This window comes from Streptomyces camponoticapitis (genome assembly GCF_014646115.1).
Lineage (GTDB): Bacteria > Actinomycetota > Actinomycetes > Streptomycetales > Streptomycetaceae > Streptomyces > Streptomyces camponoticapitis.
This window is the reverse complement of sequence record NZ_BMMV01000021.1, coordinates 115,344-157,135: the sequence shown is the minus strand read 5'-3', so window position 1 is coordinate 157,135 and position 41,792 is coordinate 115,344. Positions and strand designations below refer to the sequence as shown.

Sequence of the window (41,792 nt, the reverse complement as noted above, 5' to 3'; positions counted from 1 at the left end):
GGGCGGGGGCGTCCTGGACGACGGCTTGATATGGCATCCAATCGGGATCCCTGCGGTATGGGATCTCGACCAACGGATCGAGAGCAATGTCTGGGAGTCCGAGGACGGTCCGAGCCGGGTCGATCTCTGCGACCGAGGACACGTCGCACTGTCTCTTCCTGATCACCCTGGATGTCCAGAGCCGGAGTCACCTCGCCGGTCCGGAGGTCGACCACCTCGTCAAACCGCCTGTAGTCGTTGACCACCGCGGCGAACACACCGTCGTGGGAGGCAGGTAGACGCCGCCGGAGCGGCGGTGACCAGTTCACGTTGGGCCTTCGGGTTCCGGAACGGGTCGAACGGCGGTTCCGGGTGGGCGCCCAGATCGCGTGCTCGAATTCTGTGTCGGGCATGGCCGTCCGCATCGGCATCACGCGTAGGTCGAGGCCTGATGGTCGGGTTCGATGTCGTCGCCTAGATCGAGGAGCCGTCGTCGTCCGAGGATGCGACGTCAATCGGGAAGTTCGCCACCAGGGCCAACTCGTCCATTCCCAGAGACCTTCCGTCCCCGCTCCGGGCCTCGATCACGACCGGCTCTCCGGTGGTGCGCTCGACGAGCGTGAGCGGGCCCTTCCCCTCAGGCTGCAGATGCCTGCTTCCCCACTGCATGAGTCCGAAGACCACGGGAAGGAGGTCGCGCCCCATCGCGGTGAGGCAGTATTCGCTGCGGGTGCGCTTGCCCGCTTCCCGGTAGGGCTGTTTGGCCAAAATCCCGAGTTCGGTGAGGCGCTTCAGCCGCGACGCCACGATCGCGTCCGTGCTGTGCGTGCGGCGTACGAAGTCGTCGAAGCGCCGCGTACCGTACAGCGCCTCCCTGAGGACGAGCATGGTGGAGCGCGCACCGAGCACCTCCATCGCCATGGCGATGGAGCAGTTGTCGATCCGCCACCTGCCGCGGTCGGCGAGCGCGCCTTCGAGGCTGACCGACATCCGCCCTCCCCTGACTATCCGATCTGGTAGCTGGATGCTAGCTTCTGACTTCTACATCATCAAGTCAGCTGGGGCCAGGCCGTCGGACGCTGACGCCTGAAAGGAAGCCGTCATGAGCAATACCGACGACGACGTCTACCGCACCGCAGCCGAGCAGGCCGAACTCCTCGACCGTCGCGACGTGTCGGCGGTCGAGCTGGCCGAACAGGCGATCAACCGCATCGAGAGGCTCGACGGGGAGATCAACGCGGTCGTGGTGAGGGACTTCGATCGCGCACTCGCGGCAGCCCGCGCCGCCGACGCCGCGCGAGGCCGGGGCGAGCGCGGGCCGCTGCTCGGTATCCCGGTGACAGTGAAGGAATCCTTCAACGTCGCCGGACTGCCGACCACCTGGGGCATCCCGCCGTTCGCGGACTTCGTCCCCGCCGAGGACGCCGTCGCGGTGCATCGGCTGAAGGTGGCAGGCGCGGTGGTCCTCGGCAAGACGAACGTGCCCGTCGGTCTGGGAGACCTACAGACCTACAACCCGATCTACGGCACCACCAGCAATCCCTGGGACCCCACCCGGACGCCGGGAGGGTCGTCGGGAGGCTCCGCGGCCGCCCTTGCCGTCGGCTTCGGGACGGTCTCGATCGGCTCCGACATCGCGGGATCCCTTCGCGTGCCCGCGCACTTCACCGGCGTCTACGCGCACAAGTCCACTTTCGGGTTGCTGCCGTCACGGGGCCACGTCGCGCCGCCCAGCCTTCCGCTCGACTACAGCCGCGACCTCAGCGTGATCGGCCCGATGGCACGTGGTGCGCGGGATCTCGCCGTCGTGTTCAACGTCCTGTCCGGTGTGGACGTCGACAGCGGACACCGGCAGGTCATGAGCGACCTGGCCACCTGCAGGGTGCTGGTTCTCGACGACCACCCGCTCATCCCGACCTCGGGCGAGGTGCGTGCGGCCCTGGCCGAGCTGGCAAAGGGACTGCGTACTGACGGCGTGCGGGTGAGCCGACACAGCGATCTCCTTCCCGACCAGGTCGAGGCGGCCCGGGTGTATATGCGTCTGCTGCTCGCGTCGATCGCCTCGTCCTATCCGCCGGCGGCCTACGAGGAGGCCCGCATTCGGGCGACCGGCGTCGACCCCGGGGACACGGGACTCGCCGCCGAACGAGCACGTGGCGCCGCGCTGAGCTACCGCGCGTGGATTGAGACGGACGCGGTCCGCGCCCGTCATCGGGAGGAGTGGTCCAGGCTCTTCTCCGAGTTCGACTTCGTCCTCTGCCCGCCGTCGCCGACAACCACGTTCCCGCACGACCACAGCGCCGATCAGTGGTCGCGTACGATCTCGATCGACGGCGGAACGTACAGCTACCCCGACCAACTCGTCTGGTCCGGGATCGCGAGTGCCCCCGGCCTGCCCGCGACCATCGCGCCGATCGCGCGCTCCCGCGACGGGCTACCGATCGGCGTCCAGATCATCGGCCCCCTTCGCCAGGATCTCAGCTGCATCCGCTTTGCCGAGTTGCTTGAACAGCGCTACGGAAGCTTCGAGCCCCCGCCACTGAACTGAGCTCGCGCAGGCGGTCCTCGCGCGTGGAGAACATCCCGGCCGACTGTCGCGTTCCGCCGGAAAGGCCGATCCGGGACAGGCCGCTAGCTACGGGATGCGATCGCCGCGCGCACGTCCTGGGCGAAGCCGGCCACAGTGTAGTCGGGGCCGACGCCGTCCACCAGGATCAAGTCGCTGATGGAGTTGTCGGTCCGCAGTGGCCGGATCGCCCGGTACGCGGGGGAGTCGTACCAGTTCCGGGCGTCCTCCATGCTCGGGAACTCCATCAGCACCACCGTGCCCGGCCAGGCGCCCTCGACCACCTCCCCCTCGCCCTGCGCCAGCCATCTGCCGCCGAACGGCCTGGCGGTCTCCTCGACGTGCTCCAGGTACGTCAGACCCTGCTCGTTCGGCACGCCGCCGGGGATGCGCAGGTGGTTGATCAGGTAGGTGCTCATCTTGCCCTCCGGTCGGTCACCGCGGGTGACGCGGCGCGGGATCCAAATCCCCGTATGAAATCACTCAAAGCGTATTGATTCTCATGCTGGTGGTTGCTCTGTGTAGCATCGCGTCGCCCTCCTCCTGTGTGCATGAGAATGAGATATATCGGATATTAGGTGCATTCATCGCAGTGCTATGGGATCCCCCGAGTGTCGCGAGCCTCGGACTGCTCCCACCTGCGGAGCTGACAGGCGCGGAACGAGGAAAGTAGGTACGACATGCGTGCCGAGACTTCGGCGGCGGCAGCGGCAGTGCTGCGGGAGCTGGCGGACCGGTTCGGTCCCGGCCTGATCTCCGTACCCGACCCGCCCGCGGTCCCGGCACCCGTCATCTGGAACGGCGCGGTGAGGAACCGCCCGGCCCTCGTGCTGGCGGCCCGTACGCCGAACGAGGTGCAGGAGGCCGTGCGTGCCGCCTTCCCGTCACGGTGTGCCGCTCTCCGTGCTGGCCGGCGGCCACGACTGGGCGGGTCGGGCGATCCGCCCGGACGGGCTGGTCATCGACCTGTCCGGCATGCGGGAGGTCTCGGTGGACGCCGTCTCCGAGGTGGCCACGCTCCAGGGCGGTGCGACCGCCCACGACGTGGTGACCGCGGCACTGCCCCATGGACTGGTCGCGGTCACCGGCACCGTACGCACCGTGGACATGGCCGAGCTGACCCTCGGTGGCGGCTACGGACCGCTCAGCGGGCGCTTCGGGCTCGCGCTGGACAACCTCGTGGGTGCGGATGTGGTTCTCGCCGACGGCCGCCTCGTGCGCGCCGACGCGGAGCACGACGCCGAACTGCTGTGGGCGCTGCGCGGCGGCGGCGGCAATTTCGGCGTGGCCGTCGCTCTCGATCTGCGCCTGCACCCGGTGCGTGAGCTGCTGGCCGGGCTGGTCATCTACCCGTGGGACCAGGCGACGCAGGTGTGGCAGCGCCTCGGCCGCCTCCTTGCCGACGCGCCCGATGAGCTCACCCTGCAGAGCGGTGCGATCAACGGCCCGGAGGGGCGTCCCGTGCTCTTCCTCGCCCCCGTGTGGAGCGGCCCCGACCACGCGGCGGGCCGGCGGGCCCTGGAGGAGTTGCAGCAGTTGGGCGCCCCACTGCCCGCGCAGCTGGCGGCCGTCGACCAGGAGGGGTTGCTGGCCCTGAACGACGAGTGGGCGGCCACCACCGGCAAGCACTTCGCCATCCGCACCCGCACCCTGCCCGACCTCGGTCCGGATGCCGTCGCGATCCTCGTCGAGGCCGGCGGCGGCATGACCTCACCCTTGACCGGCCTGCTCGTGCACCACTTCCACGGCGCCGCCACTCGCGTCCCCCAGGAGGACACCGCCTTCGGTATCCGACGCCCGCACTACATGGTCGAGATCATCGCCGGCTGGGAGCCCGACGACTCCGAGGCGTCCCTGCACCGCGCCTGGGCCGACACCACCTCTGCCGCCCTGGCCCGCCACGCCCTGCCCGGCGGCTATCGCAACCTCCTCGCCCCCGACGCCCACGACCAGGTCCCGCACTCCTACGGCGGCGACGCCGCGCGCCTCCTGGCCGCTAAGCGCCGCTACGACCCGGACAACGTCTTCACCTCCATCCCGCTGCCGAACACAGGCCGCGCCTGACAAGGCCCGTCGCTCACTCGCGCCGGGAGTGCCGCGCGGTGACACGGAGAGGCCCGACATGGCGTGATCAATATGTCGAAAAGGTGGCATACCGGGCATAGTGGCTGTGTCGGATCAGGGGTCCGAACTTGCTGCGGCCCGGCGGCTATGGGCCCTGTCGCGTCCATCTCGATCGGATGAAGAGGTCAACGATGCCCGCCTATGGATTTCTCGTGGAGTTCGAAGCCAACCCGGGAAAGGAGGAGGAAGTCGCCCAGTTCCTCATCGATGCCAAGGCCCTGGTCGACGCGGAACCGGGGACGCTCACCTGGTTCTCGTTCCGTCTCGGGCCTCGCTCTTTCCGTATCTTCGACGCCTTCGAAACAGAAGATGACCGCGAGGTGCACCTGCAGGGCAGGGTGCGGCAAGGCATCGAGGCCAACGCTGAGTTGTTCAGCGTGCCGCCGTCCATTACCCCTGTGGACGTCCTCGCGGCCAAGCTCCCCGTTTAACGGCCACACCGGTGCGACCCCGACCGAGACTGGCCGGCCCACGGCGTCGAGTCCTCCACTCGGTCAGCGCGGCGGACCCATGACGACGTTGCCGTACTTGTCGGCGATCTCGGGGTTGGGCGTCACCCGGAAGCCAGGTGGGCGAGGGGTGGACTTGTCCCGGCCGGTCTCCCGGAACATCCCCTCGATACCAGCCGGCGTGTTGATCACCAGCAGGTCGGCCTTCTGGGAGGTGATGCGGTACCCGTGCGGGATTTTCTTGGGCAGGAACACCACGCCGCCTTCGGCGAGTTCGTACTCCTGGTCGTCGCACCAGACCAAGGCGGTGCCCTTGATGAGCAGGAAGACCTCGTCCTCATTGAGGTGCTTGTGGTACGGCGGAGCTTCGCCCCGGCCGACGTCGAAGCGTCCGACCATGAGTTGGCCGTTGGTGGCCCGGCCGTCCAGCAGCATCGCCAGCGTGCCGCCGTCCAGCCACTCGAGTTGTTGTTGCTGTTCGGGTTGTGCGATGTAGGCCCCCCTCATGGAGGGTTCCGTTCGCGCGCGGCCACGCACGTACTGGCGCGGCGTCAGAGATGCGGGCGCTCGTCACAAGTGTCGGTGCCAACCTACGTCCAGACGAAATGCTGCCGTTGACTTGAGCCCGCTCGCCGACCAACGGCTGCGGGAGTGGTCGTTGATCAGCGCGGTCACTCCGGACGCCGCTGGAGTGCCGTGGCCGTACGGACCTTGGCGGCCCAGCCGGCCGGGAGCAGCGCGCCCAGTGCGGCGATCACGATCCCGGACGCCCATCAAGCACGCGCACGGCGCCGAGGCGTCCGTCGTGATCGGTTACGCCGACGGCTGGCCGTCCTAGCCGACGACCCGAGCCTGGTGCTTATGGGTTTCGGGATGATCCTCGCCGCCGATGGGCCCGAGGAGGCGGTGCCAGGGGATTCCGGTCAGCAAGAGTGAGAGCCGCTGCCATTCCGGGGGGAGACATCGGACGAACGCCGCGGCGTCGGCGCGGTGCAGGGTGTACCAGAAAGTCGGGACTGGGTTCGTGCCGGGCGCGCACGTGACCCCGGGGGAGGGGGCTGAGGCCCCGGAGGAGCGCGCCGGTCGGCGCTGGACCGGTCCTCGGCTTCCAGAAAGCAGACGAGCCCACACCGGGCAAGAACCGAATGCCCAGCGCAGACGAGCGTGAGGCCGACCACCGTCAAGCGCCAGGCTCATGCAGCCGTCCAGGGAGATGGCGCTTGGCGCGGCACTGCCGGGTGGCGCACGGTCGCCGGGCCTAGTTCACTTGGAGTGACACCTCTTGGTGCATGGATCGAGGCTCGATCATGAATGAGACAGGCACACTGCGTCACCGCCTCCAAGGAATGCGTGAGGAAGCCGCCGTGACACAGGCGAGAGCCGAGCGGACCGGTGATCCTGAAGAGCGCGGGCGGCTCGAGCGGAAAGCTCGGAAGCTGGAGTTCGACTGTGAACAGGAGAGCATGATGGCCGCCGGGGACATCTACCCCCCGGAATAGCCAGGCGCGCGCCCCCACACAGGGGCGAGCCCGGCGCCTACGCCCACTCCGAGCCTTCCCGAGGCCGCTCTTTCGTCGCGGGTTCGCTGATTGCTGTCGCGGTGCGACCGAGTTCACGCCGCGGCGTCGGCGCGGTGCAGCGTGAACCAGAAAGTCGGGACTGGGTTCGTGCCCGGTGTCACGTCGGCCAGCCGCCATCCTGCGAACCTGGCGCTGAGTTCGTCGGCGGTGACCCCGGAGATCGGGTCGTCGAATGCCTCGGGCCCGTAGCCGAACATCAGCAGTTGTGCGCCGGGGGCGGCACGCTTCGTGAGGCCGGCCGCGTAGGCGTCGCGGCGGTGCGGTGGAATCCCGCAGTAGCAGCTGAGGTCGAAGAACAGGTCGTACGGGCCGGGCACGCCCACCTCGTCGAGTCGAGTGGTGTCCCCGCACAGCACGGTGACGTCCGCTCCGGCCGCGGCGGTCTTCTCCCTCGCCTGCCGGACCGCGCGGTCCACCAGGTCGACGGCCGTCACCCGCCAGCCGTGCCGGGCCAGGTACACCGCGTTGGTTCCGGTGCCGCAGCCGAGTTCGAGGGCCTGGCCTGGCATCAGCGCACCGGGTCCCTCCACCAAAGCCACCAGCTCGGGCGGTGTGATGCCGCTGTCCCACGGTGGCGTGCCATCCCGGTAGAAGTCCTCCAACTCGCGGCGCACGGCGGCCTCCTGGTCGAGCTCCACAGCCGTCCGAGTGTCCCTCATCGTCGCCTCCATGAAGTTAGAGTTTGTCTCTAGTGACTAACTCTAGAGATAGACTCCCGGCATGGATACGGTCAAGGGATCCGACGGACAGAACGCCGGGCGCCCCGACAAACGGGCCGAACGCTCGCGGCGTACTCGCGAGAAGATCGTCGCCGCGGCGCGGGAACTGTTCGTCGCGCAGGGGTACGGCGCGACAAGCCTTCAGGAGGTCGCGGATCGCGCGGGTGTTGCCGTCCAGACCGTGTACTTCGTGTTCCGAAACAAACGCGCGCTGTTCAAGGACGTCGTTGACACGTCCATCGCGGGCGACGTCGAACCGGTCGCCACGATGGAGCGCGACTGGTTCCGCGCCGCGTGCGCCGAGCCCACCGCGGCCGGGCAACTGCGCGCCCACGTACGGGGTGTACGTGACATTCTCGGCCGGGTCGCCCCGATCATGCCCTTGATCGCGGCCGCCGCAGCCACGGACCCGGAGATCGCCGCGCAGTGGCCCGCCGGCCCCGACCCTCGGTACACCGTCCAGCACGCTGCGGCGAAGGCACTGACCTCCAAGCCCGATGCCCGCCCCGACGTCGGCACCGCCCGCGCGGCCGACCTGCTGTACGGGCTGCTCAGCCCGGAGCTGTACCTGATCTTTGTCCGCGACCGGGGCTGGTCCCCAGACGCCTGGGAGGAGTGGGCCTGCGCGGCGCTGACCGCCCACCTCTGCACTGACCACGAGTAGGCCCCCGCCCCCCTCGGCGCGGGCAGGCGAAGCGAAATGACGCAACAAGTGGCAGATCCCCGGAGCGGCTGGACCCGCCGGAACCGCGAACGTTCCGCCGGCATGCGCCTCGGCGAGGAGGCCAGAGACCCCGCGCCTCGCCGACATGTTCGCCGCAGCCGTCACACTCCGGCCGAGCCTCCGGGTCGTAGCCCTTGGTGCATCAGACTTGCCGCGTACACCACGACAGAGATTCCGGCGGCGGGTACGGTCCACCAGGGGATGCCGATCCACACCGCCGGGAGCCCCACCGCGAAGCAGGTGAAGACGCTGGTGATGAGAAGCCACCTGCCGTACGGATTCCAAGTGAACGGCTCGTAGTCACGAGGTCCGGCAAGGCGTGCCACGCCGAACACGAACGCCTGAGCCGCGACAAGCGCGGCGAGCGTACCGACCGCCGCGTTCATCTGAAGCTCGTCACGGGGTGCGACGGCGCTGCTCTGTCGTACCCCGTCCTTGCTGAGCACCACGATGTCGCGGCGCCAGACGGTGGCGATGACCCGGTCGCCCGGCTCCAACATCTCAAGGAGCGGTCCTGGATCACCGAAGTCCACGACTCCGCGCCAGGATTCCTCGTCCTCCAGAGTCGCCTTGTAGGAGGACGGCTTCCCGTTCTCGACGACCGTCTTCACGACGGTGAAACGCCAACTGCTCAGGCAGTCGTTCGCTGCCTGAACCCCCGTCGCGCGAGCGGGACATGGCTCCGCCGCCCGGTAGTCACGATAGCGATCCCTGTCGGAGGGCAGCCACGCGGCGAACGCGAAGTAGCAGAGCACCGCCGGTATCAGAGACAGAAGGATCAGCAGTACGCCCACGAACCGCGCCCTACCGGGCGACCCCCGGTCGGCGCCGCCCTTGCTCGGCGGTCTGCCCATGCCGTGAGGCCACTCCCGCGCTGTTGTCATCGCCCACCCCCTCTGCCAAGCCTGCATCAGCCTCGGGCTGCAATACACAGAGGTCATCGGCAAGTTGTGGGAGGGGTCGGCTTCCGTATCCCGGCAAACCCAGAGCCACTTCAAGGTCTCCCGGTCGCCTGCTTGGCCACGGCCGACGTGTGAGGCGACTTGTCGATCCGGCGCGGCAGCGTCTCTCCTCACCCACGGTCCTGGGTGTCCGACTCGGCACGCCAATTCGCGGCTCCCCTCGAAGGGCCAGGTCGCGCGACTCTGCCACCCATATGAAACAGGGGGCGCCCTCGGGCGGCCGCCCCTCTGCCATGATCGGCCTGTAGGCCCGGATCGCCGGCCTGAGGTCGGGCGATCCGGGAGGGGGCAGTGGTGCTTTGACCAGATAGGTTCATCGGTTTGGGGTCAGGCTGCGCCGGTGAGGGGGCGTCCGCCCCAGCGGATGGCTTTCGCGCTGCGGATGCGGGCGCGTTCCTTACGTTCGGCGGCGAGGACATCGCGGTGACGGGGGTTGGCGTTGCGCCGGCGCAGGTAGCGGTGCAGCTCACGGATCTGCACGGTGTGGTTGGGGTGGTTCGAGTTGGCCAGGGCGGATTCCCAGCGGGCCGAATTCATCCAAGGTGAACACCCGGTCGGGGAAGTGCTCCAGCACGAATGCGATCCAGTCGAGTTTGGCTTCGCGTTGAGGATCGGTGAACTCCTTCCACGTCTTGTTGCGTTGGAAGGTGACGCTGCGTCGGGCGAGCAGGCAGCGCAGGGCCTCGCGGCCGATGCGGGTGACGCAGCCGTGGGCTTTTCACGGGTAGGCGGCGAGTTTGTCAGGGCTGAGCAGGCGGGGACGGTCTCCCGTCCACTGAGGGTCAAGTGCGGCCAGGCGTATCTCGTTGAAGCGGTGGATGACGTCGCGCACCGCGCCCTCGTCCGCCTGCAGGAGTTGGGCGATGACGACCGGTACGCGGTTGCCGTCGGCGGAGGCCAGCAGCATCATCGCGCGCCGGTAGCGCACCGAACTGGTGCTGCCCCGTCGCACGACCTGCTGCAGCCGCTGCCCCTCCTGATCGGTCGGTCTTCGCACGCGTACCGGCCGTCCGGCCCTCGACTCGCGGCTGACCTAGCATCTCGTGCCATGAACGAAGCCGAGAACGTCTTGGAGTGGCTGCAGGCCTGGTACTCCGCACAGTGCAACGAGGACTGGGAGCACGAGTGCGGTGTCAAGATCGAGACGCTCGACAACCCCGGCTGGTCGGTCCGCATCGACCTGGAGGACACCTCTCTGGAGGGATACGACTTCCCCCGCCAAGACCTCAAACGCAGCAGGAATGACTGGGTCATGGCCCGGACCTGCGACATGACCTTCGACGCCGCATGCGGACCAGGCAACCTCACCGAGGTACTCGTCCTCTTCCGCAGGTGGGCGATGGAGAACACCCCCAACGAACGGTAGGACGGACCCAACCCGATACCCCTTCAGCCCCGGACACCACCCCAAGCCGGTGAACCTATGCGGTCAGACCAGTAGGTCGTCGTTACAAGCACTGTCAGCAGTCGTAGGCGTAGTCAGGAGTGCTGTCGTGATGAGAGAGGCCGGGGAGCCTTGACGGACACGGTTCCGCCGGCCTGACGGGGCGTCAGTCTGCCCAGACCTCGGCTTCGTCGGCCGGGACGGTGGTGGCGAGTCCCAGTTCCTTGCGGGCGGCGACCGACTTGCTCGGGTCGATGCCCGTGAACGCCGCGTCGTAGCTGATGTAGAACGCGTCGATTCCGGCGGCGTTCGCGGCCTTCTTCCAGTCCCCCGCAGCTTTGGTCAGCGTCGTGCGGAGCTTGCCGACCTCTGTGCCCTCGATGCCGTCCAGGCCCTCGACGTGTGTGTCGAGGGCGGCCGTGACGGCCTTGGCCTGCGCCTTGTAGCCGGCGAGGTCCTCCTCGACGCTGGCCTTCTCGGGCTGGTGTGTCCACAGGGCCTCGTAGAGCGCGTTCGAACCCTTGAGGTACGTGTTCTGCTCGGGCTTGAATGACTTCGCGGTGTCCAGCGGGCCGTTGACGGTGCCCTTTTCCACGATATACGTGCAGCTCACCGCCCGGTCACCTGTCGCCCAGCTCTCCTCTGTCGGGGTGTAGTAGAAGAGGGCGACACCCTTGGGGAGCCCCCAGGTGTCCGGGGCGTACTTCTGCGCCTCGACCAGGCAGCGGTCGTCCGCGATCCTAGAGAGCCCGTCGTCACCGGGGTACTCCTCGTCCTTGTCGATGGCGAACTCGCCGACGACCTGGCCCTTGTGAGCCTCGTCGCAGGGCACGATCTCGACGGTGAAGGCCATCCCCTCGACCTTGCCGGCCGAGTTGAAGCAGTCGCTGATGTCCAGCGAGAACACCGAGCGCTGGCGGGCCACCGTCTTCGCGCCCTCCTTGGCGCTGTCGACGGCGTCGGAGACGTCCGAGCACCCCACCGCGCCGATCGCGAGGAGTGCGGCAACGGCGGATATGCCGCGAGTGGGGCGATATGGGGTACGAGTCGTCATGACGTTTACATCCTCTTATGTGATCTTTATGGGAGTCGCGCGCAGCGTATGCCATTCCTGTGGCCCGGTTGCGCGAAGGTCCTCACCTCACCACGGCATCTTTGACTCGCGACGGGCCCGGAGGGTTGTATCCGGACTGCTCGCAGGCGGGAGTTGGGAGGGCCCGGCGGAACTTCTCTGGACTCACGCGATGTTGAGGGATGGGCGGACTGCCGGTGGCTCCTGACCGTCCCACGGCAGAGGCCGAACTCCCTGTGGCGCGCGCCCGGTACGCGCGGTCGAGCACCGACGGCATCGTGCTCGCCATCGCCTGCCGCGGCACCCCGCACGGCGGGTTCAGATGCCGAGCTCCTGGAGGCCGCGAGGTCCGTCATGGGCAACACCGCCACCGACTGGGAGGACTGCGGGATGTGGGAGATGGATGGAGGACCGCCAGGGCAGGCTCAGGTTCCTGTGCCTGCAGGACGCTGAAGCGTTCGCGCGACTCACAAGACTGGAGACTTCCCGTGGGTGGGGGTCGTTCAACTCGTGTGCGCACAAGGATCGTGCAGCGCATCGTGTGGCATCGGCGCTCCGCGCGAAGGCTCACCGCAGGCATAACGCCGAGCTTCCCGCGTCGTGTCGGGGGAGCGCACGTCTGAGGCGGAGAGCGACATGGCAGGGTGAGCCCCCGCGGGGCGTCCTGGGCATGAGTTCGTCGACCCGGATGTGATCGGACAGGGCGTCGCGACCGGCGTACCCGGCCTGGAACAACTCGTGGCGTCGGCAATGGCTTCTTACGAAGAACGGCCGAGTATCTGGTGCTCTCGGGGGGTGCCCCTATGTGTCTTGGTGAAGATGGGGGCTGGTTCGGGCGTCTGAAACGATGTGCCTGTGCATGCTGATGATCAGGTTGGTGAGGGTGTTTCTGCGGAGCTCGCGGTGTTTCTGCGAAACGTTGACGACGGCCGTCCGGTGAAGGTCGTTCCTTCGGTGTGCGGTGGATGCGGCGAGCGCGTGTTCTTCGTGCTCGTTTGACGATGTCGAGGGCGGAGCCGAGCGGGTGTGCGCTGGTTGCGGCCACCGCGCGTTCATCGCGGATAGCGAGGAGTTCTGGGAGGACGCTGATCCTGGCGAGGCCGGCTGTCCGTGCGGGGGCGAGGAATTCGAGACGGCAGTCGCGTTCTCGCTCGCCGGCGACGGGTCGGTCCGCTGGGTGACCGTTGGGCTGCGGTGCCGGAAGGACGGTGCCGTGGGTGTCTATGCCGACTGGAAGATCGACTACAGCCCCACGGATCACCTCCTGACCAAGGTCTAGGTCTGCGGAGCGATCGCGAGAACAGGCCGCGGCCCGTACAAGGTTCCGTCGCGGAGCATCGCGAACAGGGCGTTGGCTCTGCGTCGGGCGAGGCAGAGCGGGGCCCGGGTGATGAACGCGTCCCTCGCATCCGTCTTCGCCTCGCCCGGGTAGAGGCCGACGATCTGCCGCATCGTCAGACTCGGCAGACAGGCGACCGGGTTGCCCATGTCCCGGGCGACCGCCAGCGGCAGAGCCCCGATCGAAACCGACCGGTCGACCACGACCAGCACCGTCCCGTGCCTGGCCTGGTGTTTCGCGAACAGCTCGCGGAGCTTGGGTTCGGTGTTGCTGGCCCCGAAGGCTGGAAGCTCCATTGTGGAACCACGAAAAGGGAAACAGGGGGCGATCGCGCAGGTCGAGGTGACGGGCCGACCGCTCGGGTCCAGCAGGGGCGCAGTCATCGTGCGGGCACGAAGGCCGCATGTGCTGGGCAGCCGATTCCAGGAAGCCCGAACAAACCCCTTGCCCAATGGTCAAGAAGTGTTGACCATTGGGGCTATGCCTACCGACGATCTCCCCGAGACACTCCACGTCACCACTGACGAGCAACTGCGCGCCGTTTCCAATCTCACGCGTCACCGGATCATGGCCGTGCTCCGCTTCGAGCCCACGACGATCACGCAGGTCGCCGAACGACTGGGCCTCGCGAAGGGGAGTTCCAGCTACCACGTACGGATGCTGGAACGGGCCGGCCTGGTGAAGGTGGTGCGAACTCGGAAGGTCCGAGGGGTCACTGAGCGGTACTACGCCATGGCCGCGCGGGCGATCGTGCTGCCGGATCCGGGCGAGGGAGGCCCGGATGTGCTGATGCGGCACACGGTGGCGGACCTGGAGGCAGCTCCGGTGGATGGCGAGCGGCACGTGCGGATGGCGCATCTGCGGCTCACCGATGAGCAGTTCACGGAGTTGGGGGCGCGGCTTGAGGCGCTGGCGGACGAGTACCGGGAACTGTCCGATCCGTCGTTGCCGGACGCGTCCCTCGTCTTCGCTCTGTTCCACCCGGCATCGGGGGAGCAGGCCGAGGCGGACGCCAAGTGACCTCAGACGTCCGGAAGTTGCCGACCGGGTTCGGGCGTCTGTGGACTGCGCAGACGGTGTCTTCGCTCGGTGACGGGGTGTCGCATGCCGCACTGCCGCTGCTCGCATTGACGTTGACGCGGGATCCGATGGCGCTCGCCGTCGTCACGGCCGCCGGAACGCTGCCGTGGCTGCTCTTCGGGGTGCTCGGCGGTGCGCTGGTGGACCGCTGGGACCGTCGGCGCACGATGTGGGCCACGGACGCGGCGCGTGCGGTGCTGCTCGCGATACCCGCGGCAGCGGCCGCGCTCGACGTGCTGAGCATCCCCCTGCTCGCGGCCGTCGCCTTCCTCCTCGGCCTCGGGGGACTCTTCTTCGACACGGCCGCCACGGCCTATCTACCCGATCTGCTCGGCCGCGACCCCGCGCTCCTGGAGCGCGCCAACTCCCGTCTGCGCGGAGCCCAGACCGCCGCGTCGGGCTTCGCCGGGCCGCCTGCGGGCAGTGCCCTGCTCGCGCTCGGGCGGGCGGTTCCGCTGCTCGCCGACGCCGTCTCGTTCGCTCTCTCCGCACTGCTCGTACGGTCGCTGCCGGCCGCACCCCGGCCCGTACCGCAAGGCCCGTGAGTCGCTGCTGCGGCAGGCGCGGGCCGGCGCCTCGTACGTATTCCGGGATCAGGTGCTGCTCGGGCTCGCGCTGCGTCCGGCAGTCGGGAACATCGCCTTCCTCGCCGTGGAGACCGTACTCGCCCTCTTCGCGCACGATCGTCTCGGCATCGACACCTTCGGCTTCGGCCTGCTCCTCACGGCGGAGGCCACCGGCGGTCTGGTAGGCGCGGGCATCGCCTCCTTCCTCGGCCGACGACTCGGCACCGGCACCGCGCTTACCTGCACGGCCGCCGTCGAGGGATTCGCCATCCTGGGCCTTGCCGCCGCTCCGAATCCGTACGTCGCCGGTCTCGCGCTCGCTGTCTGCGGAGCTGGCATGGGCGCCACGATGGTGCTCGGCCCCTCCCTCCGACAGGCGATCGTCCCCGCCCACCTGATGGGCCGGGTCGCCTCAACCTCCCGGATGCTCGCCATGTGCGCCGCCCCGTTCGGCGCCTTCCTCGGCGGCTGGCTGGCCACCGCCTACGACGTACGCACCCCGCTCTACGCCGCCGCCGGCCTCCTCCTCACCATGACCACCGTCACCGCGACCATGACCAGCAACCGCCGGGTTGAGGCGGCGCTGCGCGCCGCCGTCCCGGCCGATGATCCGGATCACCCGAAATCCCGGGACCCCGTCCAGGAAGGTGTCATTCAGTAGCCGTTCTGATCCCCGATTCGGAGCAGCCTCGGGCCCTGCCCCGGCGCGGTGTTCAAGGCCAACGGGCGGGCCGGGGAGTCGCCTTTGCCTGGCACTCAAGACTTGCCGAAGTCCTCAACGGCGCGAAGTGAGGCTTCCGCTATTCGACTCAAGGGGCAACAACTATGCGCATCCGAAGGGCACTTGCCGTCGCCACCCCCACTGCCGCACTCGGCACCGGACTCACCACTGCCACGGCCTGAGCCCACATCAGGGATGCCGTGGACGACAGTTACCGGGGTGCAGCACCTGACTACTGCGCTTCGGCTCATCACGTCGGTACAGCTCCCGCCGTAATCGCAGCTAGCTGAGAAGACGCCATATCGACACACCATCCCGGAGCCGAAGGGCCAGCGAGCGAACTGCCAACGCCGTAGCGGCCAGGGCGGTAGACACGGAACCGTCACCGCAGCAACCATCCACCTACGGCTCCGCTCCTGATCCGGAGGACAGAATGGCACCCTGATCGGGAGCGGAACGCTCAGCGCGCGTCGAATGCCGCCTGCAGCGCGTCCTCTGTGGGAGCTATGACAACCGCGTTTCCCTGAAGCTCCGCAGGCAGGTGACGACGCTCCCTCTCGTGGAAGATCAGTGCCCCACCCTCCTGAGGGACGATCGAGGCTCCGAGTTCTGCCGCCAGTCGGCCGAGCACACCGAGCATCGCGCCACGGGCGAAGTGCGTCGCCGTCACGCACGGCATCCCGCTTTCGCCATGGGACTCGTGATACAGGTCCGCTTCGCCCCCGTCCTTCGCGCGGAGCCGGGAGAAGCCCTCTCCCGGACCACCCGCCACGACGTACGGCTCCGTCACACGCCGGAACCGTCCGGCGTCCAACGCGACAACCCCGCTGTCTACAAACCGAAGCAGGAAGATGCTGTAACTCACGGGCACACTCTGCCATCGTCATGATCCACCGGACAGGCCCCAGGTCTCACCGACGAACAGATGCGCCGACTGTGGCAGTTCGGCTCTCATCCGCGTGAAGGGCTCAACTGAATTGCCGGGTCGCTACCCCGGATGTCTCAGGCGGCACTGAGCCGCGACACGTTCGCCCCGACGATTCGGGAGCCGAGGAGCAATAGGGCCCGCGGCCCTCTGCGCACCACAGATAATCTGTGCGAATGAAGCGTTATCAGCGGGCCGCCGGCGCGATCGCCGGCTCAGCGGTGGGTGACGCGCTGGGTGGCCCCTTCGAGTTCGGTCCCCCTGGAGCGTTCTCCGCGCGGTTTCCCTCGTCCGGTGCCGGTGCCGGTGCCGGTGCCGGTGCCGGTGCCGTTGACGAGATGTGCGGAGGTGGTGGCTGGGACCCCGGCGAGGCGACCGACGACACGCAGATGGCCATCCTGGTCGCGGAGTCGCTGCTGGAGCGGGGCGGACTGGATCTGCCGGACATCTTCTCCCGCTTCCAGCGCTGGGCAGCATCAGACCCCAAGGACATCGGCCTGCAGACCGAAGACGTCCTGACCAACGGCATGCCCTGGGATCTTGCCGCCGCGATCCATTTTCAGGTCAACCAACGAGCAGCGGGAAACGGCTCGTTGATGCGGGCATCGACCTCCGCCGTCCACTTCGCGTCCGCCGGCCAAGAAGCCACCATGGACGCGGCCCGCCGCATCGCCGCGCTCACCCACGGTGACCGCACGGCCTGGGAAGGCACCGCGCTCTTCCACGAACTCATCCGTGTCGCGTTGGAGGACACCGACCCCCTCACCGCGCTACCGGACATCCTGGCTCATGTCCATCCCGACCATCGCGGCCGCTACGCCACGGTCCTCTCGCCTGACTGGCACCCCGATCAGGCAACCGAGTTCAACGGTGCCGTCTGGCCGTGCCTGGGCTCCGCCGTCTGGGCCCTGCGCACCACCGCAAGCTTCGAAGACGCGATACGCGCGGCCATCGACCTCGGCGGTGACACGGACACCGTCGCCGCGGTGACCGGAGGCCTGGCGGGGGCGTACTACGGGCTGGATGCAATCCCCGCCCGCTGGACCCAGCCGCTCCACGTCCCGCTCCCGGGCTTCGACGGACGGGTGCTGCACCTGGGAGATCTGCTCCACCTTGCGCACCGCCTCGGAGGATGAACCTGGTGCTGTCCCGTGATGGTGCTCTCCATCAACTCCAGCCCTCAGCCGCAGTTGCCTGACCAGGGATCCGTGCACCATTCCGGACCCCAAGCGCGGGCGCCTTCTCTACGCCTTCCACGCGGACTGCCTCCCCGCGAGACGCCTGTGGCGCCTTGCCCGTGAACACCAGTCGGTCGAGTCCGGTGGAACTCAGTAGCTCTTCGGGGCCAGCTCTGCATACGTTCGGCCGCATGGCTGACGACTGCTTCGGACATCCGCGCCTCGCCGCGATCTACGATCCGCTCGACCCAGACCGCAGCGATCTCGATGCCTACCTCCGCATTGCGGAAGAGTTCGGGGCACACCAAGTTCTGGACATCGGCTGCGGCACAGGGGTGTTCGCACTTCTCCTGGCCGGCCGCGGGATCGAGGTCGTCGGCATCGATCCCGCCCAGGCATCCATCGACGTCGCCCGGGCCAAACCGAGCAGTGAGCGAGTGCGCTGGATCTGCGGTGACGTGACAGCCCTCCCGCCGCTGCGGGTGGGTCTCGCGACGATGACAGCGAACGTCGCCCAGGCCATTGTTGATCCGGACGCCTGGCAGGAGACACTGCAGGGGGCCCACGAAGCACTACGCCCCGGTGGGCACCTGGTCTTCGAGACCCGCGATCCGGCCAGTCGCGCCTGGGAAGAGTGGACCCGCGAGAACTCCCACCGCGTGACGGAGATCCCGGGCGTCGGCTCCGTGGAGAGCTGGGTCCAGCTGACCGAGGTGAACTGGCCCCTGGTGACCTTCCGCTGGACCTACGTCTTCGCAGCGGACGGACAGGTGCTGACCTCGGATTCGACGCTGCGCTTCCGAGGGCGCGAAGAGGTCGAGACGGACCTGGTCGCACATGGCTACATGGTCCAAGACGTGCGCGCCGCGCCTGACCGGCCGGGCAGAGAGTTCGTCTTCCTCGCACGCCGCCCCTGATCCCAACCATCCACGTGGATGGGGGCGTCGGCCGGGCGGTGGGGCAGCCAGAGCGGAAAAGCAGGTGCCGGCGCTGGGGCACGCAGCCAGGGTCTCCGTATGTCGACCGACGTGAGTGGGATGATCGAATGTCGTCCGGGAGCCCGTCTGGGGGGTTCCGACGACGAGGACGCCGTGTGGCAGACCGCCCTCGACCTGTTCCTGCTGAACAGGGGCAACGCCTATGACGGCCTCGCCTCTCTCTTCGGACCGGAACTCTTTCGGCTTCCGTCCCCTGGCGGAGGGCCGCGGCTTCCCGGACAACGCGTCGGATGGATTGCGTGGCGATTTCGCCGCGTTCGGCGGTCCTGGGGATGTCTACGGGACCACCTGGCTGACCTGGGCCGAGCTGGCCGCCGTCGACTGGGCGGAGACAGACGCCTCCGGCACGCCAAGCCGTGCCTCGGCCGCAGGGGTCGACAGCGACTGGGGCCGGGTCTGGAGCGTCATGGGCATCCTCAGCGAAGTCCACGGAGCGGAGAACGTACACCTCGTCGTCTGGTTCCACTGACTCAACACCACGACTGAGCCGCTCTACTTGGCCAGACGGGCCAAGTAGAGCGGCCGGCCACGTGCGGGCCACCCGACGGCACCAGCACCAGCATCGGCCCTCGTCGGCGCGAACGCGACGGCCGGTCACCGAAGCAGTCGGAACCTGGAGCCGATTCGCCCCCGGCGACCATGAAAGGCGCAGATGACTGACAATGCCTGGATGACCCGACCCAGAATCCGTGTCGCCGCGTACGTGATCCGGGACCGCGCTGTCCCCGAAGTTCTGGTGTTCGACCACATCGGTATGCCCGAGGCCGGTACTCAAGTCCCCGCGGGTGGAGTCGGATCGGGCGAGCAACTGGAAGAAGCAGTCCTTCGAGAGGTCGCCGAGGAGACCGGTCTGCTGACCGCCACGGTCGTCCGACAGATCGCCGTGGAGGACAAGCCTCATCCCGAGACAGGTCAGCCACGACGGACCACGTTCTTCTTCCTTCGGGCATCAGTGGAAACCCCGGATGCGTGGGACCACCGCGTCACCGGCGGCGGAGAAGACGTCGGACTCACCTTCGCCTGCCGGTTCCTCCCTCTTCCCCTGAAGAAACCGCTGGCCGACGACCAAGACGTATGGCTCGGCCACCTCGATCCGCGCTGGGCCACCGTGACCGGCCACAGTCAGTAATCAGAATCCGGCCCCATCCGCTAAATACGCGATGCCTCAACGTGCGGGCACCCTGAGCGCCCGCACTTGGCCACCCGCCAACTGAGCCGCTGAGAGCTCCAAGCCGGAGCTGCGAGGCAGGCAAGCTGGGGTTTGAGTCCATCGGGCCGGCGCGTACCTACGACCCAGTCCTCTACGTCGGGCAGGCCCCGAGACCGCGCCATCCCACTTGATGACGCTGCGCGGCTTGATTACTACCGGTCGCTTACCCGCTAAGTACTAACCAGCGTGTCGGTGGGCTGTGACGATGCCGGGGCGCTTCAGCGCAGCGCGGATGTGTCAGGCCGGGGTGTCCCGGAGTTCTGGGAGGCGTTCGATCGCGACCAGGGCGACGTCGTCTTCCAGCGTCCCCCTGGCGTAGTCGAGAAGGTCTGTTGTCAGGCGCTGGAGCAGTTCGTCGGCGTCGCTCCAGCGCAGGGCGGCGAACCGGTCGAAGGCGGGGTAGAAGACACCGTTGGGACCGCGGGCCTCCAGCAGGCCGTCGGTGTGCAGGAGGAGAGCGTCCCCGGCCGCCAGATTGAAGGTGTCGAGCCGGTAGTCCTTCGCGGTGCCGCCCAGGCCCAGTGGTGGTGCGGGTCGCGGCGAGCGCAGGAGCTCTGTGTGGCCTTGTTGTGATCGCCGCATGGGTGGTGGGTGACCACAGCTGATGAGATGTACTTCGTGGCTGTCGTCGGGGATCTCCAGGACCAGGGCGGTGATGAAGCGTTCGTCGCTGTCGCTTTCCGGCGTGCGAATCTCCTCGAAGTGTCGGCGGACGCTCTGCTCAAGCGTGGCGACGAGGTCCGGCAGAGTCGTCTCCCGGTGCGCGGCCTCCCGGAATGCGCTCAGGACCGCAGCCGCGTCGTCAACCGCCGGCAGGCCGTGCCCCCGGACGTCGCCGATAATCAGACGGACCGAGTGGGGAGTGCGCGTAGCGGCGTACAGGTCGCCGCCGATCTGCGCTTGTGCCGCCGCGGAGTGGTAGACGGAGGCGATTCGGAGTTCCCCGATGCGGCGGGGGAGGGGCCGCAACACAGCGTGCTGCGCGGCTTCGGATACTGATCTCACCTGACTGAGAGCCTTGGAATCCAGATCTCGCAAGTGCCAGACCAAGAGGACAAGGCCTCCCACCACGAGGATGTCGACGACGTGGATGGGGAGGGTCGCTGTGTGCAGCAGTCCGTCGCGTATGTCCAGACCTACCGCGGCGACGCATGCGACTGCCGTGATCAGGGCGGTTGTCCGGGGGGTGGTGAGTCCGGCGGTCAGCGCGGGGACGGCGACCAGCAGCGATGCCGTGTGGATCTCCATGGGAACGATGAACCCGACCGCCGTCACGATGCACAGCACGGTGAGAGGCAGCAGGACTGGCGCTCGTGGAAGCAGCCGCGTAACAGCCGACACTCTTACCAGCTCAGCCGGCCGTGTGCGGTCCCGCCCCGGCGGGGGCTCCTGGGGGAAAACAGTTGACTCGCCAAGGCGACACCTCAATTCGCCGCTGACCGGAAACAGGAAAGCCAGTGACCATGTGCGGTGTGTGGCGGGCCCTGCCCGTCGGCACCGCAGTGCGGGAACGTCGTCCGACCTCCGCTTCCTTTCCTCCTGAAAGCGTACAAGCAGTCCGCTTCTAGGGCAGTCGCAGCAAGGGGCGTCCAGCGCCGGTGACCGTCTGTCCCCGGCCGGAGGGGCGGGGCAGAGAGTGGCGTCCGAGGCCGGTCCCGTCGGGGGGCGGGCCAGCGTGGTTGTTGATCAGTTGATTATCGGCGGCTACAGGCTGGCTCTCAGACGCTCAACGAGTTGGCTGGCAGCTTCCTCACCGCCCCGCGGAGCCTCCGGCCACTCGTCAACGCGTGTCCACCAATATTGCCGGGGAGTGCCGGGGTAGCGCGGCAGGAGGTGAACATGCAGGTGCGACACCTGATCTCCGATGACAGCCGCGTAGACGTGTTCAGCACCGGCGACGTCTCGAAGGGCCCGGGCGGCCGCGGAATTCCAACGCCCCACGTGCCCGGCCTCCTCACAGTGAGATCCGCAAGCCCGGCTGCGTGCCGACGCGGTTCCACCAGCAGGTGTCCCAGGTAGACCTCATCCGACTGTCCAGGAGCCCGCGGGGACATGTGCGAGATCACCACGAGGTCGTTCTCGTGGACCGGTCCTCCAGGCATCAGTGTGGAATCCCTGTGCTTCTGGCAGACGAAGCAGTCGCCCGCCGGTTGATCCTCACCCGTCATGGCCGCAATGGTGGCCGACCTTGCCGCTTCCGCCTACTCGAACAGCCAGACGTATCGACGACGCGCGCGCCGGCCAAGGCCCGGAAACACGCACTCATCCGTCGTTCCTGAAGCGCCGTCTGTACAGCGTCGTGAATCGGCGTGCCGTCGTGCGTCTCGTCCGTGGCCTCACCGGTCGGCCCCGGACGGGCTCAGGCCGGACGCCGGTCGTCCCGCGGTGTCTGGTCAACGGCCGCGGAACGTTGCAGCACCTCGCGCTGTGGCCCCACCGTGTAGACGGGGTCCTTCGCCGAGGCGATCCCCGCGGCGAAGACGCCGAAGCGGGTGCACGCCGAGCCCGCGAGCAGCATCGCACCCGAACCGACAGCCGCGGCACGGCTCCGGTGTCCGAGGAATGCGGCGCAGGCCGCTCCACCGACCGTGAGTACCCGCGCTGTTGTCAGCAAGGTGCCCGCGCGCCCGGTGCGGTAGGTCTCCGCGACCATTCCGAGACCCCGCTCGGCCATCGTCATCGACACGACCTCGCCGACGGCGGCGAGGCCCGCCGCCCATCGCGCAGGTGTGTTCTCGCGGGTCGGTGCCACGGCGAGGGCCATACCGGACGCGGCCGCTGTCGCGGACGCGGCGAACACGTACGGTAGCTGGCGGTACACCCCGTGCCAGGCGGGCACGGCGGTGTCGGCCGCCAGCACGGCCGTGTAAGTGGCGACGCCGGTCCCGAGGAACGCGGCGCCGACCGTGGCGGCCGCGCCCGCCAGCGGCAGGCGGCCCGTGACGGCGCTCGCCGCGGCCGCGCCCGCGAAGGCGCCGTACCCCGTGAGGAGCCAGGAGCCGACGCTCATGGGAGAGGTCGGTTTGAACACCCTCAGCATGTGGTGGAAGCGCGCGGGCCGACCGAGGTCGTTGACGAGAGCGGCGGCTGACACGGACAGGGCGCCGATCGAGGAGAGTTTCATGGCCTTCGCGGTTGTGGTGCGGCCGGTCACGTGGGCGCCCGCCGCCAGGACCGAGCCGGCGCCGGCCAGACCTCCGAAGAAGAAGTACCCGGCGATGTCGCGGGCCGACCAGGGCGGAGTCTTGATGATCGGGCGCCCGTAATACGAGTCGAATTCCGCGCGGGGAACCATGGGTTCCTCGCCCTTTCGGCGCCGGCGGCCCCTCTGCTGGAAGGCTCCGGGAGCGGCGTCGCGGCCGGGGCGTGCCCCGCGGACTCCGTCCCGGGTGACATCGGAACCGGTCATCGGCGGGACTTCCTTCCGGTCAGCGCCGATGCGGCGAACGAGCACGCCACGCCTCCGGCGATTGTCAGTGCGGCGAACGCGGCGTGCTTCCACATCTCGGGCAGGTCGCGGGTGGTGACGACGGGGTTGGGCGGCAGCCCGTACACCTCGGGCTCGTCGAGCAGCAGGAAGAAGGCTCCGTCGCCGCCCACACCGTCCTCGGGGTCGGCCCCGTACAGCCGTGCGTCGGTGACGCCGGCCTCGTGCAGCTGGTCGACGCGCAGGGCCGCGCGTTCCCTCAGCTCGTCGAGAGGGCCGAATTGGATGGAATCAGTGGGGCAGGCCTTGGCGCACGCAGGCTCCTGCCCCGCGCCGAGGCGGTCGTAGCACATGGTGCACTTGAACACCCGTCCGTCGTTGGGGCGCTGTTCGATCACGCCGTAGGGGCAGGCAGGCACGCAGTAGCCGCAGCCGTTGCAGATGTCCTCCTGGACGACGACCGTGCCGAACTCGGTGCGGAAGAGCGAGCCGGTGGGGCAGACGTCCAGACAGGCGGCGTGGGTGCAGTGCTTACAGACGTCTGAGGACATCAGCCAGCGCACACCTCCACCGGCGTCACCCCGCGCCTCGCCGGGGATGGACGGTGCGGTGTCCGTGCCCGTGGCCGGCGCCCCCGCGGCGAACAGGGGCAGTTCGGTACGGCCGTCGGGCACGGGCACCGGGACCTGCTGTTCGACGAAGGCCACGTGGCGCCAGGAGGAGGCGCCGAGCGCCACAGTGTTGTCGTAGCTCATCCCGGCCAGCGCGATGCCGTCCTCGGGGATCGCGTTCCACTCCTTGCAGGCCACCTCGCACGCCTTGCAGCCGATGCACACGGAGGTATCGGTGAAGAACCCGACGCGGGGAGGCGCGTCGTCGTGGCCCGCGTCCCGCGCGGGATCCGGTTCGACGCCGCTGAGAAGGTGGCCCGACGGGCCGGTCGTACGGGTCACTTGACGGTCTCCGTTCCGGTGTCATCGGTGCTGCGGGCCCGGACCCGGTGCTCCTCCGCCAGCGTCGGCAGGTCGGCTCCTCGCGGCATGCGGCCCGTGACGAGGTCCGTGGTCAGGGCTCTGTCCTCCTGGATGCGCACGTCGGGGTCGAGCGACATCGTTACGGGTTCGTTCGCGGTGCCCCCGACTCGACGAGCCGACGGTGGACGGACCGGCTCCCGGCCGGCTCGCGGACACCATTCAGCAACTCAAGTACCTGATTGCCCCGCTTCGACAAGACTCGCCCGAAGGTCCCCCCACCGCAACGCCGAACCACTGTGTGAGGCGGGGCCATTGAGGTGACGCTCCTGAGAGGAAGGGCCGGTGTGGTGGCACTGTGGTCCATATGGCCGCTCTATGAGTGACCAATCCAGGAACCCTTGGAGAGGTAAGCGAGGAAGGCCGATAGCGGTGTTCTGGTGGGAATTCCAAAATCTGTGAATTGCGCTGCCCGGCGTCGCGTGCTTCGATCAAAAAAGAGCTGTGATCCGTAAAATTCGATGCGGCACGTAAAGAGGAGCAGCATCACCAACCGAGGGCGGGAAGGCCGCGGGCACCGGCCGGTCGCCGAACGGTTCGCGGAGAGGTCGTGACATGGGCGTACGGACCTGGATCGATTCATGGCCGGTGTACCGACAGCTGAAAGGCAACGATCCGCTCGGCCGCGGGGCCGCCGTCAAGAGTCCGCTCAGCTCGGAGCGGAAGGCACGTCTGGACACGGCGGACAGGGTGGTGAAGTCGATCTGCCCGTACTGCGCCGTCGGCTGCGGTCAGGACGTCTACGTACAGGACGGCAAGGTCACCCAGATCGAAGGGGATCCCGATTCCCCTGTCTCACGCGGCCGGCTGTGTCCCAAGGGGTCGGCGAGCCTGCAGCTGACCACCGGGTCGGCCCGGGAACACCAGGTCCTCTACCGCCGCCCGAACAGTACTGAATGGGAGCACCTGGAGCTCGACACGGCGATGGACATGATCGCTGACCGAGTGGTGAAGGCGAGGCGCGAGGGCTGGGAGTGGGAAGACATCCACGGGGCACGCACCCGGCGCACCATGGGGTTCGCCAGCCTCGGCGGGGCAACGCTCGACAACGAGGAGAACTACCTGATCAAGAAGCTGTTCACCGCTCTCGGCGCGGTGCAGATCGAGAATCAGGCGCGCGTTTGACACTCCGCCACCGTCCCCGGTCTGGGGACTTCGTTCGGCCGCGGCGGGGCCACAACCTTCCAGCAGGACCTGCAGAACTCCGACCTGATCGTCATTCAGGGCTCGAACATGGCCGAGTGCCATCCGGTTGGGTTCCAGTGGGTGATGGAGGCCAAGGCGCGCGGCGCCAAGGTCATCCACGTCGATCCGCGTTTCACCAGGACCAGCGCTCTGGCCGATCTGCATGTGCCGCTGCGGGCCGGCAGCGACATCGCGTTCCTCGGCGGAATCATCAACTATGTCCTGCAGAACGACCGGTACTTCCGTGACTACGTCGTCGCGTACACCAACGCGCCAACCATCCTCAGTGAGGATTTCCAGGACACCGAGGATCTGGACGGTGTCTTCTCCGGGCTGGACACGGACAATCGGACATACGACAAGAGCACCTGGCAGTACGAAGGTTCACCGGACGTACGGGCGACGTCGGGTGAAAGGGACAGGGCGCCCATGGACGGCAACCGGACCGTCACCGAGGCGGGGCGTGGTGAGGCCACCGGTTCCGGGGGTGCCACCCTTGAGGAGTGCGACCAGGAGCGCGACGTCACGCTCAACCACCCCCGCTGCGTGTTCCAGGTACTCAAGCGGCACTTCTCCCGGTACACCCCGGAGATGGTGGAACAGATCTGCGGTGTGAAGCAGGACGCATTCCTGACGGTCTGTGAGATGTTCGCCGACAACTCGGGCCGGGAACGTACGACCGCCCTCGCGTACGCACTCGGATGGACGCAGCACACGGTGGGAGTGCAGTACGTGCGTACGGCGGCGATCCTGCAGACCCTGCTGGGCAATATCGGCCGGCCGGGCGGCGGAATCATGGCGCTGCGGGGCCATGCCTCGATCCAGGGCTCGACAGACATTCCCACGCTGTTCGATCTGCTGCCGGGCTACATCCACATGCCGCACGCGCACACGGACGAGAACCTCGACGCGTTCGTCGCGGTGCAGCAGACCCGGAAGGGCTACTGGGGTGCCACCCGCTCCTACGTGGTCAGCCTGCTCAAGGCGTACTGGGGCGACAACGCGACCGAGGAGAACGACTTCCGCTACGACTACCTGCCGCGGCTCACGGGCTCGCACAGTACCTACGACACGGTCAGGGCACAGATCGAGGGGAAGTGCAAAGGCTTCTTCCTGCTGGGCCAGAACCCGGCGGTGGGTTCCGCCAACGCGAAGATGCAGCGGCTGGGCATGGCCAACCTCGACTGGCTGGTCGTCCGGGACTTCTCCCTGATCGAGTCCGCCACGTGGTGGAAGGACGGCCCGGAGATCGAGACCGGTGAGATGCGTACGGAGGACATCGGCACCGAGGTGTTCTTCCTGCCCGCCGCCGCCCACACTGAGAAGTCCGGCAGTTTCACCAATACGCAGCGGATGCTGCAGTGGCATCACCAGGCGGTCGAGCCGGAGGGCGACGCACGCAGCGAACTGTGGTTCATGTACCACCTGGGCCGGATCATCCGGCGCAAACTCGCCGACTCCACCGACGAGATGGACCGTCCACTGCTCGATCTGACCTGGGACTACCCGACCCAGGGGGAGTTGCTCGAACCGGATGCCGAGGCAGTGCTCGCGGAGATCAACGGCCACGACTCCGAAGGCCGGCCGCTCTCCTCCTACCAGCAACTCTCCAGCGACGGTTCCACGTCCTGCGGCTGCTGGATCTACTGTGGTGTGTATGCCGGGGGAGTCAATCAGGCGGCTCGCCGTAAGCCCGGCAGTGAACAGGACTGGGTGGCCAACGAGTGGGCTTGGGCCTGGCCCGCCAACCGACGGGTCCTCTACAACCGCGCGTCGGCGGATCCGGACGGCAAGCCGTGGAGCGAACGCAAAGCACTGGTGTGGTGGGACCGGGACCGGGAGGTGTGGACGGGTCACGACACCCCGGACTTCGCTGTCGACAAGCCGCCGTGGTTCCAGCCGGCTGAAGGCGCGACCGGTGCGGACGCGCTTTCGGGGACGGACGCCTTCATCATGCAGTCGGACGGAAAGGCCTGGCTGTACGCTCCCGCCGGACTGGTCGACGGTCCGCTGCCCACCCACTACGAGCCGCAGGAGTCGCCGTTCCCGAACGCGCTCTACGGACAGCAACGCAACCCCGTAAGGCAGTTGCTCCCCTCGGGTGTCGACAACCGCTATCACCCGTCGGGTGCGGAACAAGGCGCGGACGTCTTCCCGTACGTGGTGACCACCTATCGGCTCACCGAGCACCACACCGCCGGTGGGATGTCACGGTGGCAGCCCTACCTGGCGGAACTCCAGCCGGAGTTCTTCTGTGAGGTTTCCCCCGAACTCGCCGCCGAGCGTGAACTGGAGGCCAACGGCTGGGCCACCATCGTCAGCGCGCGGGGAGTGGTGGAGGCCAGAGTGCTGGTCACGGAGCGGATGACTCCGCTCCTGGTACAGGGCCGTACGCTGCACCAGATCGGCCTCCCCTGGCACTGGGGACCCAACGGATACGCCGTCGGGGACGCCGCGAACGAGTTGACACACATGTCGCTCGACCCGAACGTTCACATCCAGGAGAGCAAGGCCATCACCGTCGACATCCGGCCCGGCAGGCGCCCGCGTGGCCCGGCCGCCGCCGACTTCGTCCGGTCCTACCGCACCCGGGCGGGTATCGACGAGCACACCGGACGCGCGCAGTGAACGCGGATGGCAGACGCACGGCCGGCGCGCCGCACGCGGCAGTCGCCGACCATCAGCGGATCACGAGTGTGTGTTCGGCGGGCGCCACCAGTTCCCCGATGACCGGTGCGCCGGGAATCTCACCGGCCACCAGCAGGCCGCCCGAGGTCTGCGCGTCCGCCAGGAGCAGCCGGGTGTCCTCAGCCGCGGTGCCGAAGTCGGTGTGTGGCGACACCCATTCCAAGTTGCGGCGAGTCCCGCCACTGACGAAACCCTCACGGACGGCGCTCCACGCGCCGTCCAGGTAAGGTACGGCCGCCGCGTCGATGACAGCACTGACCCCCGAGGCCCTGGCCAGCTTGTACAGGTGACCGAGCAGCCCGAAGCCGGTGACATCGGTCGCGCAGGCCGCACCAGCTTCCACGGCGGCCTCCGCAGCGGCCCGGTTGAGTTCCACCATGGTCGCCACCGCCTGTTCGAAGTTCTCGCCGGTGGCCTTGTGCCGGTTGTTGAGCACGCCGAGGCCGAGCGGCTTGGTGAGTGACAGCGGCGTCCCCGGCGTCCCGCGGTCGTTGCGCAGCAGCCGCGCCGGGTCGGCGATGCCCGTGACCGCCATCCCGTACTTGGGTTCCGGGTCATCGACACTGTGGCCGCCTCCCACATGGCAGCCCGCCTGCGCAGCGATGTCCAGACCACCGCGCAGGACCTCCCTGGCGAGCTCGAAGGGGAGCGTCTCGCGCGGCCAGGCCAGCAGGTTGACCGCCACGACCGGCTGGCCGCCCATCGCGTAGACATCGGACAGCGCGTTGGCGGCGGCGATGCGGCCCCAGTCGTAGGGATCGTCCACCACCGGGGTGAAGAAGTCCGCCGTGGCCAGCAAGGCGGTGCCGCCCGGTCCCGGGCCCGGCAGCCTGACCGCGGCCGCGTCGTCACCCGTCTCCATTCCGACCAGCAGTTCGGTCGCGTGACCGGCACCGGCCCGGGTGCCGGTGAGGCCGGCGACGATGTCCTCCAACTCACCGGGCGGGATTTTGCAGGCGCATCCACCTCCGTGCGCGTACTGCGTCAGGCGGACGCCGGGGGCGACTTGTTGGGCGGATGTCATACCACTCCTGTTCTGTGGGAAACCTGCCGAGGGGCTCGCGGCCGCGCTTTCGAGCCGGACGCCCAAGGATCGGTATTCTGCCGTTTTGTCGATTCCTACGTGGGCGGCAAGGAGGCGTGTGGGTGCCTGGTGGCCCTCCCGGTCTTCAAAACCGAGGTGTCCGAGGATCTCGGGCAGGCGGGTTCGATTCCCGTCCGCCTCCGCTTCCGTTGTCCGCGTCCGCCCGGTGTCTGCGGTGTGTCTGATCGACGCGTTCGGTCCAGCCGCACCGGTCCAGGTGCTCCATCAGGGGAACGGCGACACGGCGTGTCGTGTCAAGCGCCCGACGGGCCTCGCTGAGCGTGAACGGCTGCTGCAGACCGGCGAGGATCCCGGCCGCGTCGGCGTCCGCCGTGGGCAGCAGCACGATTCCTTCCGCGACCTTGAGCAGTTCACCGGCCGCCGCCGCGGCGGCCATCTCCCTCACGCCCAGGCCGAGTTCGGTGAGCCGGGCGGCCTCCGGGGCACGGAAGGGCGAGCGGGCAAGGTCCTTACGGACCGCGTCGACCGCCGATCGTACTGCGGGGGGCAACTCCGGCCGGCGGACCGTGCCGTGGATCCTGCCGTCACGCTGCGTCAAAGTGGGTGCGCCGACCGACGCCACCAGGGCGTCGACGAGCAGCCTGTCGGGCAGCTTGAGGAGCCTGCGGGCCTCCTCGGTCGGCAGGCAGGGGTCCAGCGGATGGGCCTCGGCATGCTCCTCCACGGCGGCGACGAGTCGGGTACGCAGCCTGTCCCACAGGACCGGGTCGACGAGCCAATCCCCTGCCACGGGCCGGATTTCGGCAGGCGCGCCCATCGCTTCGAGGTCGCCGGCCCGTACCAGGCCGCGGCGACGCAGTTCGCCGGCGGGGTCAGGGAGGCCGGAAGTCCCTTCCAACTCGCGTGCCCTCGCTGCCGCCGCCCCGCGACGCCTCAACCGCGGTGTGCGTACGTCCAGCACGGTGATCCCGAACGGGGGCCGGTGCCCGCCGGGATCACGTAGCAGAGCCGCGTCGCCGAGCCGGAGGGGCAGCTCTCTGGCGAGGGTCAGCCTCGCGGTGTCGTGGCCCAAGGGGCGCACCGTGACGGCTACCGCGGCGGAGCCGACATGCAGGGTCAGCTGACGCGGCAGGTCGTGGGCGCCGTCGCCGTGCGTCCGTACGTCGACCACACCGGTGGTCAACCAGCGGCCCGGTGTCAGCAGTGCGTCGCCGCGCCGGACGGCCCCCGCGCCGGGCCCGTGGACATTGACCGCGACCCGGGCGACGCCGGCCACCTCCGTGCGGTCCTCCCGCAGGGCCTGCATCCCCCGGACGCGCAGTGCCTGCCCGTTCGCCGCGGTGAGGCGGTCACCAAGGCGGATCGTGCCCTCGCCGAGCGTCCCGGTGACCACCGTTCCGTGGCCCCGTACCGTGAAAGCGCGGTCCACCCACAGACGCACGTCCGCCGCCGGGTCGGCAGCGGGCAACGAGCCCGCCAAGCGGAGGAGTGCCGAGCGGAGTTCGTCGATGCCCCTGCCGGTGACCGCGCTGACGGCGACCGCTTCGACCGTGCCCAGTGAACTGGCGGCGATCCGCCGCACCGCGTCGGCGCTCACCGGTCCGGGATCAGCCAGATCACCGCGCGTTACCGCCAGAACCCCGTGGCGGACGCCGAGGGCGTCCAGCACGCTCAGATGTTCCTGCGACTGTGCCTGCCAGCCTTGATCCGCGGCGACCACGAAAAGGACCGCGGGTACCGGACCGACACCGGCGAGCATGTTCGCGACGAGTCTTTCGTGCCCCGGTACGTCGACGAACGCCATCGGTTCACCCTCGGGGACGGGCCGGAACCAGACGAAACCCAGATCGAGCGTCAGTCCCCGGCGGCGCTCCTCCTCCCAGCGGTCGGGTTCCATGCCGGTGAGCGTCCTGACCAACGTGGATTTCCCGTGATCGATGTGTCCGGCCGTGGCGATGACATGCATCCTCGTCATCTCCCTGCCGCGGCGTGAACCGCACCGGCGAGGGCGGTATCCGATTCGGCCGGCACCGCACGCAGGTCGAGCAGACAGCGTCCGCCGTCGAGCCGGCCCACCACGGCGGGTGATACGGCACGCAACCTGTCCGCGTAGTGTGCGGGCAGTGACACAGCGGCGCTGTCCAGCACCACGCCGGGGGCCGACCCGCCGCCAACTGTCGCCTCGCTGTCCACCGCTTGGGCATCGATGCCCGCGTCGCGCAGCCCGGCGGAGAGTCGTTCGGCACGTTCGATCAGACTGGTGATGTCGCAGTGCAGGGCCGTATACGTGGGTGTCCGTGGGCCCCGCAGCGTGGCCTCCAGTGCGGCGAGTGTCAGTTTGTCCACGCGCAGAGCCCGGGCGAGCGGGTGCCGGGCCATGCGCAGGACGAGATCCTCCTGCCCCAGGACCAGGCCGCACTGGGGCCCGCCGAGGAGCTTGTCACCGCTGGCGGTGACCATGGACGCGCCCGCTCTGAGCCAGCTCTCCGCATCGGGCTCCTCGGGAAGCATCGGTTCCGGGGCCAGGAGTCCGGAACCGATGTCCGCGACCACGGGGACACCGAGGCCGACCAGTTCCTCCACACCCGTCGCGCGAGTGAAGCCCGTGATGCGGAAGTTGGAGGGGTGGACCTTCAGCACGAACCCGGTGCGGGGCCCCACCGCCTTCGCGTAGTCGTCGAGCGTGGTCCGGTTCGTGGTCCCGACTTCTCGCAGGCGGGCCCCGGTGGACACCAGGAGGTCCGGCAGCCTGAAGCCGTCTCCGATCTCCACCATCTCGCCGCGACTGACGATGATCTCCTTGCCAGCGGCGAGTGCCGTAGCCGCCAGTACCAGCGCGGCCGCACCGTTGTTCACCACATGCGCCGCACCGGCCGCGGGGACCTTCTCCCTCAGGGCGGCCAGCACGGTGCGACCGCGACGGCCGCGCTTCCCACTGTCCAAGTCCAGTTCCACATCGGTCGGTCCGCACGCGCAGACGACGGCCGAGCGGGCCGCCGCCGACAAGGAGGCACGGCCGAGGTTCGTGTGGAGCAGCACTCCGGTGGCGTTGATCACGGACCGCAGTCCTCCCGCGGTCAACGGCAGAGCGGCCACGGCCGCGTCGACCACGGCCCCGGTGGGAATCTCGCCCGCCCGTGCCTGCTGCTGGGCCGCCCTTACCGCGGACTTCACCAGAGGGCGTCCCAGACGTTCCGAAGCCTCCACGAGTCTTGGATCCGCCAGGACGACATCGGTGCGGGCCACCCAGTTCCGGTGCCCGGCAGGGATTCCCCTGGGCACCTCGGTGGTCACCTTGTCACGGCTCATCGCCGACCCTTCTGCTGGCACTCGCCGTCATCCTCAAGATCTTTCGTTGCGAAAACACGTACGCCGGTTTCCGGAAGCACCGCACTCGCCTCGGAGGCACCCCGCACGACGCGACGCTGTCCCCTTCGCGCGCGGGTGAGAGCCACCGCTGACCGGATCACATGAAGTTACGGGTGTGCAGGGCGGAGAGTTCGGCCGCCTCGTCGGCGGGGAACCCCAGCCGGATCAGCAGGCGTTGCCGCGCGTGGTCCATCGTGGTCAGCAACTCGCCGACCTGAGCGTGCCCCCGGGCCACGGCGGCCGGGTCCCAACTGCCCGCGGCCAGCACGACGAGCGAGTCGAGCACGTCCTGGTTGAGCCCCGCCGTGTCCCGCAGCACGTCGTGGCGGCGCTCGACGGCGCCGCGCAGCCGGCCGCGCAACCCTGGGTCCACGGACGCCTGGTGCTGCAGGTGGGCGACGCCGAAGGCGACATGGCGGGCCTCGTCCTGGTGGGCGAGGCGCACCACTGTACGGGTCACCGGATCGGGCGCGTGGCGTTCGAGGAACGCCAGCAGGTTGAGGAAGCTCCCTTCGCCGAGCACCGAGAGCAGGAACGAGGCAAGCGCGAAATCCGGTTCGGCGAGGAGCGTGGTCAGGGAGGCACGCCCACCGGCCGAGGAAGTGCCCAGCCGCCCTGTTTTCAACAGCGCCCTGCGGGTGAAGACCTCAACGTGGCGGGCCTCGTCCGCGGCCTGCACGGCGAGCAGTTGGACAACTTCCCGGAAGTGCGGGTGGATGCGTGCCAGCAACCGCGCCGGCACCACCAGGGCCGCCTGCTCGTTCTCCACCAGATACGTCATCACCTGCACCACCGCCTCCTCCACGGCGGCAGGCAGTTCGAAGGCGGCGTCCCAGGGCACGGCGACGGCGGGGTCCCACTGGGCCGACGCCGCGTGCGCGTACAGCTTCGGGGCGATGTCGGCCCACACCAGGTCCCGTTCGGCCAGGTCGAACCCCGGAGCCGGGGCACCGTCCTCGACGAGTGCCCCCCGGGCGGCGAGCCCCCAGCCCGGCTCGGGGTTTCTGACGATCTCGTGCGGCGAGGGACCACCGGCGCGCCGGGCGCCGGCCCAGCGGTCGAGGCCGGCGGGCCCGCGGACGATCACCGCTCGTACCGGGGTGTCCCGATCCCCTCCGGGTTGCACGAGATGGCCCCTGCCGCGGCACCACGCCCTCAGATGGGTCACAAGGGCGGGGTGGTTCCCGGTCACCTCAAGAGGCTCCCCGGGCCGCAGACCGGAGAGCACCCGCTGCACCAGGAGGTGGGCGCCCTGATCGAAACCGAGGTGCGCCAGGTCGACAGCGGCCGGTGCGCCGGCTGGACGGTTCACGGCCGGTAGCCCTCGGCGGTCACCCGGCCGGCCGCGTCGTAGAAGCCCACTTCACCGACGGCGGCCTCCAGCGCCGCGAACCCCTCAGTCCTGCCGTGAACCCAGACGTTGAGGCCTTCGAGGTCGAACAGCCGCCGCACCTCCGGGTCGTCGGGCGACATGCCGAGCAGCAGTTCGCCGAAGCGCTCGGTGATCGACGCGGGCGCGGAGTCGTTGACGGCCATGACGCAGTGGTCGTAAGGGGCGGTCTCCGCGAGGATCCGTGTGCTGCCGGGCGGCAGCGTGCCTTCTTTGCCGAACAGCAGGTGGTTCGCGTCGAGGAGGCAGGCGGCCGCCGCCCGTCCCGACATCAGGGCCCGGACGGCGTCGCGTTCGCCGCCGACGTGGTCGCCGTGCAGCCCGACTCCCACGTCATGGCCCAGGATCTCGATGTCATCCCCTGGCCTCAGGCCCTCGGAGCGCAGCAGCGACAGCGGAATGAGGGTGGCCTGCGGTGAGTCCACGGCGCCGACCGCCACGCTCTCCCCCTTGAGGTCGCCCGGCCGGTGGTAGGGCGCCTCCGACCGTACGACGACCACGGACCGCAGGTCGCGGTCGGTGTCCCGGGCGACGACCGGGTGCAGCCGCACGCCTTCCGCCGCGGCCAGCCGGCCGGCCCGGATCCAGGCGAGCGGGGAGTTCCACGCCGCGTGGATCCGCCCCGCGACGAGGTCCTCCACCTGTCGCTCGTAGTGCGAATACAGCACGAAGTCGAAGGGCAGTCCGTGAGTGGTCAGCCACGAGCGGAAGCCCGTCCAGATGGTGACCGTTTTCGGGTCGTAGGCGACGGCCCCCATCAGCAGCGTCATGAGGCCGCCCCGAACAACCGCATGCCAAGACTCGCCCGGCCGGTGAAGTCGTAGAGCGCCTCGGTGGTGGGAGCCATGACGCGGGCCGCCAGCGCGTCCCGGAAGCGCCGCTCGATGCCCAGCCCGCGGCGGAAGGCGGCACCGCCGCACAGTCGCATGACCCCGTCCGCGACGTCCGCCGCCGCCTCCGCGGCAACCGCCTTGACCTGCAGGACGCGCAGCATGGCGTCCGGCCGGCCGGTCTCCAGCGCGCCGATCGTGTCCGCCAGGAACACCCGCGCGGTGTCGGCGCGGGTCCGCAGCCTGGCGTACGCGTCGCGTACCGGCTGCCTGTCCGCCAAGGTCTGTTCCAGGTGCTCCAGCCGTACACCCAGCAGATGGTCCCTGGCCTGCCCGAGGAGCGCCTCGCACACGCCCGCGCAGAAGGCCGCGTTCAGCACCAGGAACCGGGGCAGCGCCGTGGCCAGGGCGATGTCCAGGCCCTCGCCGTCCGCCCCGAGCATGGCCGAGGCGGGCACGTGCACGGACTCGCCGCTGACCGGGCTCGACGCGTTGCCGCGAAGGCCGAAGCCGTCGAACGCGTCCTTGACCGACAGTCCGGGCGTGCCGGCCGGCACGTGCCACAGGGTCATGGGTCCGTCGGCTGCCAGCGGCCGGCTCGACCACACGTAGCTGTCGGCGTGGCCGGCGGCGGTCACCCAGCTCTTCTCGGCGTCCAGGCGGACGAGACCGGCTCCGTCCTGCGCTGCCGTTCCCACAGGAACCCAGAAGTTGCTGCGGGAGCCCGCCTCGGAGAAGGCCAGGGTGGACAGGTGCTCCCCGCGGGCGACGGCCCCGCGGACGTCCAGGTCGCCGTGTGCCTCGATCACGGCCGCGGCCGAGTAGTGCATGAGCACCACCATCGCGGTGGAGGAACACGCCCCGGCCAGTCGCTCGACAACCTGTGCCGCGACCGCGAGCGACGCCTGGGCGCCCCCGACCTCGGCGGCACTCGTAAGACCCAGGACGCCCGCGCGGGCCAGCGCCGCCATCCCTTCGGCGGGAAAGGCGCCCAGCCGGTCGACGTCTTCCGACCGGGGCGCGATCGTGTCCTCGATCGCCCGTTTCAGCGCGTCGAGGACGTCGTCCGCGGAAACGACGTGCGGAGGGGTGGTCCGGTTGGCGGACACAGAGGTCATGGGTACTTCCTCGGGGACGACGCGGTCGGGGAGTTGCCGCTGCGACGGTAGACGCAGGCCCCGCACCTGTGGAGATACTCACAACACCCTTCACCTGAAGGGGTACCCACGGTTGCGCCGACGGAGTGACGGCCGCGCTGTCGGCCGGTCCTCCGGGCTACCCCTGGCGCACCGGGGCCGTCGTCGCCCTGATGACCAGTTCGGGGTCGAAGAGCAGCTCGCCCGTCGGCACGTCACGGTTGCTGACCAGGGCCAAGACGCCCCGGCCCACCTCCAGGGCGAGTCCGGAAGCGGGCTGGCGGACCGTGGTGAGCGGTGGGTCGGTGAACTCCGTGATCATCGAGCCGTCGTAGCCCACCACCGACACGTCGTCCGGCACCGAGCGCCCCAGCCGCCGGATACCGCGGACAGCGCCGAGGGCCATGTAGTCGCTGGCGGCGACGATCGCCGTTGCGCCGAGTTGGAGCAGCGCCCCGGCCGCCGCCTGGCCGCCCTCGACCGTGTACGACTGCCGGATCACCCAACGCCCCGGATTCTCGATGCCCCGCTTGGTCATGGAGCTGAGGAAGCCCTGGACGCGCCGGTCCGCGGGGTGGTTGCCGGCCGGACCGGACGCCATACCGATGTCACGGTGGCCCAGGCGATAGAGGTGGTCGACGGCCAGTTCGGCGGCGAGGGTGTCGTCCGTGGAGTAGACGGGAGCCGGGACACCGTCGGCGAAGACACCGTTGATGCCGACGTAGGGGATGCGCCGGGCGCGCAGAATCTCGTACGTCTCCGTGTCCGCGCCCTCGACGGTGTTCGACGCCGACAGGAAGACGACCGCGGCGACGCCCTTGTCCGCCAGCGCGGTGATGAACTCGCGCTCCTGCACTCCGCCGGGGAAGGCGGGGCACAGAACGGTCTTCAGCCCGTGCGGCGCGAGCGCCGACTCCAGCCGCTCGGCGACGTCCGCGAAGAACGGGTTGGACACGAACTCCGTGACGACGGCGACCAGTTGCCCCTGGGTGGGCCGCTCGTAGCCGAGTTCGGCCATGGCCTGCTCGACCGCGTCCCTGGTCCTCTTCGCGACCCCCTGCCGCCGGTTGATGACCCGGCTGACGGTCGCCTCGCTGACCTGGGCACGGGCTGCGACCTCGGTGATCCCGACCTTCATCCCGCGCCTTCCGTGATGTGCAGTTTGACCAGTCCCATACGCGGGACCGGCAGCGTGTGCGGGCCGGTCGCCAGGCTCGTCCGGCTCCGGTCGATCATACGGCCGGAGGGGTGATGGGCGGTCAGTTCCACGGTGACGCGCGGCCCGGTGTTCTCCACCCGGAGCTGGTCCGCGGACGTGCCGTTCACCAGGACCAACTCGCCGCAGGCCGACAGGTCCACGGGCACCACGCGCGTGCTGTGCACGTCAATGACGCGTATCCCCTCGCCGGTCGCGTCCACGAGCGTGTAGAGATCGTCCGGGCGGCCCGGCTCGACGGTCCCGTCCAGCAGCGCACCGCGCAGCCGTCGCCACTCGGCGAGCCAGAAGGCCACCGATTGGCGCTGCTCTCCGGAGATCCGGTCGAGGCGTACGGAGAGCTGCGGCACCGAGTGCAGGGCGCCGATCAACTGCCGGGCGGCGGCCTCGACGGGGGCGTCCCGGTGCCACATCAGCATGTCGGACTGGACGGCGCCGCCGATGGCGAGCAGCGAGGTGTCCAGGGTCCGGACCCGATTGGCCGTGGCGTCGGCCGGACAGTCGAAGGAGCGCAGCATGTTGCCGAAGGGAGCCATGCCGGGCCCGGTGTACGGCTGGCGCAGCTCGATGAGCGGGTCGGGGAGCAACTCCTCAAGGGCCGCCCGGACATCGGTGAGCAGCGCGGTCATGGCCACGCCCACGTCGGACGTGTCCGCCGTGTCGGGGCAGGGGTGGCCGCCGCCCGCCGCGTACACCATGGCCTGGTCGAGAAAGTCGATCTTGAGTCCGTCGAGTCCGTGATCGGCGACGACACGCGTGCACAACTGGACGACGTGGCGCCGCACTTCGGGCACGCGGGGGTCGAGGACGTAGGCGCCGGGTGTGCTGCCGGGAGCGGGCGCGTGGGGCGCCCACCGGCCGAAGCAGTCGGCGTCCGGCCCGAGCAGCAGCGGCGCGAGCCACACCATGTAGCGCAGTCCGCCGGCCCGGACGCGGGCCACATGGCCGGCGAAGTCGGGGAACTTGGCGCGGTCGGGCCGCCAGTCGCCGCACCCCGCGTAGCCGCGTCCGCTGCCCAGCTCCTGCCAGCCGTCGTCGAGAATCAGGACTCCGCAGCCGGCTTCGGCCGCGAGCACCGCCTGGGTCTCGACGGACTCGGCGTCGACGTCCTGGTTGAAGGCGTACCAGGTCGAGTACACGGGCGTACGGGCCGAGTCCGGCACGGCCATCGGGGTGATCTCACGGGCGAACCAGCCCCGCAGGGCCCTCATCGCGACCGCCACCGATTCGGCCCGGGGCACGAACAGCAGGCGGTGCGCCTCGTCCGAGGGGGGCAGGCTGAGATGGACGACATGGGTGTCGTGCTCCTCGGAGACCCCGAACCGCATCGACACCTCCGGTACCGGATCGACCGCCGCGAAGGCCAGCATGGTGGTGCCCACGTGGTCGTACAGGCAGCCCGCGGCGTGTCCGCTGACCAGCGACACCCGCGCTCGGCCGGCCCAGTCGGCGAGCAGGGTACGCTGCCAGCCGCCGTCCGGATGCCAGTACCCGGCGGCGTCACCCAGGGGCACGGAGAGCCGTATCTCCACCGGTGCGCCGTCGGCGCGTACGGACAACATCCGCAGGCCGCCCGGGAGTTCGGTCAGGTCCCAGGCGGGGTCCTGGCCAGGGGAGTCCGGGGCGACGACCGCGATCCGTACGTCGTCGAGGAGCGGCAGGTACGGCGCGGGGGCCAGTTCGGCCGTGGTGACGGCCCCGGCGTCCGGCACTGTGCCGCCGGGCCGTGTCAGGGGCTCCCGCAGACCTGAGGTCTGGACGGACTGCACACTTACTCCTTCACGGCGCCGGCGAGGAGACCGGAGACGAAGTGACGCTGAAGCGCGAGGAAGACGATGGCCATGGGGATCGCGGCGATGGAGGTGCCGGCGAGGATCGCTCCGTAGTCCGTGTTGTCGATCCCCTGCAAGGAGGCGAGGGCGACGGGGATGGTGAAGGAGGCGCCGTCCCGCAGCACGATCAGCGGCCAGACGAAGTCGTTCCACTGGTAGAGGAAGAGGAAGATCGCCAGCGCGGCGAGGCCGGGCTTCATCGGCGGGAGGACGACTTTCCAGAAGAGCCGCAGTTCACCGCAGCCGTCCATCCGGCCCGAGTCGAGGAGTTCGTCGGGCAGCGCCGCCATCGACTGGCGCATCAGGAAGATCCCGAAGGGCAGCGCGAGGTTGGGCATGATCACGGCCTGGTAGGTGTCCAGCCACTGGAGCTGCGCCATCATCTTGAACAGCGGGACGAGCGTGACCTGACTGGGGATGACCAGGCCGAGCATGAGGAGTCCGAAGAGCGCCTCGCGGCCCTTGAAGCGGTACTTGGCGAAGGCGTACCCGGCCAGTGTGCAGACCGCCGCCGCGCACACCGTGTAGAGCGTGGCGATCAGCAGGGAGTTCAGGATGACCCGGCCGAACCCCGCGGACTCCTGGAGCGCGGAGAGGTTGTCCCCCAGGTGCCCGCCGGGCAGCAGGGGCGGCGGACTGTCGAAGATGTCGTCGGAGCTGTGGGTGGAGGCGATCATCAGCCAGTAGAAGGGGATCGCGACGGCGGCGAGGACGATGGCGAGCGAGGACGTGAGCAGAATGCTTCTGCCGCGGGTCCGGTCTCCGGCTGTTCCGGCCGTTCCGGCCGTTCTGGCTGTCTTCGGAGCGGTCGTGGTCACGGCTTGTCTCCCAGCACACGGAACTGGATCACGCCGAGGATTCCGATCAGCACGGCGAGCGCGTAGGCGATGGCCGACGCGTAGCCGAAGTCGAAGTATGTGAAGGCGTTCTGGTACAGGTACACACCGATGGTGAGGGTGGCGTTGTCGGGCCCGCCGCCGGTGAGGATGTAGGGCTCGTCGAAGATCTGGAGGGTGCCGATCGTGGACAGCACCGTGGTGAGCAGGAGGGCGGGCCGCAGCCCCGGCAGCGTCACGTGCCGGAAGGACGCCCAGGCCCCGGCTCCGTCGACGGACGCGGCGTCGTACAGCTCGCCGGGAATCGTCTGGAGCCTGGCCAGCAGGATCACCGCGTTGTAGCCGGTGTAGTGCCAGGTCAGCGCGAGGCCGAGGGAAAGCTTCGCCCACAGCGGGTCGGTCAGCCACGGTACGGCGTCAACGCCGATCCCGGAGAGCAGCCAGTTGAGCAGCCCGTACTCCTTGTTGAGGAGCACGGAGAAGATGAGTCCGTACGCCACGAGACCGGTGACCATGGGCATGAAGAAGCCGAGCCGGAAGACGGAACGCCCGCGAAGCAGGGTCGAGTTGAGGGCGACGGCGAGCCCGGTGGCGAGCGCCAGCATCAGGGGGACCTGGACGACGAGGATGACCGCGGTGTTCTTCAGCGCGGTCCAGAAGAGCGGGTCGTCCAGCAGCCGGGTGTAGTTGTCGGCGCCGACGTAGGTGTCGACCCCGTCAACCGTCTTGTGGAGGCTGAGGACGAAGGACCAGGCGATGGGGTACAGCTTGAACGTCGCGAAGAGCGCGATCGCCGGGAGTACGAAGAGGTACGGGGCGAGTCGCCGGCCCTGCCACGGGCGTCGCGCGGTCCTCGCCGGGGCGGTGGGCGGGCCGTCCTTGTCCACCTCGGTGAGCGTGGCGGTCATCGCACGACCTTGCGCCCGGTCTGCTTGGCCAGTTGGCCGGCGGCGGCCTTCAGCACCGTGGCCGGGTCCGCGCCCTTGAGCAGCACTTTCGTCTGGGCGTCGGTGACGACCTTGAGCGCGCGGGCGTAGTCCGAGGTGTAGTTGAAGGCCGGTGACGGTGCCCGCAGGGCCTCGTAGAAGATCTCGCCCTTCTTCTGGCCACTGAAGAACGTCGACGGGGCGTGGAAGACCTCGTCGTCGTACGCCTTCATCAGGGCGGGCGCTATGCCCTGGTTCTTGTAGATCTTGACCTGGGAGGCGGGGCGCGTCAGTACGTACTCGATGAAGGTCCAGGCGGCGGCCTGGTTCTTGCTGCTGCCGGCGACGGCGAGGTGGGTGGAGTTGACGGTGGCGGCGTTGGTGCCGCCGCGGCGTACGGCCGGAGGCAGGCGGACCTTCCATTTGCCGGACTCCTCGGGCACCAGGTCCTCGATGACCCCGCCGAACCAGGTGGGCCAGGGAAGCACGGCGGCGGTCCCCTTCTTGACCGAGGTCTCCAGCGCCGTCCAGCCGCCCGCGAGATCGCTGACCAGGCCCGCGTCGTTCATCGTCTTGATGATCGTCATGGCCCGGACGGCCTCGGGGGAATCGAGGGTGATGTCCCCGTCCGAGTTGAAGTAGAACGTTCCCTCGAGCTGCAGCAGCAGCTGGAAGAAGTTGGCCGCGTCCGCCTCGGAGGCGGGCTTGTCGATGCCGAGCAGATGGGTGCCGGTCTTCTCCTTGATCTTCTTCCCGGCCTCGATGGCGTCGTCCCAGGTCCCCAGGGCGTCCGCGTCGACCCCGGCCTCCTCGAAGATGTCGGCGCGGTAGTAGAAGCCCGCCGAGTTGGCCTCCCAGGGCAGGGCGCTGACCTTGCCGCCCTTGCCCGAGACGGTCTCCCAAAGGCCCCGCGCGAAGGCGTCCTTGTACCTGTCGGCGCCCAGTTCACCAAGGTCCGCCAGGCCGTTGGGGAACTTCTCGACGTAGCCCGGGAGGTAGTCGACACCGATGTGCAGGACATCGGCGAGGCCGCTGCCGCCGGCTCCCATCGCAGTGGTGATCTTGTCCCAGATCGCCGGGTTGCCGATGTCCTGGACCGTGACCTCGATGTCCGGGAACTTCTTGTTGAACTCCGGGACGAGCGCCTTCATCTGCGCGGCGGGACCCTGCCAACTCCACACCGTGATCGCGCCCTTGTCCTTGGCGCCGGCGGATCCCGCGGCGCCGGTGTCGCCCGAGCCCGAGCAGGCGGTCAGGCCGGTGAGACCGGCACCGGCGGCAAGCGCGCCGCCCATTCGCAGCACT

At 69.0% G+C, this 41,792-nt stretch carries 34 protein-coding genes, 1 tRNA gene and 4 pseudogenes (1 of these 39 only partly in view); 15 read left to right on the top strand and 24 right to left on the bottom strand.

Annotation, left to right across the window (positions count from 1 at the left end):
* Positions 1-453: 453 nt before the first annotated feature.
* Positions 454-969, bottom strand: coding sequence for a winged helix-turn-helix transcriptional regulator (locus IEY79_RS27715; RefSeq protein ID WP_189110339.1), 516 nt, complete (start codon positions 967-969; stop codon positions 454-456).
* Between the two features lie 112 nt (positions 970-1,081).
* Here IEY79_RS27715 and IEY79_RS27710 point away from each other — a divergent pair, with 112 nt between their 5' ends.
* Entirely contained in the window at positions 1,082-2,527 is a 1,446-nt protein-coding gene (locus tag IEY79_RS27710; protein WP_189110338.1) for an amidase, read from the top strand.
* A gap of 83 nt (positions 2,528-2,610) precedes the next feature.
* On the opposite strand, the gene IEY79_RS27705 is transcribed toward IEY79_RS27710, so the two are convergent.
* Positions 2,611-2,964: a DUF1330 domain-containing protein gene (locus tag IEY79_RS27705; RefSeq protein ID WP_189110337.1), complete on the bottom strand. Its 354-nt coding sequence runs from the start codon at positions 2,962-2,964 to the stop codon at positions 2,611-2,613.
* A 451-nt stretch (positions 2,965-3,415) separates the two neighbouring features.
* Here IEY79_RS27705 and IEY79_RS27700 point away from each other — a divergent pair, with 451 nt between their 5' ends.
* Together IEY79_RS27700 and IEY79_RS27695 are read left to right on the top strand one after the other, a co-directional pair.
* Positions 3,416-4,609, top strand: coding sequence for an FAD-binding oxidoreductase (locus tag IEY79_RS27700; RefSeq protein ID WP_189110336.1), 1,194 nt, complete (start codon positions 3,416-3,418; stop codon positions 4,607-4,609).
* Between the two features lie 212 nt (positions 4,610-4,821).
* Positions 4,822-5,100, top strand: coding sequence for a putative quinol monooxygenase (locus IEY79_RS27695; RefSeq protein WP_229701182.1), 279 nt, complete (start codon positions 4,822-4,824; stop codon positions 5,098-5,100).
* A gap of 63 nt (positions 5,101-5,163) precedes the next feature.
* Here IEY79_RS27695 and IEY79_RS27690 read toward each other — a convergent pair whose 3' ends face one another.
* Complete coding sequence (locus IEY79_RS27690; protein ID WP_189110334.1) at positions 5,164-5,625, bottom strand: cupin domain-containing protein; 462 nt, start codon at positions 5,623-5,625, stop codon at positions 5,164-5,166.
* A gap of 782 nt (positions 5,626-6,407) precedes the next feature.
* Here IEY79_RS27690 and IEY79_RS37565 point away from each other — a divergent pair.
* On the top strand, positions 6,408-6,617 hold the full coding sequence (locus IEY79_RS37565) for a DUF6381 family protein (protein ID WP_308426698.1): 210 nt from the start codon (positions 6,408-6,410) through the stop codon (positions 6,615-6,617).
* Positions 6,618-6,730: 113 nt separating this feature from the next.
* On the opposite strand, the gene IEY79_RS27685 is transcribed toward IEY79_RS37565, so the two are convergent.
* The gene (locus tag IEY79_RS27685) at positions 6,731-7,357 is read right to left on the bottom strand and encodes a class I SAM-dependent methyltransferase (RefSeq protein ID WP_229701180.1); all 627 of its coding nucleotides are present in this window, start codon (positions 7,355-7,357) and stop codon (positions 6,731-6,733) included.
* A 61-nt stretch (positions 7,358-7,418) separates the two neighbouring features.
* On the opposite strand from IEY79_RS27685, the gene IEY79_RS27680 reads away from it, so the two are divergent.
* Positions 7,419-8,081 (top strand): TetR/AcrR family transcriptional regulator, encoded by a 663-nt coding sequence (locus IEY79_RS27680; RefSeq protein WP_189110332.1) that lies wholly within the window; start codon positions 7,419-7,421, stop codon positions 8,079-8,081.
* 161 nt (positions 8,082-8,242) lie between these two features.
* Here the strand turns inward: IEY79_RS27680 and IEY79_RS27675 are convergent, their stop codons facing one another.
* Both IEY79_RS27675 and IEY79_RS27670 read right to left on the bottom strand, forming a co-directional pair.
* Positions 8,243-8,995 carry a hypothetical protein gene (locus IEY79_RS27675; protein ID WP_229701179.1) on the bottom strand — a complete coding sequence of 251 codons (753 nt, stop codon included), beginning with the start codon at positions 8,993-8,995 and terminating at the stop codon, positions 8,243-8,245.
* A gap of 435 nt (positions 8,996-9,430) precedes the next feature.
* Positions 9,431-10,100, bottom strand: a pseudogene (locus IEY79_RS27670) (helix-turn-helix domain-containing protein).
* A 51-nt stretch (positions 10,101-10,151) separates the two neighbouring features.
* Between IEY79_RS27670 and IEY79_RS27665 the strand changes: the two are divergent.
* Positions 10,152-10,469, top strand: coding sequence for an immunity 53 family protein (locus IEY79_RS27665; RefSeq protein WP_189110331.1), 318 nt, complete (start codon positions 10,152-10,154; stop codon positions 10,467-10,469).
* 184 nt (positions 10,470-10,653) lie between these two features.
* On the opposite strand, the gene IEY79_RS27660 is transcribed toward IEY79_RS27665, so the two are convergent.
* Positions 10,654-11,541, bottom strand: a complete 888-nt coding sequence (locus IEY79_RS27660; protein WP_189110330.1) for a septum formation family protein — start codon at positions 11,539-11,541, stop codon at positions 10,654-10,656.
* A gap of 979 nt (positions 11,542-12,520) precedes the next feature.
* Between IEY79_RS27660 and IEY79_RS27655 the strand changes: the two genes are divergently transcribed.
* Positions 12,521-12,838 (top strand): hypothetical protein, encoded by a 318-nt coding sequence (locus tag IEY79_RS27655; protein ID WP_229701178.1) that lies wholly within the window; start codon positions 12,521-12,523, stop codon positions 12,836-12,838.
* A gap of 110 nt (positions 12,839-12,948) precedes the next feature.
* On the opposite strand, the pseudogene IEY79_RS27650 reads toward IEY79_RS27655, so the two are convergent.
* A pseudogene (locus tag IEY79_RS27650) lies at positions 12,949-13,167 on the bottom strand (IS110 family transposase); the annotation flags it as partial.
* Positions 13,168-13,378: 211 nt separating this feature from the next.
* On the opposite strand from IEY79_RS27650, the gene IEY79_RS27645 reads away from it, so the two are divergent.
* Both IEY79_RS27645 and IEY79_RS27640 read left to right on the top strand, forming a co-directional pair.
* Complete coding sequence (locus tag IEY79_RS27645; protein WP_189110329.1) at positions 13,379-13,918, top strand: ArsR/SmtB family transcription factor; 540 nt, start codon at positions 13,379-13,381, stop codon at positions 13,916-13,918.
* A pseudogene (locus IEY79_RS27640) lies at positions 13,915-15,205 on the top strand (MFS transporter). The gene IEY79_RS27645 and the pseudogene IEY79_RS27640 overlap by 4 nt, the downstream one beginning before the upstream one ends.
* A 520-nt stretch (positions 15,206-15,725) precedes the next feature.
* Here IEY79_RS27640 and IEY79_RS27635 read toward each other — a convergent pair.
* Positions 15,726-16,130 carry a hypothetical protein gene (locus IEY79_RS27635; protein WP_189110328.1) on the bottom strand — a complete coding sequence of 135 codons (405 nt, stop codon included), beginning with the start codon at positions 16,128-16,130 and terminating at the stop codon, positions 15,726-15,728.
* A 236-nt stretch (positions 16,131-16,366) separates the two neighbouring features.
* Here IEY79_RS27635 and IEY79_RS27630 point away from each other — a divergent pair, with 236 nt between their 5' ends.
* From IEY79_RS27630 to IEY79_RS27615, 4 genes are all read left to right on the top strand, one after another.
* On the top strand, positions 16,367-17,326 hold the full coding sequence (locus IEY79_RS27630; protein WP_189110327.1) for an ADP-ribosylglycohydrolase family protein: 960 nt from the start codon (positions 16,367-16,369) through the stop codon (positions 17,324-17,326).
* A gap of 233 nt (positions 17,327-17,559) precedes the next feature.
* On the top strand, positions 17,560-18,285 hold the full coding sequence (locus tag IEY79_RS27625) for a class I SAM-dependent methyltransferase (RefSeq protein ID WP_189110326.1): 726 nt from the start codon (positions 17,560-17,562) through the stop codon (positions 18,283-18,285).
* A gap of 223 nt (positions 18,286-18,508) precedes the next feature.
* Positions 18,509-18,835, top strand: coding sequence for a hypothetical protein (locus IEY79_RS27620; protein WP_229701177.1), 327 nt, complete (start codon positions 18,509-18,511; stop codon positions 18,833-18,835).
* A gap of 201 nt (positions 18,836-19,036) precedes the next feature.
* Positions 19,037-19,495: an NUDIX hydrolase gene (locus IEY79_RS27615; protein WP_189110325.1), complete on the top strand. Its 459-nt coding sequence runs from the start codon at positions 19,037-19,039 to the stop codon at positions 19,493-19,495.
* Positions 19,496-19,813: 318 nt separating this feature from the next.
* Here the strand turns inward: IEY79_RS27615 and IEY79_RS27610 are convergent, their stop codons facing one another.
* The 4 genes from IEY79_RS27610 to IEY79_RS27595 all read right to left on the bottom strand — a co-directional run bounded on the left by IEY79_RS27610 (position 19,814) and on the right by IEY79_RS27595 (position 24,114).
* Entirely contained in the window at positions 19,814-20,824 is a 1,011-nt protein-coding gene (locus tag IEY79_RS27610) for a PP2C family protein-serine/threonine phosphatase (RefSeq protein ID WP_189110324.1), read from the bottom strand.
* A 1,111-nt stretch (positions 20,825-21,935) separates the two neighbouring features.
* Complete coding sequence (gene nrfD, locus IEY79_RS27605) at positions 21,936-22,985, bottom strand: NrfD/PsrC family molybdoenzyme membrane anchor subunit (protein ID WP_189110323.1); 1,050 nt, start codon at positions 22,983-22,985, stop codon at positions 21,936-21,938.
* On the bottom strand, positions 22,982-23,956 hold the full coding sequence (locus IEY79_RS27600) for a 4Fe-4S dicluster domain-containing protein (protein ID WP_189110322.1): 975 nt from the start codon (positions 23,954-23,956) through the stop codon (positions 22,982-22,984). Before IEY79_RS27600 ends, nrfD begins: the two co-directional genes overlap by 4 nt.
* A complete protein-coding gene (locus IEY79_RS27595; protein ID WP_189110321.1) occupies positions 23,953-24,114 on the bottom strand; it encodes a hypothetical protein in 162 nt (53 codons plus the stop codon). Before IEY79_RS27595 ends, IEY79_RS27600 begins: the two co-directional genes overlap by 4 nt.
* Before the next feature lie 475 nt (positions 24,115-24,589).
* On the opposite strand from IEY79_RS27595, the gene fdh reads away from it, so the two are divergent.
* The gene (gene fdh / locus IEY79_RS27590) at positions 24,590-27,847 is read left to right on the top strand and encodes a formate dehydrogenase (protein WP_189110320.1); all 3,258 of its coding nucleotides are present in this window, start codon (positions 24,590-24,592) and stop codon (positions 27,845-27,847) included.
* Positions 27,848-27,899: 52 nt separating this feature from the next.
* Here the strand turns inward: fdh and selD are convergent, their stop codons facing one another.
* On the bottom strand, positions 27,900-28,931 hold the full coding sequence (gene selD, locus IEY79_RS27585; RefSeq protein ID WP_189110319.1) for a selenide, water dikinase SelD: 1,032 nt from the start codon (positions 28,929-28,931) through the stop codon (positions 27,900-27,902).
* A gap of 110 nt (positions 28,932-29,041) precedes the next feature.
* Between selD and IEY79_RS27580 the strand changes: the two genes are divergently transcribed.
* Positions 29,042-29,135, top strand: a tRNA-Sec gene (locus IEY79_RS27580).
* Between the two features lie 88 nt (positions 29,136-29,223).
* On the opposite strand, the pseudogene IEY79_RS27575 reads toward IEY79_RS27580, so the two are convergent.
* The 10 genes and pseudogenes from IEY79_RS27575 to IEY79_RS27530 all read right to left on the bottom strand — a co-directional run.
* A pseudogene (locus tag IEY79_RS27575) lies at positions 29,224-30,918 on the bottom strand (GTP-binding protein); the annotation flags it as partial.
* Positions 30,919-30,923: 5 nt separating this feature from the next.
* A complete protein-coding gene (selA, locus tag IEY79_RS27570; protein ID WP_189110318.1) occupies positions 30,924-32,261 on the bottom strand; it encodes an L-seryl-tRNA(Sec) selenium transferase in 1,338 nt (445 codons plus the stop codon).
* A gap of 157 nt (positions 32,262-32,418) precedes the next feature.
* Entirely contained in the window at positions 32,419-33,633 is a 1,215-nt protein-coding gene (locus IEY79_RS27565; RefSeq protein WP_189110317.1) for a ferritin-like domain-containing protein, read from the bottom strand.
* The gene (locus IEY79_RS27560) at positions 33,630-34,481 is read right to left on the bottom strand and encodes a phosphate/phosphite/phosphonate ABC transporter substrate-binding protein (RefSeq protein ID WP_189110316.1); all 852 of its coding nucleotides are present in this window, start codon (positions 34,479-34,481) and stop codon (positions 33,630-33,632) included. The genes IEY79_RS27565 and IEY79_RS27560 overlap by 4 nt, the downstream gene beginning before the upstream one ends.
* On the bottom strand, positions 34,478-35,659 hold the full coding sequence (locus IEY79_RS27555; protein WP_189110315.1) for an acyl-CoA dehydrogenase family protein: 1,182 nt from the start codon (positions 35,657-35,659) through the stop codon (positions 34,478-34,480). Before IEY79_RS27555 ends, IEY79_RS27560 begins: the two co-directional genes overlap by 4 nt.
* Before the next feature lie 157 nt (positions 35,660-35,816).
* Positions 35,817-36,815: a LacI family DNA-binding transcriptional regulator gene (locus IEY79_RS27550; RefSeq protein WP_189110314.1), complete on the bottom strand. Its 999-nt coding sequence runs from the start codon at positions 36,813-36,815 to the stop codon at positions 35,817-35,819.
* Positions 36,812-38,662: a glycoside hydrolase family 36 protein gene (locus tag IEY79_RS27545; RefSeq protein ID WP_229701176.1), complete on the bottom strand. Its 1,851-nt coding sequence runs from the start codon at positions 38,660-38,662 to the stop codon at positions 36,812-36,814. The genes IEY79_RS27550 and IEY79_RS27545 overlap by 4 nt, the downstream gene beginning before the upstream one ends.
* 2 nt (positions 38,663-38,664) lie before the next feature.
* The gene (locus tag IEY79_RS27540; RefSeq protein ID WP_189110313.1) at positions 38,665-39,543 is read right to left on the bottom strand and encodes a carbohydrate ABC transporter permease; all 879 of its coding nucleotides are present in this window, start codon (positions 39,541-39,543) and stop codon (positions 38,665-38,667) included.
* Positions 39,540-40,469, bottom strand: coding sequence for a carbohydrate ABC transporter permease (locus tag IEY79_RS27535; protein ID WP_189110312.1), 930 nt, complete (start codon positions 40,467-40,469; stop codon positions 39,540-39,542). Before IEY79_RS27535 ends, IEY79_RS27540 begins: the two co-directional genes overlap by 4 nt.
* A protein-coding gene (locus IEY79_RS27530) for an ABC transporter substrate-binding protein (RefSeq protein WP_189110311.1) crosses the window boundary here: on the bottom strand, positions 40,466-41,792 show its 3' portion. The gene runs 20 nt beyond the window's last position; 1,327 of the gene's 1,347 nt are visible here — the last part of the coding sequence; its start codon lies beyond the right edge, outside the window; it ends in the stop codon at positions 40,466-40,468. Before IEY79_RS27530 ends, IEY79_RS27535 begins: the two co-directional genes overlap by 4 nt.

Excerpts from the sequence above, each read along its gene's own strand:
- IEY79_RS27715 (WP_189110339.1), bottom strand. The coding sequence starts at position 969 with ATGTCGGTCAGCCTCGAAGGCGCGCTCGCCGACCGCGGCAGGTGGCGG.
- IEY79_RS27710 (WP_189110338.1), top strand. The coding sequence starts at position 1,082 with ATGAGCAATACCGACGACGACGTCTACCGCACCGCAGCCGAGCAGGCC.
- IEY79_RS27705 (WP_189110337.1), bottom strand. The coding sequence starts at position 2,964 with ATGAGCACCTACCTGATCAACCACCTGCGCATCCCCGGCGGCGTGCCG.
- IEY79_RS27690 (WP_189110334.1), bottom strand. The coding sequence starts at position 5,625 with ATGAGGGGGGCCTACATCGCACAACCCGAACAGCAACAACAACTCGAG.
- IEY79_RS37565 (WP_308426698.1), top strand. The coding sequence starts at position 6,408 with ATGGATCGAGGCTCGATCATGAATGAGACAGGCACACTGCGTCACCGC.
- IEY79_RS27685 (WP_229701180.1), bottom strand. The coding sequence starts at position 7,357 with ATGAGGGACACTCGGACGGCTGTGGAGCTCGACCAGGAGGCCGCCGTG.
- IEY79_RS27680 (WP_189110332.1), top strand. The coding sequence starts at position 7,419 with ATGGATACGGTCAAGGGATCCGACGGACAGAACGCCGGGCGCCCCGAC.
- IEY79_RS27675 (WP_229701179.1), bottom strand. The coding sequence starts at position 8,995 with ATGGGCAGACCGCCGAGCAAGGGCGGCGCCGACCGGGGGTCGCCCGGT.
- IEY79_RS27665 (WP_189110331.1), top strand. The coding sequence starts at position 10,152 with ATGAACGAAGCCGAGAACGTCTTGGAGTGGCTGCAGGCCTGGTACTCC.
- IEY79_RS27660 (WP_189110330.1), bottom strand. The coding sequence starts at position 11,541 with ATGACGACTCGTACCCCATATCGCCCCACTCGCGGCATATCCGCCGTT.
- IEY79_RS27645 (WP_189110329.1), top strand. The coding sequence starts at position 13,379 with ATGCCTACCGACGATCTCCCCGAGACACTCCACGTCACCACTGACGAG.
- IEY79_RS27630 (WP_189110327.1), top strand. The coding sequence starts at position 16,367 with ATGAAGCGTTATCAGCGGGCCGCCGGCGCGATCGCCGGCTCAGCGGTG.
- IEY79_RS27625 (WP_189110326.1), top strand. The coding sequence starts at position 17,560 with ATGGCTGACGACTGCTTCGGACATCCGCGCCTCGCCGCGATCTACGAT.
- IEY79_RS27620 (WP_229701177.1), top strand. The coding sequence starts at position 18,509 with ATGACGGCCTCGCCTCTCTCTTCGGACCGGAACTCTTTCGGCTTCCGT.
- IEY79_RS27615 (WP_189110325.1), top strand. The coding sequence starts at position 19,037 with ATGACCCGACCCAGAATCCGTGTCGCCGCGTACGTGATCCGGGACCGC.
- IEY79_RS27610 (WP_189110324.1), bottom strand. The coding sequence starts at position 20,824 with ATGGAGATCCACACGGCATCGCTGCTGGTCGCCGTCCCCGCGCTGACC.
- nrfD (WP_189110323.1), bottom strand. The coding sequence starts at position 22,985 with ATGACCGGTTCCGATGTCACCCGGGACGGAGTCCGCGGGGCACGCCCC.
- IEY79_RS27595 (WP_189110321.1), bottom strand. The coding sequence starts at position 24,114 with ATGTCGCTCGACCCCGACGTGCGCATCCAGGAGGACAGAGCCCTGACC.
- selD (WP_189110319.1), bottom strand. The coding sequence starts at position 28,931 with ATGACATCCGCCCAACAAGTCGCCCCCGGCGTCCGCCTGACGCAGTAC.
- selA (WP_189110318.1), bottom strand. The coding sequence starts at position 32,261 with ATGAGCCGTGACAAGGTGACCACCGAGGTGCCCAGGGGAATCCCTGCC.
- IEY79_RS27560 (WP_189110316.1), bottom strand. The coding sequence starts at position 34,481 with ATGACGCTGCTGATGGGGGCCGTCGCCTACGACCCGAAAACGGTCACC.
- IEY79_RS27555 (WP_189110315.1), bottom strand. The coding sequence starts at position 35,659 with ATGACCTCTGTGTCCGCCAACCGGACCACCCCTCCGCACGTCGTTTCC.
- IEY79_RS27550 (WP_189110314.1), bottom strand. The coding sequence starts at position 36,815 with ATGAAGGTCGGGATCACCGAGGTCGCAGCCCGTGCCCAGGTCAGCGAG.
- IEY79_RS27535 (WP_189110312.1), bottom strand. The coding sequence starts at position 40,469 with ATGACCGCCACGCTCACCGAGGTGGACAAGGACGGCCCGCCCACCGCC.